The following is a 56,782-nucleotide window of genomic DNA, read 5'->3' as shown; positions in this document are numbered from 1 at the left end:
CTGGGCATGGACATCCACTACGTGCGCGGTGCCGGCACGCGGCTCTACGACGCCGACGGCAACTCCTACCTCGACTTCGCCGGTGCCTACGGTGCCCTGCCTTTCGGCCACAACCCCCCCGAGATCTGGGAGGCCATCAGCGACCTCCAGCAGTCGGCCGAGCCGAGCCTGACGCTGCCCTCCCTCCTCGATGCCTCAGCCCTGCTCGCCGAGCGTCTGGCCCAGGCCGCCCCGGGCCACCTCAACCAGGTCTGGCAGTGCAACAGCGGGGCCGAGGCGGTCGAAGCCTCGCTGAAGCTTGCCAGGGCGGCCACCGGCCGCACCCTGGTGATCTCCACACGCAACTCCTTCCACGGCAAGACACTGGGCGCGCTGTCCGCCACAGGCCGTCCGCGCTACCAGACGCCGTTCGGTGCTCCCTCTCCCGGATTCATGCACCTCCCCTTCGGCGACGCCGACGCCTTGAAACAGGCCTTTGACGAACACGGCGAGCAGACAGCGGCGTTCATCGTCGAGGCCCTGCAGGGCGAGGGCGGCATCGTCCCCGCGCCGGACGGATACCTCGCCACAGCACGGGAGCTGTGCACCCGCTTCGGCGCCAAACTCATCATCGACGAAGTCCAGACGGGCCTTGGCCGCACGGGACGCCTGTTCGCCTGCGAACACTCCGGCGTGGTGCCCGACATCATGCCCCTGGCGAAGGCCCTGGGGGGCGGGATGGTCCCCATCGGCGCCGTGCTGTTCGGCGAGGACTCACTCACCGAGGACTTCGGCCTGCGCCACACCTCGACCTTCGGGGGCAACGCCTTCTGCTCCCGCGTCGGCGTACGCGCCGTGGAGCTGCTGACCGCTGACGACCAGGCTCTCGTACGCCAGGTCGCCGGGCGCGGCACCTACCTGTTGGACGGCCTCCGGCAGCTCGCGGCCAAGCATCCCGACCTCGTCGCCGACGTGCGCGGCCAAGGCCTCCTTCTGGGCGTGCAACTGTCCGACGACCCCGACATCCACACCAGCCAGGGCCTCTTCCGCTCCCTCGCCGACCAGGAAGGCCTGGCCGGATTCCTCTGCGGCTACCTGCTGCGCAACGAAGGGATCCGCCTGGCCCCCGCCTATTTCGCCAACAGCGTGCTGCGCGTGGAGCCGCCGCTGACCGTCACCGAGGAGGAATGCGACACGCTGTTGGCCGCCCTCGACCGAGGGCTCGGCGTCATCGAGCAGGGTGACAGCCGGCGCTTCTTCGCCCACCTGCTCCCCAAGACAGGCCCGCGGGACGCGGACGAAGCGCGGGAGCAGGCGGTTGCCCAACTGCCAGCGCGTCCCGCGGCGCCTGACCAACCACTGCGGCCCCGCACGGGGGAACCGCGCTGGGCGTTCATCGCCCACCCCACCGACATGGCCAGCTACGAGAGCTACGACAGCCGCCTCGGCCTGCCCGGAGAACAGGTACGCGTCCTGTTCGACCGGATGAACCAGTGCCGCAACGTCGACACGGCCGCGGCCATGCTGGTGGGCAGGTGCCGCGTGCGGACCGACACCGGCGAGAGCTCCTACGGCGAGATCTACGCCCTGCCCTACGGAGCGCAGCGCCTGCTGGACATGCCCACGGCCAAGGCCACAGCGCTGGTCCAGGAGGCCGTGGACGACGCCGTGGCGCGCGGCGCCCAACTCGTCGGGCTCGGCGCCTACACCTCCGTCGTCACCGCCAACGCCACGGCTCTCCAAGACGTCAAGGTCCCCGTGACCACCGGCAACGCGTACACCGTCGCCGCAGCGGTGGACGGACTGGAGCAAGCCGCCCTCCAGCAGGGCATCCGCCTCGACGCGGCCTGCTGCGTGGTTCTGGGCGGAGCCGGCGCGATCGGCCTGGCCTCCAGCCTGCTGCTGGCCGAGAAGGTCGGCAGCCTGGTCCTGGTGGGCAATCCGGCCAACCGGCGCCGCAGCCAGGAGCGCCTGACCGCTGCCGCGGAGGCGGTCGTCACACACCTGGCCGAGGTCGGCGCAACCCCCGCCGCCGGCTCTCTGGCGCGGGCTGTCGGCAACCGGGCGGCCCAGGGCGCGGACCACGCCCGCATCGCCGCCGAACTGGCCGAGGAGGGCCTGCTCACCTGGTCGCTGGAGTCCGAGGCGGTGCTGCCCGGCGGTGACCTCATCCTCGCCGCGACCTCCACACCCGACCAGCTCATCAAGCCCGAACTCGTCCGGCGGGGCGCCGCCGTCTGCGATGTGTCGCAGCCGCCCAACGTGGGCCCGCAGCTGAAAGAGGCCCGCCCCGATCTCAACGTCGTCGCAGGCGGACTCGTGGAGATGCCCGGCCGCCAGGACCTCGGCGTGGACTTCGGCGTGCCCAGCGGCGTCACCTACGCCTGCACCGCGGAGACCATGATCCTCGCGCACCGGCTGCACGACCCGGTCGTCAGTCACGGCGAGAAGCTCTCCGTCGAGCTCGTACGCCTGCTGCGTGACGAGGCCCAGCGCCTGGGATACCGGCTCCACCTGCCGGATGAGCACGCCGACCAGCCGACGGGAGACCTTGGCCATGAGTGACACGATCAGCAGCGAAACAACCCCGGCCCAGAGCGGCCACCGGCCCCCGCCCTCGGTCCTCGCCCACTTCCCTGACCTCGAAGGCAAGCACGCCAAGCTCTGGCAACGGGTCCGCCGATCAACCTTCCTCCCGGGAGCCGATCGGCTCCAGGTGTGGGAGGCCGCCACCCGCCTGGACGGAATCAACGCCGAACTGGCCCCCGTGATGCGGATGACCGTCCCCCGCGCCATGCGCGGCGACCGCCCCTCCCTCGCCGATGTGCCGCTGGCTGAACCGCTGGGGCGCTCCTGGATCCTGCTCGGCCGGATTCTCCCCTACGACTACGACGACGTGACCATCGCCGAACGGGAGGAGGGACACCGGTTCCTGGAGGTGTCCAGGATGTCCTCCGCCCACGCCTGGATCCACGAACGAACCGTCGACGACCGGCCGGGCGGAGCCGTACTCACCGACCAGCTCACCTACCTCCTCAAGCCCCATCTGCGTCCGATCACCCCCCTGTACCGCCGGACGGTCGAGCAGCTCTTCGCGCACCGCCACCGCCGGGTCGCCCGGCGCTTCGCCCGCCTCGCCCCCCGCCCCGCCGACTAAGGAGAACCGGTGCCTGAACCGAAATCGACAGCGGCAGCGGCCAAGGCCGAGAAGACCGGGCCCCCGGCCCCGGACGACGGTGCGGCCACGAGCCCGAACCGGATACGCGCCGACGTCTGCGTCATGGGCTTCGGCGTGGTCGGCCTGATCAACGCCATCGCGCTGGCCAAACGGGGCCTGAGCGTTGTCATCATTGACCAGCCGACCGAGAAGCAACTCGCCAGCTACAAGGTCGGTGAGTCCCTGCTCGTGTACTCCAACGCCTTCCTGCGCGCCATCGGCGAACTCGATGAGCCGCTGGAGCAGTCCTTCGGGAAAGAGGGCTTCTGGATGGCCCACGGCCTCGAAGGCCGCACCAGCTTCGACGATTCGGTCTCCGAATGGGGATTCGAAAGCGATCTTCCTCCGCACTGGATCGAGAAGATCGAGAACCCGCTCTTCCACCGCACCATGTTCAAGGACTCGCAGATCGTCCGCCCGGAGATCGAAGCCGTGCTCCGGGAACGGGCCAAGGACTTCGAAGGGCTGACCTTCCTCGACAGCGGCCTGGTCCGCGACATCGACCTGGGCGATGGCGACAACGACCACACCCTGCGCTGGAGTTCACGCAACAAGAAAGAGAGCGGGGAGATATCCGCCCGCTGGATGGTCGACTGCACCGGCCGCACCCGGGTGCTCGCCAAACGGTTCGACCACGAACTGCGCCTCGACGACGGCTTCGCCACCACCGCCGCCTGGGCGCAGTTCTCCCACTGCTCGGACGAGACCTTCGACGAGCGCTGGAACTTCTCCTTCCCCGACGGGGGAGAGGCGCACCGGGACCGCAACACCCTCCACCTCTGGGGGGACGGCTACTGGATCTGGCTGATCCGTCTCAACGGCGACCGCATCAGCGTCGGCGTGACCTACAGCCAGGGCCGCCCGCCCGAGGAAGGCAACGCCCGGGACGTCTTCTGGAAGATCCTGCGCCGCTACCCCCTGCTGGACTGGCTGACCGAGGACAACGTCCTGGAGTTCAGCGCCTACCGCGACGTCCAGCGCATGACCGACACCTTCATCTCGCCCAAGCGCTACGCCATGGCCGGCGACGCCTCCTCGATCATCGACGCCTTCTACAGCCAGGGCATCAGCCTGTCGATGTCCACCTCCTGGCACATCGCCAACATCGCCCAGCGTGACGTCCGCCAAAACCACCTCGACCTCGACTACCTGGACCACGTGAACCGTGCCGTCACCGCGGACTGGCGGATCATGCGCTCGATGGTCCAGTCGAAGTACGGGCCGGCCATCGCCGACAGCCGCTTCTTCATCCTCGACCACCTCCTGGACTACATGATCTTCGGCGCCGCCCTCCTGGGCCGCTTCCGGGTCTCGCGGTGGCTGACCGAGACAGGCGGCCGCACCGACGAGGAGACGGTCGAGCACGCCCAGCTGCGGGCCGGACTGGAGCGCCGGCTGTTCCTGTCCCAGTCCGCCCCCTGGCACCACCTCGACCCGCACCGCGTGGCGGGCCTGGTCGAAAAATGGCACCGGAGCCTGGAAAGCCGGGCCCTGTGGCGCCTGGAGAACGACGTCAAGCTCCCGCCGACCAAGGCCGGCCTGCGTGCCCACGCGGCCCTTCCCGGCATCTGGCGGCTGCCGTACGTACACAAGCTCTCCCGCGCGGACCTGACCCTGCCGGCCATCAAGGAGCCGGAGTTCATGAAGGTGACGGGCAACGAGCACCGGCCGGTGCTGATGGCGGGCTCCGGTCCGATGCTCGTCACGATGACCACGCTGGGCACCGTCCTGGACATCGCCGACACGAAGGTACGCAAGGCGCGGATGGCCCTGCGCCGGCTCCGCGGCAGGAGGACGTCATGACCGTCGCCGACGGAGCCGAACGGCGCGCCATCCCCTGGGAGCCGGAACTCGAGCGCGCGATGAGCCGCTTCTCGGTGAAGGAGGCGCATGACCTCCTGCACGGCCTGTTCCGCCCCCGGATGCGGATCTACTGGACGGACTTCCTCCTGTCCGTGACGGTCGGCGCCGTCGCCTTCTGGGCGGTGGATCCTCTCGGTGGGTTCAGCGTGCTGGGCGTGCTCGCCTTCCTGGTCTCGGTGTTCGCCGTGTTCCGCTGCTTCGCGTTCATCCACGAGATCGCGCACTTCCGCAAGAAGCAGGCCTTCGGCCCCTTCCGCCTGGGGTGGAACGTACTGTTCGGCATCCCGATGATGATCCCGATCTTCATGTACGAGTGCCACGGAGAGCACCACAACCGGAAGCTGTACGGCACGCCGCAGGACGCCGAGTACCTGCCGCTTGCCCGGATGGCGCCGTCGAACGTCGTGGGACTGCTGATCACCCCGCTCGTTCTGCCCTTCTTCGGCCCCTACCGCTTCGGGATCGTGACGCCGCTGTCCTGGTGCGTGCCCAAGGTGCGCGAGTACCTCTACCGGAACCTGTCCGCACTGAAGATCGACTTCGACTACCGCGGACGCCAGCCCACCGCGGAGGAGAAGTGGAGCTGGCGGCTGCAGGAGTTCCTCTGCCTGGCGTGGATCGCCGCCGCGGCCGTACTGCTGTCCACCGGGACGGTGCCCATCGCTCGCCTCGTCCAGTGGTACGCCCTGTTCGTCGCGGTCGCGTTCGTCAACTCACTGCGCCTGCTGGCCGCCCACCGGTACATCGGTGACGAGGACGAGATGAGCATCGTCGAGCAGATGATGGACACGGTGAACCATCCGCGGGCCAGGGTGCTCGGCGAGCTGTGGGCGCCGGTCGGACTCAGACTGCATGCGTTGCATCACCTGATGCCCGGGCTCCCGTATCACAACTACCCCGTTGCGCACGCCCGGCTGATGGCCGGCCTGCCCGAGGATTCCGCCTACCGTCTCACCGAGAGCCCGGGCCTGTTCCCCTCCCTGCGGCGGCTGTGGAGCGCGTGCCGCGCACACCAGCGGGCCGGCACACTCCTCGATCGCACCAGCCCGGAAGGGGCACGAGCGTGAGTACCACCGCATACCGCGAGCCGCAGGGGGCAGCCGCCGCGGCGGCGCCCCTGCCGGAGGCCCGAGGCGGAGGGCTGCTGGGCCACGCACGCGAACTCCAGGAGGACACCCTCGCCGCCCTGCACGCGATCGCGGAGGACTCCGACGGCGTCATGGGTTTCCGGATCGGGCGGAGCCCGGCCGTCGTCGTCTCCTCGGCGGCGACAGCCAGAGAAGTCCTGATCGACCGTGCGGCCGACTTCGGCCGCGGCCAGCGCCAGACCCGTGCGCTCACACCGCTGATGGGCAAGGGACTGCTGACCAGTGAGGGCGAACTGCACAACAGGCAGCGCCGGTTGGTGGTGCCGCACTTCTCGCCGCGCCGGATACCCAAGCACGCGGATGCCATCGTCGAGGTCGCCGAGGGCACGGTGAAGCGCTGGGGACACGGCGCCGACGTCGACCTTGTCGCCGAAATGAACACACTCACGATGGACATCGTCACCAAGCTGCTGTTCAGCGCCTCCACCCGGGAGAACCAGTCGATCGCCCGGGCCATCACGGAGGCGTTCGAGTGGGAGATGCACGCCATCACCAGCGCGGTCGCGCTCCCGATCTGGGTACCCACGCCGCGCAACATACGGGCCAGGCGGAACATCGGCATCTTCCGGGGCTGGATCGCGGGCTTCATCCGGCAACGTCAGTCGGCCACATCGGCGGACAGCCCGGGCGCACTGCCCGCGGACTTCCTGTCCGACCTGATGGGCGCGCAGTACGAGGACGGCGGCACCATGACCGACGAGCTGCTCCTCGATGAGGTGCTCACCGCGTGGGGCGCCGCACAGGAGACGTCGGCGGATGCCCAGGCGTGGACGCTGTATCTGCTGGCCCGCCATCCGGAGATCCTCGAGCGAGTCCGTGCCGAGGTGGACCGCGTGCTCGGCACACGGTCCGTGCGCTACGAGGACCTGCCGCAACTTCCCTACTGCCTACAGGTGTTCAAGGAGGCGATGAGGCTCTACCCGCCCGCCGCGGTGATACCGCGCCAGGCGATCCGGGACACCGTGATCGGCGGTTACGCGGTACCCACGGGAACGATGGTGTTCATCAACGCCTTCAGCCTGCACCGGCGCCGGGAGGTCTTCCCCGATCCCGAACGCTTCGACCCCGACCGCTTCACCCGGGAGGCGGAGAAGGCCCAGCCCAAGGGCGCCTATCTGCCCTTCGGCACGGGCAGCAATGTGTGCCCCGGCAGCCATCTGGCCATGATGGAAGGCCACTTGCTGACGGTGCTGCTCAACCAGCGCATCGACATCGAGCTGCTCCCGCAGGGCTCCGAGGTGCGGCCCGAACTGCTGGTGAACCTGCGGCCCAGCCCTGGAGTCAGGGCCTGGGTCAGCCCTCGGTGAGGACGTGATGCGGCGGCCCGACGGATCTCCGTCGGGCCGCCGCATCACGTCCTCACCGAGGCCGGACTCCGGGAAGCCCGCGGCGGTCCGTTTCCGCATCGACAGCGGCGCCCCGGGCCTCGCTGCTTCGTGCCGGCAGCACGGCCACGACCAGGACCGACATCGCGGCAGCGACCGCGGCGCCGACCAGGAAGGCCGCCGACATGCCGGAGACGAATGCGCCCTGGGCAGCGGCGAGCACACTCTGCCCCTGGCCGGCGGGCAGCGAGGCCGCCGCCGCCTCGGCTCCGGCAAGATTGGCCCGCACGGCATCCATGGAACCGCCGGCGAGTTGAGACACCGTCCGCTGGTCGACTTCGGCGCGGTAGACGGTGTTCAGGGCGCTGCCCAGTACGGCGACGCCCGCGGCGGCGCCGATCTGGCGGCAGGCGTTGGCCAGCGCCGAGCCCGTACCGGCGACATCCGGCGGGAGGGAGCTGAGCACGGCGTCGAACGTCACGGGCAGCGTCAGGGCGAGCGCCACGCCGGCGATCGTCAGCGCCACAGCCGTCGCAGCGTATGCGCTGTCTGCGCAGAGCCGCCCCAGGAGCATCAGCGCGAGCGACCAGAGCAGCATGCCCACCGCGATCACCCACTTGATGCCGAAGCTGGTGACGAGCTTCTCGGCCGCCGCCGTCGCGAACAGCAGGCCGGCGAACATCGGCATCAGCCGGATCCCGGTGGCCATGGCATCGTGGCCCTGGACCTGCTGGAGGAACTGCGGGATGACGAACAGGACGCCCAGGAGAAGGAACATGACCACGCAGGCGGTGGCCGTGCCCCACGCGAAGTGGGCGTTGCGGAAGGGGGAGAGGCCGGCCGGGGGACGGGCGGCCTGCCGCAGCCGGAGAAGCAGTGCACAGAGGAGAGCCGCACCCGTGAACATCGCGAGCAGCGCCAGCCGATCGCCCCAGCCCCGGTTCGGCGCCTCGACGACGCCGTAGAGCAGGGCGGAGACGCCCGTCAGGGCCAGCACGGACCCGACGACGTCGACAGGGGCCTGCGGACCTCTGGCTTCGGGCACGTACCGCAGCACGCCGAGCAGCGCGAGGGCCAGCACGGGGATGTTGATCAGGAAGACCGATCCCCACCAGAACGAGTTCAACAGGCCGCCGCCGATCAGGGGGCCGAGCGGCAGCCCCAGCGCGAACGCGGATGTCGCGAGAGCTGCCGCCCGGGCACGCTGGCCCGGCGGGAAGAGCAAAGGGACAAGTGCCAGTGCTTGCGGGGCGATTGCGGCTGCCCCCGCCCCCATGATGACGCGGGCCAGGAGCAGGGCACCGGAGGTGTCGGTGAGCACGGCGACGACCAGCCCCGCTGTGAAGAGCCACAGGCCCGCCGCCAGGACGCGTCTGCGGCCGAACCTGCCGCCCAGCACCCCCAGCGGCAGGATCAGGGCGGCGAACGCCAGCGTGTAGGCGGCGGTGAACCACTGCAGTTGGGAGGTCGTCGCCTCCAGCGACGTGGCCAGGGTCGGCAGAGCGACGGTCAGGACGGTGGTATCGAGCCCGATGACCAGGAGGCCGAGGGCCAGCGAGAGTAGACCGAGCCAGCGGCGAACTGCCTCGTGAGTGCCAGACACTGGTGCTCCCTGCGTGCGCGGCGGTTACAGCACGGGCTCAGTCGGATGAGGGCGCGGAGGCCGTCGTCCCCGCTGCGGCCCGCTCCGGGCCGGCCTCGCCGCTGTCGGCGCCGTCCGCCGCGGGGCTCGGCCCCTCGGTGAGCTGCACGCGGGGAAGTGCCCGGTCGAGCCACTTGGGAAGCCACCAGTTGGCCGCTCCGAGCAGGCGCATCACCGCCGGTACGACCACGACGCGGATCAGAGTCGCGTCGACGAGGACCGCGACGGCCAGGGCGAATCCCATCTGCTTCACCTCGACCACGCTAGTGATCATGAAGGAAGCGAAGACCACCACCATGATGGCGGCTGCCGCCGTGATGACCTTGGCGGTGTGGACGACCCCGACGGTAACGGCGCGCGTGTTGTCCTTGGTGCGGTCCCACTCCTCCTTCATCCGCGAGATGAGGAACACCTCGTAGTCCATGGACAGACCGAAGAGGACGACGAAGGTCAGGATCGGCAGATAGGCCTGGATGAAGCCGCGGCTGGTGAAGTCCAGCAGCGCCTCGCCCGTGCCGTCCTGGAACACCCAGGTGAGCAGGCCGAACGCGGCTCCCACGGAGAGAAGGTTCATCACGATCGCGCTGAGCGCCAGGACCAGGCTGCGGAAAGCGAGCAGGAGCAGCAGGAAGGACATCCCCAGGATGGCCGTCAGGACCCACGGTGTTCCCCGGTTGATCTCCGCGCCGACATCGATGGTCTGCGCGGTCAGGCCTCCGGTGTCGACCACGAGGCCGCTTTCCGGTCCCGCCGCCTGGGGAGCTGCGGTGTCGCGGATCCAGTGGACGAGATCGATGGTCTCGTCGGAGTCCGGAGCACTCTTGGAGAACACCGTCAGGATCGTGGCCCGGCCCGACGAGTTGACGATGCGGTCAAGCTCTCCCTTGTCGTCGGCGAGCGCGGTGCGCAGGGCGTCCTGGTCCGCGGCGCCGGTCTGTTCCTTGAGCGCGTCAGTGAGCGAAAGGACGCCGTCGACCTGCTTGTTGTCCTTGACCAGTGTGCTGAGCCGGTCCAGGGACTTCAGCCCCGCGTTGTCCAGAGCGCCGTCGGAACTGGTCACGACGACCTGCACCGGGGTGGCCGTCCCCGGGGCGAACTTCTTCGCGACGAGGTTGTAGCCCGCGCCGGCCGGGGCATCGGCGACGGCGCTCGCTCCCACGTCGAAGCCGAGCTTGAGTCCGAACACGGGAGCGGCCGCGAGGAGCAGCACCAGCGTGGCCGTGCCGCCGATGAGCACAGGACGGCGCAGCACCACGCGCGTCCAGCGTGCCCAGACTGAATGCTCGGGGTCCGGGTGCTGAACGGCACGGCGCAGACCGGGAACGGCCAGGCGGTTGATCCTGGTGCCCAGGAGGGCGAGTACGGCGGGCAGGAGCGTCATCGCCACCGCGATCATGACGGCCACCGCCACCATGACGCCCAACGCCATCGACCGGAAGACGGGTGCGCGTACGAGAAGGAGCCCGGCCACCGACACCAGGACGGTGAAACCCGAGAACAGGACGGCCTTGCCCGCGGTCGCCATGGTGGCGCCGACGACCTCGGGGATCGAACGGTCGCCGCGGCTGCCGAGCTCTTCCCGCTGCCGGGTGACCATGAACAGGCAGTAGTCGATACCGAGGGCGAGACCGAGCATGGTGACAACGGCCTGGACGAACGTGTCGAACGTGGTGATGTAGCTGAGAGCCCCCAGGACGCCGAAGGACGTCATGAGCGCGAACACGCCGAGCATCAGCGGCAGGCCCGCGGCGACGAGCGTGCCGAATGCGACGAGCAGGACGAGCAGTGCGATCGGCAGGCCGATCGATTCCGCTCGCGCGAGGTCCTTGTCCTCCTGCTCGACCACCGCCGCGTTCAGCGCACTCGACCCGGTCAGCATCACCTTGATGTCATCGCGCGCGGTGTCATCGAGGGCCTCCTGCAGCTTGGGCGCGACCGCTTGACGGTCACGTTCGTCGCCGGTGAGGCCTGCCAGTACGAGCGCGGTCCGGCCGTCACCGGAGAACTGGGCTTCCCCGCCCGGAGCGTACGGGTCTTCGACGCTGGCCACGCCGTCCTGGTCCTTGAGCCGGTCGATGCCGCGTTCGACGGCGTCGCGGAACGCCGGGTCCTTCACCGAGCGGGTCGCCGAGTCGAAGACCACGACGACGTCCTCGGTGATCGCGCTGTCGAACTCCTCCTTCATGAGCTTCTCGGCGCGAGCGGACTCGGAGCCGGTGATGCTCAGCGAGGAGCCGGTGAGGCTGTCGGTGAACCGGGGGACCAACAGGCCGGCTCCCACCAGCACGACCAGCCAGACGGCCACGACCCGCCAGGCGTGCGCGGCACTCCAGACGCCGAGCCGGTGTAGCAGGGGCGGGGCCGGACGTGCCTGGCCCGGGGTCTTCTGGGGGTTCACCGCGACTCCTTCAAAAAACTCGACTGACCAGTCGGTCGAGGCTCACCATAGCGCTAGACCGACTGGCCGGTCTAGCGCTATCTTGTTGGTGATGAAAACAGTGCTCGATTGCAAAAGCGGCGGGCGCGGAACGACGGGGAAAAGAGGACGGAATGGCGGACGAGCAGCGCAGTGCGGCGCGAAGGCGCCAGATCTTCCAGGCGGCGGCCGTGGTCTTCGCGCGGCAGGGCTACCACGGTGCCCGCATGGACGACATCGTCAAGGAATCAGGGCTGAGCAAAGGCGCTCTGTACTGGTACTTCAAGACCAAGGAAGAGCTGGCGACCGGGCTCGTCCACCAGATGCTGTCCGCCGAGAAGCACGGCATGGATGAACTGATGGCCGCGCCCAGGCCGGCCGCTGAGCGCCTGGAAGAACTGGTCCGCGGGTTCGCCCGGGAACTCACGAAAGACCCCGACAAGGCCCCGCTGGCGCTGGAACTCCTCGCGCTGGCCCAGAACATCCCTGATATCAGGGCCTGTTACAGCGTGCACCACGAGCAGTACACGGAATGCATGCGCACCCTTCTCCTCGAGGTGTGCGAGGCGGAGCCGGACGCGCATGCCGAAGCCGCCCGACGCGCCGACGCGGCGGCCCTCGCCCTGGCGTCGGCAGTCGACGGTCTCACACTGCGCTGGACCCTGGCGCGCACCGCCTTCGATCTGGAGGAAAAGCTCTGGGAGGTCGTCCAGGTCATTGTCCGAGGACTGCTCAGTCACCCGGCGGCGTAGCCGGGCGGGTGTGCGCCGCCCTGAGGACCCGTATCTGATCTGAACTCTGCTGACGGGGCAGTTGAGGCTGTTTGAGTCGCTGGTGGTGCGGGGTTTTGGCCTTGGGGTGCTGCGGATCTGGTAACGGGGAAGCCTGCTGTGCGGGGAAGGCCGGGTTCGTCGCCGACGAGGCAGATCCGCCGCGCCTCGGCCTTTTTTTTGGGGGGGGCGATGCCCGGCACCGTTGGCCGCGCCCTCTGGGATACGGTGCACGCGAAATGACCATCGCCGAGCGCCTTATCGCGCGTCTCCGGGAGGCCGGCCTCGGCCTCCCGGAGGGCTCCCGCCTCGTGCGCGTCTCTCCCCCCCCCCAGCCGCGCCATACGCAACGAAGGGGCGCGGGCACACTGACGCCATGAGCGTTTCTTCATCTCCCGAAGCCCATGCGTCCCGCACCTCCCCGATATGGGTGGAGTCGATGGGCGGGCCTTTGATCGTTGTCCCCGTCTTCGCGTTGGCTGCACGGCGTGGGTGTACGGAGACCGGGGTCATGGCGGGAGACGCCACCGTTCCAGACGACTACGACCGGGCCGGTGGTGGGAACGGGCGAGTTGAAGAGCCGGGCGTGGTCGGCGGTGCCAGCTCACAATCCGGCGAGCAGCCAGACCCAGCCGATCAGTCCAGCGATTCCTATGCTCGCGAAGAACAACGAGAAGAGCAGCCAGCCCGCGATGGGGACCTGCTCTCCCACCATGACCTTGCTCGGATCGTCGGCCATATAGCGTACGACGACCGGGTGGCCGGTCTCGTGTGTACCTGAGTAGTGTTCGAGGCTCTGTCCCACGACTTCGACGCCGTCGCGGGTGGTGAAGCGGACCAGCGCCGCGTACATCTGGTCCCCCTGTGCTTTGCCGGTCCGGAGCATCCCGTCGATCACACCGTGGACCAGAATGCCGTGACGCCGAAGCGCGAATCGGTCCCTGAGGATGAGGACGTTTCCCCACGTGGCAGTACTGCCACCCACTAAGGCAATGCTCGCAGCGGCTGCCGATCCGCCGTCCATAAGCCCCCCAAGGATCGCCTTCCGTGATCCTCCTCCTGCCGTCCGCGTTCCTCAATAGTGCTGTGCGCTCGTGCTTCAGGTCAGACACAACGGTCTCAAGTGGAGTGCAGGGTAAGGCGACTTCCGTCCGCGCGTCGCGCGGACGGAAGGGGTGCTGGGCGGAGGCGATACGCATCGGGGCGGATCCGTGGAGGCGGCCGCCTGGCGGGAGGTCAGTGGCGGCTCGCCCTCGCGAGGAGAGAGTGCAGGTTCGCGACCTCACGCTGCCAACCCGGACCGTCATCAATGCAGGTACGAAGAGTCCTGGCCTGGTCCTTGGAGTTGAGGGAACTCCATATTCTCAGCGAGTCGGCGATCACCTTGAGCTTGTTCCCGAGGGCCCCGGAGTTCTTGCGGACGTACCTGAAGTTCGCGAGGATCTCCTCGTCCCGATCCGTGGCCATGCCCCGCGCATTGATCTGTGCCTTCATCCATTCGGCACGGTCGGCGGCTTCGTGGTACAGGCTGTCTATTTGCCCGGCCAGTGTCGACATCCCGGCGGCGACTCTCTCGATGTCCAGCGTGCGGTAGGAACCGTACGAGTCGTTCATGTCGTAGTGGACGCCGAAGTTCTGCGCGATGTCCATCACTTCATGCAGCGTGTGGTAGGCAAATTCTGTGGTGTGATCGAAGTCCGTACGCCAGAACGCGAATATTCCCCACGCGACCGCCGCGATCTCCTCGGAGGATGCGCCACTCTCCTTGGCCATCTTGAACATCCTGCCGGCCGTGTACGACTGCCCTGCCCAGACCGGGGCCCGCTTCTCACGCGCAAGCTTGGTCGTCTCGGAACCTTCGTTCCGTGTCGACGGGTGCGTCACCGGCTTGTTGTTCTTGTCCCGCTTGCGGCTGCCGTCGTCATGGAACTGAGGATTCTGGCCGCGATCGTCGGCAGTGAGTCGATTGCCTCGCCGGTCCCAGCCGACGGTGCTCATCTTCTCCTGTCCCCTGATGTCTTCGAATGAATTCTTGCCCTGGGTTGGAGGCGTGTGCTGGGACGGGCCGAAGTACTCGGACAGGTCATGCAGGGAGATCATCTTCTCCCTGAGCCCGTACTTCTGAGGCTGCTTCATGACTTCGAGCAGACCACCGCGTTCGATGATGCGAGCGTCCAGGCGTGTTCCGCGTACGTCTTTTCGGAACTTTCCATCGAAATGTGCGAGGTAGGATCCGACGGGCTTCCCCGCCTTTTCGGGGTCATGGTGGCCGTTTTTCATGTACGGCTGTGACTTGATATGGGCGACCCCCCGTACCAGTTCCTTCTCCATCAACTCGACGTTGCGCTCATCCATCATCTTGTTCTGCGGGACGACATCCTTCATGAAGTCGTACAGGCGCAGCAGAAGCACGTTGAGGTGCACGTTCAGGTTTTCATCCCCGTGCATGGCCTTGGCATTGACCTTTTCCTTGTGCCTGTTCTCCTTGGCGTACACCCACCCCATCAGGTTGCGGGCGAGTTCGGCGTAGTCGTTGACCCGGATGTCGTGATTCTTCGCACCGAAGTCCTTGTTGCTTCCCACCCACTTGTTGAGGACCGGGTGCATGCCTATCTCTCCGACAGGCGAGACGATGGCCCTGGCCAGCTGGTACTGGATCCTCTCGCGTTCACCGGCGAATTCCTGAACCTCTTTCGGCGTGAACTCCTTGCGTGCGCGGGCCTGGTTGAACCCCACGTTCACCTGGTTCACCATCGAACGGAGAACCTGCTGCTTGTGCTTGTCCGAGAGATTCTCGGTGTCGCGCTTGTAGACGGCCGTGAGGTCCGTGTCTCCGACCGAAAGGGCTCGCTGCACGCTCGGCGTCGCCGAACGGGCGGCGCTCGCGCCGGTGCCGTGCGGAGGTGAATCGGACCCATCAGAGCCATGCGCGGGGGCAGACGGAAGCGAAGGGCCCATGACACGCCGTGCGGTCGCCTCTGCCGCGATCTCTGAGGCGCCATCCACTTCGGAGACGTTCACCCCATCGCCATAGGGGACGGCCTTGAACGAAGAACCCCTCATGTTCTCTTCGGCGTGCGCGAGTTCATGCGCGACCACGTGCTTGTCGCGCTCGACGCCCTCGTTGAAAACGATATGGGTACCCGCTGTGTACGCCTGCGCACCCAGCTCGGCCGCCGACTTGGCGGCCTCCGTTCCGGTGTGAATACGCACGGAGTCGAAGGTGGAGCCGTCGAAGCGTTGCTCCATCTCTTCGCGCAGAGCGGGATCCATCGGCCGACCCGGCGCACGGAGCACGTCGTGCACGGCCATGCGCTGGACCTGGGGCTCGTCAGACCGCTCGGGCTCCTCTGCGCCTTGGTCCGCCTGGGCAGTCGAGCCGACGGCGCGGCTGACGATTTCACCGACCACGGCGTTGCCGATGTCGCGCTGCAACGCCGTGACCTCTGCCGCGCCCAACGCCCCTGTTTCCGCGCGCTCGTGCTCCTCCTGGTCCGATCCCGACCGAGGTGGCTCCGCCGTCCCGGAATGCCGCAGGAAGGCGGTCACCGCGGCGTTGCCGGCGCTTCGTTGCAGGGCGAGCAGACCTGCCGGAGGTGTCGCCTGCGTCGAGCGAGCCGGCCTTTCCGCCCTCGGCTCGTCGCCGGATCTCTGTCGTGCCTCCATCTTCACTCTCCTTGGAAGGGGTGAGCGCACTGCTGTGCATCCTTAGCGCGGACGGGGTGCACCGCGAAGAGCCTTGAGGGCAGACACCAGGGCAGGTCCGACGGCATGAGGCAGCCCAACAGAGCCTGAAACCAGCTCAGTTCCGCCTGCCGCGACTCACCTCGCGGTGGGTTCCTCAGGTGGCAGCTCACGCTTTCGCGTCGACCACCTCGGCGTCGGCGGACCGGGAGCGGGCCGACTGCGGCCCGTGTTCCGACCGGGTATCAAGCCCTCAGCCCGAGAGGCGACACCTCCATGAAAATCCGCGCGTTCACCCAGCACGACCTGGCACAACTCACCGAACTGACCATCGACACGTTCCGGCCGTTCTACGAGGACTCCTTCCGTCCCTTGGCCCTCGGTGCCGAGGTCGTCGAGATCGACACCGGGGGAGACCGGTTCCACGCACCGGCCCGAGCCCTCTACGAGGCGCTCGGCTGCACGCCCCTCCCACGCACGGTCTACTTCCGCCAGCTCTGACACCTTCCGGGCAGGCGGCCCAGCACCGGCGGTGCGGTCCGCCGGAGAGGTAGGTGCCGATCCTGACGGCCGGGTCGGCACGAGGCGCCGTCGCACCGACGCGTCCAGCAGCGAGTCCGTCAGCACCGCACGTGACAGCATGTTCACCATGGCGAGTACAGGGCAGACGCCCGTCGGCGCACAAGAGGTGGTGGCTGGCCATGGCCAACGCCGGACCGGCACAGGAGAAGAAGCCGTTCTGACGGTGGGGGCGGAGGAGGAGTACCTGCTCGTTGATCCGGTGACACGCCACGTGAGACCGGCGGCGCGGGAGGTGGTGGCGCAAGCCGCGTCCGTACTCGGTCCGAGGGTCGGTACGGAGATAACCCGTTACCAGGTCGAGGTGCGCACCGACCCGCACACCAGTCTCACCGAGTTCGCGGCGCAGCTCCGATCCACCCGGGCGGCCGCCGCACGGGCCGCCGCGCGGCAGGGCCTGCGCATCGTCTCCAGCGGAACCCCCGTGCTCGGTCAGGTCACCCCGGCGCCCCTGACCGCCGGGCCCCGCTATGCCAGGAGTGCCGCGATGTTCGGGGCCCTGGACGACGAGCAGAGTGCCTGTGCCTGCCACATCCACGTCGGTGTGCCCAACCTGGCCACGGCCCTGGAGATCAGCAACCACCTGCGTCCCTGGATTCCCGTCCTCATCGCCCTGACGGCCAATTCGCCGTACTGGGCGGGGCGCGACACCGGGTACGCGAGCTGGCGCACGACGATCTGGGGACGGTGGCCGGTTGCCGGGCCTCCGCCGTACTTCGAGTCCCCTGACCATTTCGAGGGCCTGGTCAGTGGTCTTCTCACCACGGGCGCGGTCATGGATCGCGGCGGCCTGTACTGGGACATCAGGCCCTCACACCACGTCCCCACGCTGGAGTTCCGCGCAGCCGACGCGAGCACCACGGCGGGCGAGACGGTACTGCTTGCCGGTCTCGCCAGGGCGATGGTCGCCACCGCCCTGCGCGCCGTCGACGCCGGGGAGCGGGCGCCTCGTCCTGGGGCGGAGATGCTGCGGGCCGCCTGCTGGCGTGCTGCCCGAGACGGCCTCGGCGGTGACGGCATCGACCTGCCCACCGGCCGCCTCACGCCCTTCACCGATCAGGTCGACCGGCTGTTGGTCCGGCTGACGCCCGCGCTGCGCGATCACGGCGACATCGAGCTCGTCCGCACGCTCTGGACACGCCTACGGGCAGACGGCAGCGGAGCGGACCGCTAACGCGCCGCCTATCAACGCCGCGCCAGTCTCACCGACGTTGTCGACCACCTCATCTCGACCAGCCTGACGCCGTCACCTTCTTCGAGTATGCGCCCTCGCGCCCTCGCGCCACCGTGACCGCCCGATAGCCCGTCAGGGCCGCGTGGTGTGTAGTTGCACATGCCGTAGCGGCATGTGGTGTCGTCGAGGGCACCACAGCACGAAAGGCCCTGTCTGCGATGTACCCCTCCGCCATGCCGCCCCGCGACGTCAAGATCGGCGATGCCGCCGCCTTCGCCGGAACCACCCCGCGCGCCATCCGTCACTACCACCAGATCGGTCTGCTGCCGGAGCCCGAGCGAGGTGGAGACGGACGCCGCCGCTACGGCTACGACGACATGATCCGCCTGCTGTGGATCCGCAAGATGTCCGAGGCCGGCATCAGCCTGGACGACATGCGGGCGGCCTTCGACGAAGCCCGGGACGTCGAGGACGTCCTGGGCCGGCTGGAGGAGACCCTGGCCGCCCAGGAGGCCGACATCAAGCGTCAGCGCGCGGCAGTCCAGCGCCTGCGGGCCGTGGGCAGCCCGCTGGGTTTGCTCTCCCCGTTGGTCACGGACCGGCTCAGCCACCTGCCTTCCGGTGCGCTGCGCCCCTCCGACCTGGACGCCCTGCTGGTCACGGAACGGATCTTCGGGCCGCTGGGAGCCGCGATTCAGGCCAGCGTGTTCATCGTCCTGGCGACCCATCCGGGCCTACGGGCCGAGGCGGACCGCCTCGACGCGGCCGACGCCGCCCTCGATGACACCGTCGACCCCCACGACCCGCGGGTCGAGGAACTCGCCGTGCGGCACGCCGCCCACCACAAGGCCCTGCTCCAGGCCATTGAAGCGGCCGGCCTCGACGTGGCCGAGGAGAAGCTCTTCGAGATCGACGACGCCGAGGCGAGCGGCGCGGAGGACACCCAGATGAGTGCCTTCGAAGCGGTGACCAAGATGCCCTACGGCTTCTCCGCGGCCCGGACGCGGTGCATGGAACTCACGGTACGGCTCCTTGACGGGGACCTCGCCGCAGGCAGCTGATCGCTGGTGTGGCTGTGCGTGAGGAACCCGGCCGGTGCCGTGCCGGTGCTATCGCCGGATGACCGAGCGAATCCAGGAGAGTTGCTGGGACACTTCCCCGGCCTCGGCGCTCTTCTCCCGGTCGGAGCCGTTGAAGACGCCGATGAGGGTTTCGGTGCCTCGCGGGCCAACGGTCATCACCGGGCCTCCGGAGTCGCCCCCGGCGGGAATTCCGCGCACCTTCTTCATGCAGAAGTCGGGGCCGCCCGGTGCGGTGTGACCCGCGCACAGGGGGTCGTTGGGCCGTACGACCTTCAAGTCCGACTGCTTGAGTACGGGGGACTGGCAGGCGCTCTCGTCCGTGGTGCAGGTGGCGCCCCACCCGTACTGCCGCACGGCCTGGCCGCGGTGGACGCCGACCGTGGCCAGGCGTGCCGTGGGGATGTTCATCGGCGGGACCTTCACGAGCATCATGTCGGCGTGCGCGCTGCCCACGCGCTTGTGGGGGACGGGGCGGACCGTGGTGCCCCTCCGCATGTCGAGATTGCCGACTCGGAAGGAGATCCGCTTGTCGGCGACCGGCAGCGCCTGCTCGTAGAAGCAGTGTGAGGCGGTGAGGATCCACTGGCGAGCGACCGCTGTCCCGGTGCACGCCGGTTTGCCGTCAACGAGCATGCGTACCGCCCACGGGCCGTAGGTGCTCTTTGATCCGCCGATGACGGCGAAGGCCGGGGCCGACGACATCACCGAGCCCGTGACCAGCAGGAGGACAGTCAGTAGCAGTACACGAAAGCGACGCATTATGCAGAGCAACTCCTCGGAGGGGTACAGCCGTACAGGTAGTGAGAGCCCCTGCTGAGCAAAAGCGTTCCGCACGAGCGGGGTGCGGGTTCACATCAGGAGGCGTCCGGGTACGTGCCGTCTCCCAGGTCAGGGTCCGGCAGTACGCCCGCGGGGTCGCGGAGGGCGACCCTGCGGCCGTCCAGTCGCAGTCGGCGCAGGCCTTCGAGCGACATGCGGCGTCCGACGTCGGAGAACGAATGCACCCTGGTGACGTCCAGAACCACGTCGGTCGTGCCGTCCGATTCGGCCATCAGGTCCAAGAGTTCCGAAGCGGCGGTGAGTTGGACGTTGCCCCGCAGGGTGAAGGTGACCGTGCCCCGTGACTCGCTCACGTCGACGGCGTCGAGTCGGCCACGGGCGGAGGAGAACAGGTGCATTCCCATGTCCCGGGAGAGCCGTTCGAAGACGAGGCGTCCTCGCCGGCTGTTGCCGTGGGAGTCCAGGCGCGGGGAGAACGTGCCGATGCCCACGAGGTCGGGCAGGACGCCGACGATGCCCCCTGCGACGCCGCTCTTGGCGGGGATGCCCACTCGGGTGAGCCAGTCGCCTGCCGCGTCGTACATCCCGGCCGCGGCCATCACGGCCATGACGTGCTGAGCGATGTCGGGGGCCATCACCCGTTCGCCGGTGACGGGTTGGATGCCTCCGGTGGCGAGCGTCGCGGCCATCACCGAGAGGTCGCGGACGCTGACCAGGATCGAGCACTGGCGCGTGTATCCCTCGACGACGGAGGGCACGTCCCTGTCGAGGATGCCGTAGGTGCGCAGCATGTGGGCGATGGCGAGGTTGCGGTGCGCGGAGGCGAGTTCTGAGGCGCACACACGCTCGTCGATCTGTAGATCCCGGCCCGCGAGGCGGGAGAAGAACGCCACGGCACGGTCGACGCGATCGTCCTGGCCTGCATCCGGGCCGACCAGGAGCGCGTGCGTGGTGATGGCTCCGGCGTTGATCATGGGATTCATCGGCCGGTGGGTGCCGCCTTCGAGGGAGAGCTCGTTGAAGGCCTCGCCGGACGGCTCGACCCCGACGGCATCCAGGACGCGGTCGAGGCCACGGTCGATGACGGCGGCCGCGTAGGCGAACGGCTTGGAGATCGACTGGATGGAGAACTCCGTGTCGGCGTCGCCCGCGGCGTACGTGCGACCGAGCGTCGTGGTCAGCGCCATGCCGAAACGTTCCGGATCGGCCTCGGCGAGCTCGGGGATGTAGTCGGCGTTGGCGCCGCCGGTGTCGGCACGCAGGCTGTCGAGCACTTCGTCCAGGTAGTCGGGCACGGGAGTCTTCATGAGGCAGGTCCTTCTGTCGCGAGCGCGGCACGGTCAGCGAGTACGGCCGCGGGGCTTGAGCGGGGTCACCGGCAGGGCGGGGGCGGGCAACGGCGGGCCGTCGTAGCCGTGGACCGTCCCGAAACGGTCACCTGCCGTCCAGGCCGCGCGCCCCTCGGCAATCTCCTCCTGGGTTCGTCCGATGAGGTTCCACCACATGACGATCTTCTCTTCGAACGGTTCCCCTCCGAGAAGCAGCAGCCCGGCGTCGCTGAGCGCGCGCAGCGGCGGCTCGGAGCGGCCGGAGCCCAAATAGAGCATGGAGCCGGGTTCGAGACCTACCCCGTCGACTTCGGTGGCCCCGGACATCGTCAGTACGGCGTATTCGAAGTCCGGCTCCACCGGCAGCCGTACGTCCGCGCCTTCGGCGAGCGTGAGGTCCGCGCCGACCAGCGGCGTATACGTGCTGCCCGGCGAAACCGCGCCGTCCAGTCCGCCCAGGACGACGGTGGCCGTCAGCCTCGGGGCCGTGACGACCGGCAGGTCGACGTGGTGCTCGAAACGGGGCGCGGTGTGCCGGTGGCGGTCGGCCCGACGTCATCAGGCCGAGCTGGCGAGGGCGCAGGTTCTGCACGCAGCCGACGCTGTCGCGGTGCAGAACCTCGCCTTCGTGCAGCCAACTCACCGTCTGTAGGCCCATGTGCGGGTGGGGCGGCATCTGGATGCCGGGCTCGTCGGCGATGTCGTCGGGGCCGTAGTGGTCGACGAAGCACCAGGCGCCCACCATCCGTCGCCCCAAGTTCGGCAGCAGCCTGCGCACGGCCGTACTGCCCAGGCTCGCCTCGCGCGGGTTCAGCAGCTCTCTGACGGGTTCCGCGGACACATCGGCCCGGCCGCCGCACTGACGGAGGCCGGGCTGGAGGTCGAGGTCACTCATGACGGTCGCGTCCCTTCGGTCTGTTCCGTCTCCGGCACGGCCCGCGTCACAGCCCGAACCGCGCCCGTTGCTCCTGCGGCACCAGGTCGGCAGAAGGGAAGCACCGCGAGCCCTTGCTCTCTGGCCGCGTCGAGGGCCGCGCGGGCGAGTACGCCGCCGAGGCCCCTGCCTTCGAACCGCGGATCGATCTCCGTATGAATGAAGACGATCTCGGTCCCGTACCGGTGGTACTCGGTAAAACCGGCGAGTTTGCGGCGCCGTTCCTCCGCGCGAGGAGACGGCTTCCGCGGCAAGAGAACCATCTGCGTAGTTGATACGTCAACCGGAGTTTGTGGAGGTGCTCGCGAGGGTGTCGACGTGATGGTTGACGGGTTGGCGATCTTGGATTACGGTCACCGTTGACACGTCAACCACATCTGCACTCTTCTCGTGCGGGCATGGGATCGAATTTGCTCGGCTGAGGGCTGGCCGGAATTCGGATCGGCTAGTCGGGCTGCTTCTTCATGTGTTCGAGGACGCGGTTCGAGATCCGGGCGAGCGTATCCAGCTCTTCCTGGGTGAGGGCGTCGATGAACAGTCGGCGGACGTGTGCGACGTGCGTGGGGGCGGCTTCTTCGATCGCCTTGTAACCGGCCGGGGTGGCCACGATGAACGCTCCGCGTCCGTCGTCGGGGCATTCTTCCTTGCTCACCAGTCCGCGGTTCGTCATCCGCCTGACCTGGTGGGACATGCGGCTCTTCTCCCACTCCACCGAATTGGCCAGGTCCAGGAAGCGCATGCGTCCGCCGCCCCGTTCGGTGAGGCTCACCAGTACGAGGTAGTCGGCGGCGGACATGTGGGAGTCGGCCTGGACCCGGCGGGAGAGTCGCCCGATGAGCGTCTCCTGCATGCGGATGAAACTGTCCCAGGCGGCCTTCTGCTCCGGGTTCAGCCAGCGAGGTGTTGCGTTCATCGATGGAGTGTAGCGAGAACGTTGACACCTCATCTATCCCGTTGACGTGGTCGATTCCGCGCGATGTCCGGAATGTCTAAAGGTGGTTGACGTGTCAACCGGCTGACATTAATGTCGGCGCCACGTCATCCAGTCGGGTCGAGGGGGGCCTCTCCCGGAGCTCTCCCGTTCATCCCCGCACACGTGAAATATCCCCGCACACACGAAGCACCCGGAGAGGGATCTCATGAGCAATGCAGCGAAATCCGGACTGCAAGCACTGTTGACGCCGGAGGACAGTGTCGTCGTGCTGATCGACCATCAGCCGTTCCAGTTCGCCAACTTGAACAGCCATGAACCCACGATGATCGTGAACAACGTTGTCGGCCTCGCCAAGGCCGCCAAGGTGTTCGACGTGCCGACCATCCTGACGACCGTGGTGGAGGAGCGCGGCGGCTACCTCATCAAGGGGCTGCAGGACGTGTTCCCGGAGCAGAAGCCGATCAACAGGACCTTCATCAACACCTGGGAGGACGAACGCGTCGTCGATGCCGTCAAGGCGACAGGACGCAAGAAGCTGATCATCGCCGGCCTCTGGACGGAGATGTGTGTCGCGATGCCCGCGATACAGGCGGCGGGGGAGGGCTTCGAGGTCTTCGCCGTCACCGACGCCTCGGGCGGTGCCTCGAAGGAAGCCCACGACATGGCCGTGCGGCGCATGGTCCAGGCGGGCGTCGTACCGATCACCTGGATGGCCGTGCTGGGCGAGTGGCAGCGCGACTGGGCCCGTGAGAAGACCGTGCCGGGCGTCGCCGAGGTCCAGGCGGAGCACGGTGGTGCCAGTGGTGTGGCCTTCGCCTGGGAGATGCAGCTCTTGGCCACGCCCACTGGCAGCCAGGCCTGACATTCCGACGGCCCGCTTTCGATGGGCCGAACCAGGCGGTCAGTACCGCAGGACCGCCGCGATCCGGCCCCGGTCGGCGAGCGTTCCCTCGGTCAGGAAGCGGACCTGGGCTCCGGCGTCCAGGGCGCGCTCGACGATCTCGTCCACGATGTCGTCGCGTGCGTCGAGGTCGCCGCTCTCCGCGGGGACGAGGTGGCCTCCGTGGTCGCGTACGGTCGCCCGGTAGCTGTCCTCCACGGCGAGGAGGCCGACCCGGCCGGTCATCGCGTTCTGCCGGACCTCGTCGAGTCCGGCCGCGTACTGCTTGCGGCCCTGGGCGCCGTCCAACTCCTTGAGCGCGGCGTCCTGTTCGGCCTTGGCGCGGTCCGCGAGCGCGGGCAGGACCGCCTCGTGGACCGCGGCCGCGGGCCCCTGCGCCAGGCCGCCGTGCCGGATCGGCGTCGCCCCGTCGGCCGCCGAGCCGACGGCGTCGAGCAGGGAGAGGGCCGCGGCCTCGCCCGCCACGAACAGCGGCCGCGGCGCGGCGCCGAGCACGGCCGCGAGCGCACGGTCGGCCTCGCGCAGGAACGTGCGGGTCTGCTCGTCCTGGAACGTGCTCGGCAGGTCGCCGATCCGCTCCTTGCGCTGGGCGTCGGGGTCCTCCAGGTCCCGCGTCAGCGGAAAGCCGTCGGCCCGGTGCTCGGTGACGCGCTCGGGCGTGCCGCTCCAGAGGGTGACGCGGTCCGCGGAGACGGCGAGGACCCAGTACGGGCGCTCGGCGGCCTGGGCCGCCACGAGGTTGCGGGTCAGGAACGTGTCCGCGAGCACGACGCGCGCGGGCACGGACCTGGCCAGGGACCACACCTGGTGCTCCCCGGGCGCCGCGAGGACGACGAGGCCGTCCTCGGCGTGCACCAGGTCCACCTCGTCCAGTGCCTTGTCCAGCTGCCCCGCGACGTCGGCCGCGCGCTCCGCGGTGACGGCCGGGTCGGCGCGCAGCCGCTCCTTGGCCTCGGCCAGGAGGTTGCGCAGGCGTACCGGGTCCTGTGCGTTGTCCGGTTCTCTGCGATGTGTCGGCAGGACGACCGTGACGGCGGGATAGGTACGGGGCTGCCGCAGCTCGGCCAGCGTGGCGGGGGTCAGTGAGCGGTGCATGAGGGCCCTTCCGGGACGGGGGTGTCCTGCACGGCCTGAAGTGGCTTCGACGAGCCGAAGCCGAGGTGGCTTCGGTGACCCAAAGAACGATATGCCGCAATCGTGAGCAGGGCATTTCGTCCGCCGCCGACGGTCAGGCGGCAAGGCCCAGAGCCAGCGCGCCCACGATCGGGGCGGCGTAGACCAGGGGGAACGGGATGTGGGTGTACCAGCGGGAGCGGACCACGGTGATCACCGCGCCGGTGAAGTACAGCACGAGCCCGATGCCCGCGGCGATGCCGATGGCGGGCACGAGGAACCCGACGAGCAGACCGGCGGCCCCGGCCGCCTTGGCCGCGCCGAGCCAGGGCAGCCACGAGTCCGGGATGCCGTAGTCGTGGATGGGCTTGACGACCCAGGCGGCGCGCAGGAACGCGGAGGCGGCGGAGAAGGCGGTCATGGCGGCGGCGACGAGCGTGACGACGACGTAGGCGGTGGACATCAGAGTGGCTCCTCATCGGGTGGACGCCGGTGCGGGGGCCGCTCCGGCGGGGGAGTCTCGCTCCCTCACTTCCCCTGACCCGCGGGCGGACGGGAATGTGACAGATCGCCGGAAGAAACTTCCCGGCCGGGCCCCGGCGGCCGTCAAGGGAGCTTCGGGCGCGGGGAATTCCGTCGCCGGGACCCCGGTTGGCACCCTCGGAGGCTCGCCGGTCAGGCCGGGGGCCGATGCGCGGAGGAGGGCGCGGGATGGGTGCGCGGGAGCTGGAGCGGGTCGGTCCGGGTGAGGTTCCGTACCTGGAACGGAACCTGGAGCGGATCGATCTGGGTGAGGTCCCCTACCTCGACGCCATGGAGGCCATGCGCGGCTGGGTCGAGCAGCGCCGCGCGGGGGCCATCGGCGACCGCCTCGTACTCCTCACGCATCCGCCGGTCATCACGTACGGCACCCGGACCCCGGCGAACGAACTGCCGCACGCCGATTCCCCGATCCCGCTCGTGGAGGTCGACCGCGGCGGCCAGGCCACCTATCACGGGCCGGGACAGCTGGTCGGCTATCTCGTCCTCAACCTGCGCGAACGCGGCCCGGGCGACATCGTGCGGTGGGTCGAGAACGCCCTGGTCGACGCGGTCGGATCGCTGGGCTTCGAGTCCCTGCGCAGGGACACCCCGTCCGGCGCGCAGAGCCTCGTCGGCGTGTGGACGCCGCGCCACGACAAGCTCGTGTCGATCGGGATGCGCATCCGCGGCGGCGTCACCAGCCACGGCTTCGCGCTCAACGTGGCGTCCGACCTGGACGAGTTCACCCGCTTCACGGCGTGCGGACTGCCCGACGTGGCGATGACGTCGCTCGCGGAACTGGCCGCCGAGCGGGGCGTCGCGGCGCCCGGCGAAGCGGCGGTGCGGGACGCGGTGGCGCGGGCCTTCGGGGCTGCGTAGGGAGCTCCTACGTAGGGGACGCTTCCGTAGGGAACGTCTACGTAGAGAACGCCTACGTATGGAGCGCCCCGCCGTCCTCCCCGTGCCCCTCGGGCTCCAGCTGGATCGTGGAGTGCGCGACGTCGAAGTGGTCGCCGACGCACCGTTGCAGCCGCCCGAGCAGCTCGCCGTATCCGCCCGTGAGGGCCGCGTCGGTGACCACGACGTGCGCGGTGAGCACCGGCATCCCCGAGGTGACGGTCCAGCCGTGCAGATCGTGTACGGCGACGACGCCCGGCTCCTCGAGCAGGTGACTGCGCACCTCGCCGAGGTCCACGTCCTGCGGGGTCGCCTCCATGAGTACGTGCAAGGAGTCCCTGAGCAGCCCGTACGCGCGCGGCACGATCAGCAGGCCGATGACGATCGAGGCGATCGGGTCGGCGGCCTGCCAGCCGGTGAGCAGGATGATCAGGCCGCCCACGATCACCGCGACCGAGCCGAGCGCGTCCCCGAGGACCTCCAGATAGGCGCCGCGCAGATTGAGGCTCTTCTCCTTGGCGTCCCGCAGCAGCCACAGGCCCACCAGATTGGCGAGCAGTCCGCCCACCGCGACCACGAACATCAGGCCGCCCTTGACCTCCACCGGTTCGCTGAAGCGGCCGATGGCCGACCACAGGACCCAGACGAAGATGCCGACGAGCAGCAGCGCGTTCAGTACGGCGGAGAAGATCTCCACCCGGAAGAAGCCGAACGTGCGCCGGGGCGTCGGCGCACGCTGGGCGAGGGTGATGGCGCCGAGCGCGAGGGAGACGCCGACAGCGTCGGTCAGGCTGTGCGCGGCGTCGGCGAGCAGCGCGAGGCTGCCGGACAGGAGCGCGCCGATCACCTGGATGACGGTGATCGTGGCGCTGATCCCGATCGTCCAGAGCAGCCGGTTGCGGTAGGTCCCGCTGAGCGTGCCGCCCGCCGTCGCCGCGGACGGGCCGTGGTCGTGCCCCATGCCCGCGAGTGGATCATGCCGGTGCGGGGCCCGCCACCGCACGCGCACCCCGGGCGTACGGCCGGTCGGCTCAGTGCACCCGGGGCTCCGAGGAGGCGTCGCGCTGGTGCGGGATGCCGAGCGGCGGGGGCAGCTCGCCCTGCTGGACGGTGACGGTGCGCGCGGGGGCGGGCACCCGGATGCCCTCGGCCCGGTAACGCTGGTGCAGGCGCTTGATGAACTCGTGCTTGATCCGGTACTGGTCGCTGAACTCGCCGACGCCCAGGATCACCGTGAAGCTGATCCGCGAGTCGCCGAAGGTGTGGAAGCGGACGGCCGCCTCGTGGTCGGGCACGGCGCCCGTGATGTCGGTCATCACCTCGTCCACGACCTCGGTGGTGACCCGCTCGACGTGCTCCAGGTCGCTGTCGTAGCTGACCCCGACCTGCACCATGATCGACAGCTCCTGCTCGGGGCGGCTGAAGTTGGTCATGTTGGTGCCCGCGAGCTTGGCGTTGGGGATGATCACGAGGTTGTTGGAGAGCTGACGCACCGTGGTGTTGCGCCAGTTGATGTCGACGACGTAGCCCTCCTCACCGCTGCTGAGCCGGATGTAGTCGCCGGGCTGCACCGTCTTCGCGGCGAGGATGTGCACACCGGCGAAGAGGTTGGCCAGGGTGTCCTGGAGCGCGAGGGCGACGGCGAGACCGCCCACGCCGAGCGCGGTGAGCAGCGGCGCGATGGAGATGCCGAGGGTCTGCAGGACGACGAGGAAGCCCATCGCGAGCACCACGACGCGCGTGATGTTCACGAAGATGGTGGCCGACCCCGCGACCCCGGAGCGGGACTGCGCCACGGCCCTCACCAAGCCGGTGACGATCCGGGCCGCCGTGAGCGTCGCCGCCAGGATGAGCAGCGCGGTCAGCGTCATCGTGACGTTGCGCCCGGTGCGATGCGTGAGGGGCAGGGCCTCCGCCGCCGCGGCGAGGCCCGCGGTGATGGCCGCACAGGGCACGAGCGTGCGCAGCGCGTCGACGATGACGTCGTCGCCGCTCCAACGGGTCCTGCTGGCCCGCTCGCCGAGCCACCGCAGCGTGGTGCGGAGCAGCAGGCCCGCCGCGACTCCGGCGAACACGGCGATGGCGGCCACGATCCAGTCGTGCAGGGTGAGCGCGCGGGTCATCGGTGCGCTCCCGTCGTACGGGAGGAGGGCGCGGCGGCGGCCCGGGGTTCCGTCGTACGCGGCGAATGCGGCTGAACGCGGCCTATGTGATGTGTCGTCACCTGGTGATACCTGCTCGATTCCGGGAGTGCGGTCACGCGGGAACGGGACCCGGTCCGGCGCGGACGTCATCCTGCCCCATGCGTCGGCGGCCGTCGCGCGTACCCCCACCTGGATCTTCACAGACCCGTCACGTATGTCAACCGCCTCGCCACGTGTGGGCGAATTCTCCAACTTCGCCCCCGCGCGCACCAGTTGGGTCACCAGGATGAGGAGAGTGACGCAGTCCTCCTCAGCCTCGCCGCCCGCTTCCCCCGGCCCTGCTTCCGGTTCGTCGTCCGTCCCCTCCTCCGGCTCGTCGGCCGCCGACGCCCGCCAACAGGTCGGCTACCGCGGCGATCCGCGCTTCGAGGACATCGCGCACGCCTCCTGGTGGCGGATGGCCGCGCGGCTGCCCCGTACCCTCGGCGCCGCCACCCGCCTCGGCTGGGCGGCCGACCGTCCCGCGATGTGCTGGCTCGCGGTCTGCCAACTGGCCGTCGTCGCCGCGTCGGCCGTGGCGCTCGCCGCGCTGCCCGGCGTACTGGCCCAGCTCTTCCAGGGTGGTCAGGTGGCCGATCGGATCGCGGCGGCCGCGCCCGGCCTCATCGTGGTCGCCGTTGCCGCGGGGGTACGGGCAGGTGCCGACGCGGTCGGGGTCTGGGCCGCCGCGCGGCTCGGTCCCGAGGTCGCCTCCGCGGCCGATCTGCAGATCCTCGCGGCCGCCCCGCAGGTGGAGTTGGAGGAGTACGACAGGCCGGGCTTCGCCGACCGGCTGCAGGCCGCGGGGCGGGGCGCGGAGGCGACCGAGAACCTCGTCGCCGACGCCCAGGCGCTGGTCTCGGCGCTCGGTCAAATCGTCGCTGCCGCCTCGGTGTTGTCCCTGCTCCATCCCGTACTGCTGCCGCTGCTCGTGCTCGCCGTACTGCCCAAGGGCGCCGCGGCCGTCACCACCGCCCGCATCCGGCACCGGGCCGACCACCAGAACATCGCGGACAGCCATCTGCGCTATCTGCTGCGCCACTACGCCACCCACCAGCGCACGGCCGCCGAGGTCCGCGCCACCACCATGGCGGCGTTCCTGGCCGGTTGGTACGCGGAGATCAGCGGCCGGATCATGAGCACCCACCGCCGCGCCGCCCCGCGCATCCTCGGCGTCACCCTGCTCGGCGCCTGCGTCAGCGGGCTGATGCTCGCCCTGACCTGGGCCGCCCTCGGCTGGCTCGCCGCCAGCGGCCGGATGGACCTCGCGCTCGCCGCCACCGCCGTCATCGCCGTGCGCACCTCCACGGGCGCGCTGACCTCACTGGTGCTCGCCACCGCCAGGCTGTTCCGTACGAGCCTGTATCTGGAGGACTGGCAGGACTTCCTGCGGCGCGCGCAGACCCTGCGCGCGGTCCGCGGCTCCAGGGAGGTGCCGGACGGCGGCCCCGCCGAGATCCGCGCGGAGCACGTCAGCTACACCTATCCCGGCGCCGCGGCCCCGGCGCTCGACGGCGTCAGCCTCACCCTGCGCCGCGGTGAACTCATCGCCCTGGTCGGTGAGAACGGCTCGGGGAAGACGACGCTGTCCGCCCTGCTCACCGGGCTCCGCATCGCCTCCACGGGCACGGTGTGCTGGGACGGCGTCGATCTGGCGGAGGCCGATCCGCACAGCGTGTGGGCGAAGGTCGGCCTGGTGCCCCAGGACTACACCCGCTGGCCGATGGACCTGCGCGCCAACATCCATCTCGGCCAGCCCCGCTCCGAGAACGACGCGCTGCTCCTGGCCGCCGCGCGGGCGGCGGGCGCGGACAGCGTCATCGAGCGCGTCCCGCACGGCCTGGACACGCTGGTCGCGGGCACCCTCTGGGGCGGCACCGATCTGTCGGGCGGGCAGTGGCAGCGGATCGCGGTCGCGCGGGCCTTCTACCGCGACGCCGCCATGCTGATGCTCGACGAACCCACATCGGCGATGGATCCCCGCGCCGAGTACCTGGTGATCCGTCGCTTCAAGGAGCTCGCCGCGGGCAGGACGGCCGTCTTCGTCACCCAGGGCCTGGAGAACGCCCGGATCGCGGACCGCATCGTCGTACTCGACCGGGGGCGCGTCCGCGAGGAGGGCGACTTCCGGACGCTCCTGGCCCGCGACGGGCTCTTCGCGGAGCTCTACCGGCTGGCGCAGGACCGGTGACCGGTCGTCCGTGACCCGTCGACGGGCTCAGGCTCGCTTCGTCGGCGGGACCGGCACCACCATCATGCGGTGGTAGGCCGCGGACTGGTGCGGTTCACCCACCGGGAGGCCGTCGACCTCCACCCACGCGTGGGCGCGGAACGGCGCGGTGCGCACTCCGGTGCACCAGTCGGGCCAGACCCCGCGCATCCGGCACAGCAGGGCGGTGGCCACGGAACGCTGCAGACAGCCCTCCCCGGCGCAGCGCGCGCTCACCGCGACCACGGCCCGACGCGCGGCGAGCGCCTGCTCGGTGGTGGCGGGGGCGGCCCCGCGCCGGACCGCGATCAGCACGCGGCGGACGCGGTGCGGCTTCAGCAGGACGATGAGCCGGGCGGCGGCCGTGGCGACGAGCACGGGCGGGCGTCGGCGCAGCGGCAGCCTGTCGCGGGTGGCGGACACCATCGGCTGGCTCATGCGGGCACCACGAGACGGGCCGCGAGGAGCGCGCCGGTGATCGCCGCCGTGTCGTCGTCCGCGCGCTCGGCGGTGAGCCGGGGGTGGGCCGCGCGCAGCGCGCGGGCCGCGTCGGGCGGCTCGGCGCCGGTGAGCAGGGTGCGCAGGACGAGCGCCGCCGAGCCGTTGAGCTGCCAGTATCTGCCGGTGACTTCGTCGAGGAGGACCATGCCGTCCGGGGTGTCCGTCGCGCAGACGTCGGGGCGCAGGGTGAGACTCACGGGGCTCCTTCGGTGATCGCGGTGTTCGGTGGGCGGGTGCTTCCCCGGCAGGAGCGGAGCCAGATCTCGCTGCCCAGGGTGGAGCTGAAGGAGCGCAGCGCCTCCGGGGTCGGATGCACCCCGAGCAGGGCCGCGCGGATCGCGGCGGCGTCGATCAGACCGGCGCGGGCGAGCTGCGATCCCTCGAAGAGGCCGACCAGCGCGGAGCGGTTGTGGCGCAGGCCGGTGTGGAAGTCCGTGCTGTACTCGCCCTTGGTCTGCCTGCGCAGTACGTCGGCGGGCACGATGTCGCGCATCGCCGCCGCGAGCACCGGTTTGTACGTGCCGGGGGTGCTGCGCTCGGGGACGCGGATGGCCAGGGCCGCCTCGATCACGGTGTCGTCGAGGTAGGGCGCCGCGTGCGGAAGGCCGCGCGCGGAGGTCACCTGGTCGAGCTGGCGCAGACCGCGCCCTCCGGAGCGTACGCAGGAGAGCGCCGCGTGCTGTCCTCGCTCGGCCGCGAGGGGCGCCGCGGTGCCGGCGCTCTCCGCGGCCTCATGGAGCAGGCTCTGTACGGCACGGACCGCGTCGGGGGTCGCCCATGGGGGCATGCGCAGGTCCACGCCCCACGCTGTCGAGGGGGCGCTGCGGACCACCGCGGCCGAGGTGGGTGCGGGGTCGGTGAGGCCGTCGGCCCAGCCGGTGAGCCACTGGGCGAACGTCCTGCGGTCGGCGAGCTGGCGAAGGAGCTGCCCGAGGGGCCAGTGCTGTGCGGCGCGTTGGGTGCGGATGCGGGCGAAGGCGGCCCACGGGTTCCGTCTCACGTGGTCGTGCAGATGCGGCGGGAGCGTGGTGAACAGCTCGTCCGCGCCGCCGCCCATCAGGTGCAGGCGCGATCCGCGGCCGGTCATCAGGTCGGCGAGGGCCGCCATCCTGGCGCTGTCGCGCACCCAGGGTCCCGGCTCGTCGGTGGGGATGGCGGGGGCGGTGGCGTCGGTGAGGGACGCCAGACCGCTGTACCAGAGCGGCCATTGATCGCGTGGCGGCGTGACGTGCTCGGCGTCCGGCAGACGGCTGGTGGCGCGCGCTGCCCAGATCTCGTCGTCGTTGTCCGGGTCGAGGCTCCGCCAGCGCATGGTGACCAGGCGCGCCCCGGCGAAGGCGGACCGGATCCCGCTCTGCTCCCGCGCCGCGAGGAAGCACAGGCTGGTGGAGTCCATGCCGCCCGACAGGTCCGCGCTCACCGTGCCGCCGCCCGCCGTGCAACTGCCCACCGCTGCGGTCAGCGCGTCGTGCACCGCGGGCACTCCTTGCCGCCACCCGAGCTCAGGGTCGGGAGGGGTCCACCAGCGGCGGGTGGTGGCCCGGCCTTCCGCGTCGAGCAGCAGGGAGTCGTAGGACCGCAGGGCGTGCACGCCCCGCCAGACGCAGCGGTCGTCCAGTGGATAGGGGAGGGGGGAGGCCAACAGATGGGCGGCCAGGAGCCGTTCGTCCGGGTCCGCGCCCGTCAGGGCGGCGAGCCGGTCCGATCGGTCGGCGGCCACCGTCACACCGGCCACGCGCGTGTGGAAGAGCCGCCGCACCCCGGACGCGCTGCCCCTGGCAAGGACGGATCCTTCGGCCGATGCGACGAGGTGGAAGCTGCCGTGCAGCCCTTGGGCGACACGCTCCACGTCCCCGACGCCGCGCAGCCGCCCGATGCGCGCGGAGAGGGTGTCGGCGGTCACGGGACAGCGTCCGATCACCGCGACTCGCCGCGCCCCGGCCACTCCCACCGTCACGTGACCGTCCGGCCAACTGCCCAGCAGCCAGGGCCGACCTGAGTCGTGCGTGACGGTGTCGGTGGTCCAGGGGCGCAGGAGCCGTGCCGCGGCCACGCCGGCTGCGCCGTCGGGAAGGACGGCGAACCACACGTCACCACTCATGGCATGTCACCCGTCAGAGAATTGTTGTTGATGAGGCTTCGATCGAGGGCCGTCCGCGGACAGCCGTCGACCGGGCTTGGATCAGCTGGGGCCGAGGTACCACTCGTAGGGCGGGAACCCGCCTTCGTAGAACGCCCCCAGCGGCTCACCGCGCGTCAGCTCGGCGAAGTCGCCGACCTCCACCATCGCCGGTGGTTCGTAGATCTCCTCATGCTGCATGGAGAACCTCCCCTTCGCTTCCGGTCACTTCCGGTGTGAGTGCGGGGATCCGCACTCGGCCGGAAAATGCCCAGGGCATGCACCACTACGCCAAGCAGGGTGATTTGTCGCCCGAAAGAATGAATAAGGGTGCGTTTCAGAAGGTGCGCCGGGCGCTCACACCGGCGCTGCGCAAGGGGTTCCCCGGCCGGAAGAGTTATGCAAGTGTCCTCAACAATTTCGGTGCGCGGCAGGCCAGGGCCCCCGTCCACCGGGTCAACCAAGCCGCCTCGGCGGCGAATCGGAGGTGCAGCACTGATGCGGAACCGGGCACGCGGCCACGACCTGCTCGCGCTGCGGCGGCTCAACACCACCGTCGTGCTGCGCGCCCTGCATCACCGCAGCCCCCGCACCCTCGCCGAACTCGCCGCCGACACCGGCCTGTCCAGACCGACGGTGGAGGCGGCCGTCGAGGAACTGGCCGAACGGGGACTCGTCGGGGAGGCCGCCGAGGAGTCCGGCGAGCGGCCGCCGGGACGCCCCGCGCGCCGCTTCCGCTTCCGTGCCGAGGCCGGTCACGTGCTCGGCGTCGACATCGGGCTGCACAAGATGGTACTGCTCGTCGCCGACCTCGGCGGCACCGTCAGAGCCGCCCAACGGCACGCCATAGACCCCGAGTTGGGAGGAAGCGCCCGACTGAACCTGCTGCGCGACTCCATGGAGTCCTTCCTCGACGCCCACGCGCCCCGCGACGGGGTCCTCGCCCGCTGCGTGGGCGTGCCCGGCATGGTGGACGGGGCCGGGGTCATCACCTCCGTCGTGATCCCCGAGTGGTCCGGTGTCGACCTCGGGCGGCTGCTCCCCGACGGCGGCGCGGGCCGCACCCTGATCGAGAACGACGTCAACCTCGCGGTGCTCGCCGAACGCTGGCAGGGCGCCGCCACCCTGGTCGGCGACGTCGTCTGCGTGCTCACAGGACACCGCGTCTCCTGCGGCCTCACCATCGACGGGCGGCTGCACCGCGGCAGGCGCGGCGGCGCGGGCGAGCTCGGCATGCTGCCGCTGCTCGGCATGAGCGGCGCCCAGGACGCCCTGCGCTGGCCGGGTGCGCGGGCCACCGGCGAGTCCGAAGTGGCGGCGCTGGCCCGCGCCGCGGACGCCGCGGACCCGCGCGCCCTGGCCGCCGTCGCGGACTTCGCGGACCGCATCGCCCCGGGCATCGCGGCGATCTCGCTGGCCGTCGACCCGGAACTGATCGTGCTGACCGGCGGGGCCACCCCGGTCGGCGGCCATCTGGTGCCGCTGCTCGAGGACCGGCTGCGCCCCATGACCCTGCACGTCCCGCGCATCGCCCTGAGTCCGCTGGGCGACCGCGGCGTGGCCATCGGCGCCGTACGCAAGGCGCTCGACCAGGTGGAGGAGGAGCTGCTCGGAGACATGGCGTCGTAGCGCCGCCCCCGAGCGGGGGTGCTCCGCGGTGACGCCCGACGACTGCACAGGAGGCGAAGGCGCGCATGCGCAGAAGGACTCTGCTCGGCGGGGCGTTGGCGGCCCCCTTGCTCACCGCCTGTTCCGGCGGGGACGACGACACGGACGGCGGGGGCGGCACCACCCTCACGTACGGAATGTGGGACCCGGCGCAGGTGCCGGGCATGAAGAAGATCATCGCCGCGTTCCGCAAGGAACAGCCGCGGATATCCGTGCGGATCGAGCTCACGCCCTGGGCGACGTACTGGACCACCCTGAAGACGTCGATGAGGGGCGGCACCGCGCCCGACGTGTTCTGGATGAACGCCGTCAACTTCCAGCTGTACGCGGCCAACGGCGTCCTCGAACCGCTCTCCGGGCACATCAGGAGCGACCGGACGCCCGTCGACAGGCATCCCGAAGCGCTGGTGAAGCTCTACGCCTACGAGGGCACGCAGTACGGGCTGCCCAAGGACTTCGACACCATCGGCCTCTGGTACAACAAGGCGCTCTTCGACAAGGCGGGCATCACCTACCCCGACGAGACCTGGACCTGGGACGACGTGCGCGACGCGGCGGCCGAACTCACCGATCCGCGTCAGCGCGTGCACGGCTTCGCCGCCGAGATGGACCGGCAGATGAAGATCTACCCGGCCGTCTGCGGCGCCGACGGCTACGTCCTCAAGGACGGCCGCTCCGGATTCGGCGACGAACGCTCCATCGAGGGCCTGCGCTTCCTGACCGACATGGTCGACCGGGGCTGGTCCCCGCCGCAGAGCGCGATGGTCGAGTCCGTCGGACGCGTGCGCTACTGGTCCGAGAAGGTCGCCATGAACTACGACCTCTCCGCGATGGCGGGACAGATGTACGCCGTACCCGCGCTCAAGGACCACGGCGGCGTCGCCGTCCTGCCCAAGGGGCGCCGCAGGGCCACCATCATCCACGGCCTGGCCAACGTCATCTCGGCCAAGAGCCGCAAGAAGGCCGCAGCCTGGCAGTTCGTCCACTTCATGGCGGGCAGGGAGGCCGCCGAGATCCAGGCGCGGGAGGGCGTCACCATCTCCTCGTACGAGGGAACGCAGGACGCCTGGCTCAAGTCGATGCCCGAATTCGACCTGAAGCACTTCATCGAGATGCAGAAGTACGCCGTCCCGTATCCGAGCTCCAAGAACACCACCGTCTGGGAGAACCTCCAATACCCGATCCTCGGCGCCGCGTTCAGCGGAAAGGGCGGCATCGAGAGCGCCTGCCGCAAGCTCGGCGGGCAGATGGACCGGGCCCTGAAGGAGGAGCGCGCCGTATGAGTGTCTTTCCCGCCACGGCCGCCGCGAAGGCGAAGGAGCGGCGCGCGTCCGAAGCCGCACCGCGCCCGGGCTCCCGCAATCAGCGCGCCGCCTACTGGTTCATCGCGCCGCTCGGCATCGGATTCGCCCTCTTCTACTTCTGGCCGCTGTTGCAGACCTTCTACTTCAGCTTCACGGAATTCGGCGCGTTCGGCGGCCATACGTTCATCGGCACCGACAACTACGCCCGGGTGATCCAGGACGTCACCGTCTGGCAGGCGCTGGTCAATACGCTGATCTACAGCGTCATCGGACTCACCGCGCTGCCGATCGCGATCGTCATCGCGTCCCTCCTGAACCGCCGCGGACTGCGCGGCGTCTCCGTCTACCGCGCCCTGTACTTCGTGCCGTTCGTGACGCTTCCCGTCGCCGTCGGCCTTGTCTGGAACTGGCTCTACAACGGCGACTTCGGACTCCTCAACGAAATCCTCGGATGGTTCGGCGTCGACCGCCACTACTGGGTGTCCGACCCGTCCACCGCCGTGTACGCGATCGGGACGGTGATGGTCTGGTCGACCACCGGCTACTACTTGATCATCTTCATGGCGGGCATCAAGGGGATCCCGCAGGACTACTACGAGGCCGCGGAACTCGACGGGGCGGGGGCGTTGCGCAGATTCTTCACGATCACGCTGCCGCTGCTCAGCCCGACCATCTTCTTCGCCTCCGTCATCTGCATGATCAATTCACTGCAGACCTTCGACCTGATCTACATCATGATGGGCGAGAAGAACCCCGCGATCGGCGATACGCAGTCGGTCGTCGGTCTCTTCTACAAATGGGCGTTCATCGAGAACGCGCAGGGCGCGGCCGCCGCGCTCGCGTTCCTGCTCATGGTGGTCATAGCCGCCCTCACCTATCTCCAGTTCCGGCTCCAGAAGAGGTGGGTGCACTATGCCTGACACCCAAGAGCACATACGCCAGGTACAGCCCAGGAACAGAAAGCGGATCACCGCGGGGTCCGTCGCCACCCACGCCGTGCTCTCGCTCGGCGCGCTCGTGATGGTCTTCCCCCTCCTGTGGCAGCTGCTCACCGCGTTCAAGACCCTCGCCGAGACCTCGCGGGTGCCGCCCACGTTCCTGCCCGACGACTGGAACGGGAAGAGTTTCGACGACGTCTTCACCGGGCTGCCCTTCCAGGAAATGCTCACCAACAGCGTCATCAACACGGTCGGCCGCACCCTGGGTCAACTGGTGTTCTGCTCCCTCGCCGCCTACGCGTTCGCACGCATGCAATTCAGGGGCCGCAACGTCCTGTTCGCGCTCTTCCTCTCCGTCCTGATGGTGCCGAGCTCGCTGCTCGTCCTGCCCCAGTACGACATCATCCAGCGGTTCGGCCTGCTCAACTCCGCACCCGCGCTGTTCCTGCCCGGCATGTTCAGCGCGTTCGGCACCTTCATGCTGCGCCAGTTCTTCCTCACGCTCCCCAAGGAGCTGGAGGAGGCCGCCCGCATCGACGGCGCGGGCCCCTTCCGGATCTTCTGGTCCATCATGCTGCCGCTGATCCGGCCCGCGCTCGCCGCGCTCGCCGTCATCACCGCCATGTGGTCCTGGAACGACCTGCTGTGGCCGCTGGTCGTCAACACCGACCCGGAGAAGATGCCGATCAGCGCGGGACTGACCTCCCTGAAGGGACAGTTCGAGACCAACTACCCCGTGATGATGGCCGGTTCGCTCGTCGCGAGCCTGCCCATGCTGCTCGTCTACCTCTTCCTCCAGCGGCATTTCGTCCAGAGCGTCGCGCTCTCCGGATCCAAGAGCTGATCCCGCACTTTCTCCCAAAGGAAAGGCAGCCCGCCCCTATGGCACCCCTTCACATCGGTCTGCTCGGCGCAGGCGGCATCGCCCGCGCCCATCTGCCCGGCTGGCTGGCGCTCGGCGCCCGGCTCAGCGTGTACACCGTCGACGGCTCGGCGGAGAAGCTCACCGCCGAGTACGCCGGGCGCGGGCACGACGTCCGCACCGCGGCCCGCCTCGACGACGTCCTCGACACCGTCGCGGCCGTCGACATCTGCACCCCCACCCCCACCCACAAGGAACTCGCCCTCGCCGCCGTCGCCGCGGGCAGGCACGTCGTGTGCGAGAAGCCGCTCGCGCTCACCGCACCCGACGCCAGGGAGATCGCGGCCGCCGCCGAAGCGGCGGGCGTCCGGCTGCACCCGGCCCACGTGGTGCGCTACTTCCCCGCGTACGCGGCGCTGCGCGAGGCCGTCGTCCGCGGCGACCTCGGCGAACTCGCCGTGCTCCGCTTCACGCGCGGCGGCGCGCGGCCGCGGTGGGCGCCCTGGTTCGGTGACCCCGCCCAGTCCGGCGGCGTGATCATGGACCTGATGGTGCACGACATCGACATCGCCCGCTGGATCGCGGGCGACGTGGTCCGCGTGCACGCCCGCACCCGCGGCGCCGAGCACGCCACCGGCACGCCGTCCGACGTCGTCACCGCGACCGCCGTCCTCACCCACGCGTCCGGCGCCGTCAGCCAGGTCAGCGGCCTGTGGGGGCTGCCCGACCAGCAGTTCCGCACGACGTTCCGGGTCGCGGGCGCGGACGGCCTGCTGCACCACGACTCCACCGCCGTGCCCGGCTTCCGGATCACCGCACAAGGCGTACGGACAGCCAACGAAGGCATCCCGTCCAGCCCCATGACCGAGAGCCCCTACCTCGCCGAACTCCGTGAATTCGCCGGGTCCTGGGGGCCCGGCGGGCCCGAGCCACGGGTGAGCGCGCACGACGGCGTCGAGGCGGTACGGATCGCCGAGGCCGCCGTGGAGTCCAGCCGCACCGGCCGTGCCGTGGAACTGGAACCGACCGATGCGACACAGCCGACCGATGTGACACCGCAGACCGAGGAGGCAGCGCGATGAAGGTCGCCGTCCTGTCGTTCGCCCACGTCCACGCGGCCGCGTATCTGCGGCTGCTCGCGCGCATGCCCGGGATCGAGGTGCTCGGCAGCGACCCGGACACGGACCTCGCGGCGCCCGGCGAGGTGCGGGGCCGCCCGCTCGCCGACGAACTGGGCGTCGCGTACGCCGCCACGTACGACGAGGTCTTCGCCTGGCACCCGGACGCGGTGATCGTCTGCTCCGAGAACGCCCGGCACCGCCCGCTGGTCGAACTGGCCGCCGCGCACGGCGTGGACGTCCTGTGCGAGAAGCCGCTCGCCGCGTCGGTCGAGGACGGCGAGGCGATGGTCGCCGCCTGCCGGGCCGCGGGGGTGCGGCTCGCGGTCGCCTTCCCGGTCCGCTTCAGCCCGGCGTACGCCGCCGTCAAAGCGGCGGTCGCGTCGGGCGAGGCCGGGCAGGTCCTCACGGTGGCCGGGGCCAACAACGGCTCCATGCCCACGCGTTCGCGCCGCTGGTTCGCCGAGCCCGGACTCTCCGGCGGGGGCGCCCTGATGGACCACACCGTGCACATCGCCGACCTGCTCGACGACCTCTTCGCCGACGCGCGCCCCGTCGAGGTCTACGCGCAGACCAACAACCTCCTGTACGCCGATGAGGTCGACGTCGAGACCAGCGGCCTGGTCAGCGTCACCTACTCCAACGGGGCCGTCGCCACCATCGACTGCAGCTGGTCCCACCCGCGCTCCCACCACTCCTGGGGCGGCCTGGAGCTCACGGTCGTCGGCGAACGGGCCACCCTGGAGATGGACGCCTTCGACCAGAAGGTGCACGGGTTCAGTGAACGCCGGGGGAGCGGCACGGAGTTGCCGTTCGGCGTCGACCTGGACGAGCGGATGCTGGGCGCCTTCCTCCACGGCCCCGGCGAGGACGGCATGGACGTCGCCGACGGCGAGGGCGGACTGCGGACCCTGCGCGTCGTCGCCGCCGGGTACGCGTCGGCACGCGGCGGCGTGCCGGTGCCGGTGCCGGTCGGCTGAGCCGTCAGCGCCGCCCGACCTGACCCGCCTCCCAGGCCCACGCGGCGATCTCCACGCGATTGCGCACCGCCAACTTCGCCTGGATGTTGGCCAGATGCGTCTTGACGGTCGCCACGGAGATGAACAGCTCCTCGGCGATCTCCTGATTGGTCCTGCCCCGCGCGACGCGCCGGGCCACGTCGAGTTCGCGCTCCGAGAGCACCTCGGGCGCGGGCCCGACGGCAGCCGCGCCGCAGTGCGGGCCGTGCCGGTCCGACAGGCGCTCAAGGAGTCGCAGCGTCACGGCGGGGGACACCAGCGCGTCGCCCTTCGCGGCGGCGCGCACCGCCTCCACGAGCAGCCCGGGACCCGCGTCCTTCAGCAAGAACCCGACGGCGCCGCCGCGCAGCGCCTCGTCGAGGTAGTCGTCCTGGTCGAAGGTGGTGACGACCACGACATGCATGGGTTCCGCGACCCCGGGCCCGGCGAGCAGCCGGGTCACCTGGAGGCCGTTCAGCTTCGGCATGCGCACATCGACGAGACACACGTCGGGCCGCAGCCGCCGGGCGAGCTCCACACACTCGGCGCCGTCGGCCGCCTCGCCGACCACGTCGATGCCCGGCTGTGTGGAAAGGATCAACCGGAACCCGGTCCGCACCATTTCCTGGTCGTCGGCGATGAGGACGCGCACCGAGCTTGCGGGGCGGTGGTTCTGCGGCATTTCTTCCACGAGGAGAAGACTAGGACGGCCCGGGGCGTGCATGCGCGCACGGCCCCTGCCGAGGCACTTCCACACGCCCCCGTGATCACCACCGAGCGCCTCGGACGGCTCCGGCACGGGTCGCTGAGCAGGTGGCATGCTCCCTGGCGGGCGACCGTGCGCCGGGTGACCGCCCGGCGGCCGGGCGCCCTCCGAGCCCAAGGGAGACCTTCATGCGCCCGCACCGCACCGTCGTCGCCGTCCTCGGCGCCCTCGCCCTCGTCACGGCCCTGCCGACCTCCGCCAGCGCGGCCAACGGCACGCTGCACTACGTCAACGTCAACGGCGACGACTTCAGCACCGACAACCCGGTGAACGGCGAGTGCTTCCTGCTGGTCTCGGGCGCCGTACACGTGGACAACGGCACGGACACGACGGCCACCGTCTTCGCCGACCACGGCTGTGAGGACCCCCTCGGGCCCCCGCTCGCGCCCCATACCGCGAGGGACTTCGGGGCGCCCGTGCCGCACAGCGTGATGTTCAACTAGCGGGCAGCGTGGCGCGCAGGCGCCAGCCGCCGTCCGGCAGCGGCCCCGTGTCCAGGTCGCCGCCGAGCGCCGCCACCCGCTCACGCAGGCCGATCAGACCGAGGCCGCCACGGCCGCCCGGCGGCGTCCGGTCCCTGGCACGGCCCTGCGCAGACGGTCCGTTGGACACCTCGACGACCAGCCGTCCCGCGTCCGTCGACACACGCACCCGGACGTCATCGGCGCCGGGTGCGTGCCGGGTGACGTTGGTGAGCGCCTCCTGGACGACGCGGTGCACGGACGTCTCCACCTCGGGCGCGAGCGCGGCGGCGCGGACCCGCGCCGTGACCTCCAGGGTCGCGGCGTCGCCGTGGGCCGCCACCAGCGCGGCCAGCTCGGTCAGCAGATCGGCGGGCCGGGTGGTGGCGCCGGGCTCCGCGCGCAGGACGTGCACCAGGCGCCGCATCGACTCCAGCGTCTCGGTGCCCGCCTTCTCGATCCCGGCGAGCAGCGGTTCGAGCTGCTCGGGAGAGGTCTCGCGGATGGCGCGCGCGGCCTGCGCCTGGACGACGATCCCTGTCACGTGGTGGGCGACGAAGTCGTGCAGGTCGCGGGCGATGCGACGGCGCTCCTCCTCCTGCGTCGAGGTCACCGCGAGGGCCCGCCTGCCGTCGAGGGACCGCAGATAGCCGCCGAGCGCGAGCGCGCCGCCCGCCGCGACCGTGAGCACGAACGCGAAGGTCTCGGCATCGGACTGGAAGCCGGTCCGCACGGGCGCGGCAGCGACGGCGAGTGCGAGCAGCGCGCACAGGACGTACCCGGCGGGCAGCCGCGCCGTACGCGCGGCGACCGTGAGGAGGGCGAGCAGCGCGAAGGACTCCAGGAGCCCCCAGCTGCCCACCTGGACATCGCCGAGCGCCAGAGCGAGCGTGAGCCCGCCGGAGGCCAGCGCCGCGGCGGCGGCCCGCGCCTCGATGCCGGGACCGCCCCGCACGAGCAGCACGGAGACGGCCAGCGGCCCGGAGACCAGCGGCAGCCAGGACCCGTCGGGGTCGCTGGACACCAGGTCGAGGAGCCACAGGAACACCGCGGGGACGGCGAAGAGCAGCGCCTTGACGGCGCCGAGGCGGGTGCGGGTGTCGGGGTGATCGTCCACGTACCGAAATGTACGCATCAGGTCGCACTCCGCGGGTCAGCCGAAAGCCTGATCGGGGAGCCCGCGATCCGCCGAAGGGCCGAGGCGCGCGGGCGGCCGGGGCGGCGAACGTGGAGGCAGCCATTCCGGCTCAGACGCACCGGCTCAGACGCACCGGCTCCGCCGACACGGCCCCGACTTCCAGGAGAGCGCGACCACCATGCCTCGCACCCCGCACCGCCCGCACCCCCTCCGCATCCGCGCGGCCCGCACGACGCTCTGCGCGTTCGGCGCCGCCGCCCTCGCCGTGTCCCTGACAGCCTGCGGGAGCGGTTCGAACAACCCCTTCGACGACCACCAGGAGAAGTCGTCCTACGACGACGGCGCCGCGGCGAAGAGCGACCGGAAGTCCGTGCCGCGCTGGCTGCCCGACGACGCGACCGACATCAAGTACGTCATGTCGACCACCGGCGACGACCGGATCATCAAGCTCACGACGCCTGACGGGAAGTTCCCGAAGCAGTGCGTCAAGGGTGAGCCGCAGGGCAAGCCCCGCCTGAAGGCCGACTGGTTCCCCTCGGACGTCGCGGCGAAGGCCGACACGAACTGCGGCACCTGGTCCGGCGCCCGGATCGACGGCGCGTTCTACGCGTGGCAGGACAAGGACGTCGCGATGAAGGCCCGCGGCTGATGGGGACGAGCGCGCGAGCGACGCTGGCGGCCGTGACGGCGGGCGCCGCCCTGCTCTCGCTCGGGGCCTGCTCGACCGGAAAACAGGGCGGCACCGGCACCGAGAAGCGCGGCGCCGAGCGGCAGCAACGGATCGACTGGAAGTCCTGCCCGGCCGACGCGACGGAGGGCGCACCCAAGGGCGCCGAGTGCGGCACCGTCCGCGTACCCGTGGACTGGACCGCGCCGGGCGGCGAGAAGCTCGACGTCGCGGTGGTGCGCAGGAAGGCTACCCGCCAGGACCAGCGCATCGGCACCCTGATGTTCCTGCCCGGCGGACCCGGCAACTCCGGTGTCCAGAACGTCGCCCAGACCAAGGAGTGGGGCGGCGCCGAACGCCGCTTCGACATCGTCAGCTTCGACCCGCGCGGCACCGGCCTCAGCGGTCCCGTCCAGTGCCCGGCGCGACCGCTGGCCGAGATGATCACGGACAAGCGGCCCGTCACGACGCCCGGCGACTTCGGGCGGATGAAGAAGCGCGCCACCGCCCTGGCCGCGGGCTGCGCCCGTACGTCCGGGGCAGTGGCCCGGCACACCGACGCGGGCAGCGTCAGCCGCGACATGGACGTCATCCGCGCCGCGCTCGGCGCGGACCGGATCTCCCTCTACGGACACTCGTACGGCACGGTCTACGGCCAGCGCTATGCCGCGATGTACGGCGACCGGGTGCGTGCCGCCGTTCTCGACGGCGTCATGGACCCCGCGATCGGCCGCCGCGCCTTCGGCGTCACCGGGGCGAAGGCGCTGGAGGGCGCCTTCGGCGAGTTCGCCCGGTGGTGCGAGCGCTCGCGCGACTGCGAGCTGGGGGAGCGGGACGCCGGGCCGGTGTACGAGGGCCTCGCCGCGCGGGCCGCCGAGGGCAAGCTGCGCAACGGCGGCAAGGACGTGCCGCTCGCGGAGCTCAACGGAACGATCGACGCGATGCTGCTCACCCCGTCCTGGCCCGCCGTCGCCCAGTACCTGGACGCCCTGGACACCGGGAAGCCGTGGGAGACGGACGAGGGCGACGTCCCGCCCGACGAGAAGCTGCTGCCCGGCGCCGACCTGTCCGTCTGCGCCGATCTGAACCTGCGCGCCCCGGACGCCGCGGCCCACCTCGCCGACCAGCGCGCGGCCCGCGAGGCCGCGCCCCGCTTCGGCTACTCCCCGAACACCGTGTCGTACGCGAACCTCTGCCAGGGCGTTCCCGCCCCCGGAGCCGCGGCGACGGAGCCGGTCTCGACGGACACGCCACTGCTCCTGATCGGCGCCCGGTACGACAACGCGACGCCGCTGGACTGGGCGCGCTCCGCGCAACGGCGGCTGGGGGACCGGGCGGCGCTCGTCGAGGTGAAGGGCTGGGGCCACGCCGTGAAGATCTTCAACGGCGGCGCCGAGCGGGACACGGTCCTGCGGTACCTCACAGATCTCGACGTGCCGAAGTCCGGGACCGTCATCGAAGGAGCCGCCCCACCCGGAGCCTAGACCTGCGGCGTACGGGCCCTGAGACCGGAGTCGGATCCGGACCGGATCGGGCGGGTATTAGCGTGGTCGGGACAGATTGACGACAAGGATCCGAGGTGCCCGGCCCATGCCAAGCCGCAGCGAGAACCGTACCGAGCTCATCGAGTCACTCATGGAGCGGTTCCCGAACGTGCCGCGGGAAGCCGTGATCAAGGAGGACCTGCTGCGCGGCGGGATCGCCTTCGACGAGTCGGCGCTCAGCGACAACGAGGGCGGCGAGGTCAAGCCGAAGTCGTACTTCATCTTCTCCTTCGACCACGGCACCCTGCCCGAACTGGGCGCCGCCGCCCTGCGCCGCCCGCCCGAGGAGATCGTCCTCACCGGCGGCCCCTACGAGCTGCGGCGCACCGTCGTCTCGGTCCGCGTGAACCCGGCGTCGCCCTACCGGGTCGCGGCCGACGACGACGGAGTGCTCGGCCTCTACCTGGACGGCGCGCGGATCTCCGACGTCGGCCTGCCGCCGATGCCGGACTACTACCGGCACACCCTGGAGAACGGCAAGTCCGTGATGGAGGTGGCGCCCACCATCCAGTGGGGCTACCTGATCTATCTGACGGTCTTCCGGGTCTGCCAGTACTTCGGCGCCAAGGAGGAGTGCCAGTACTGCGACATCAACCACAACTGGCGCCAGCAGAAGGCGGCGGGCCGCCCCTACACCGGCGTGAAGCCGATGGACGAGGTCCTCGAGGCCCTCGCCATCATCGACAAGTACGACACCACGAAGTCCTCCACCGCGTACACGCTCACCGGCGGCGCCATCACCACGCAGCTCCAGGGCAAGGACGAGGCCGACTTCTACGGGCAGTACGCGAAGGCCATCGAGGAGCGCTTCCCCGGCCGCTGGATCGGCAAGGTCGTCGCCCAGGCCCTGCCCAAGGAGGACGTGCAGCGCTTCCACGACTACGGAGTGCGGATCTACCACCCCAACTACGAGGTGTGGGACCCGTACCTGTTCGAGCGCTACTGCCCCGGCAAGGAGCGCTACGTCGGCCGTGACGAGTGGCACCGCCGCATCCTGGACTCCGCCGAGGTCTTCGGGCCGCGCAACGTCATCCCGAACTTCGTGGCGGGCGTGGAGATGGCGGAGCCCTTCGGGTTCAAGACGGTCGGCGAGGCCATCGACTCCACCGTCGAGGGCCTGCAGTACTTCATGTCGCGCGGCATCACGCCCCGCTTCACCACGTGGTGCCCCGAGCCCACCACGCCGCTCGGCAAGGCCAATCCGCAGGGCGCGCCGCTGGAGTACCACGTGCGCCTCCTTGAGGCCTACCGCGCCACGATGGAGGCCAACGGGCTCTCCTCGCCGCCCGGTTACGGCCCCGCGGGACCCGGCAACGCGGTGTTCTCGGTGAGCTCCTTCATGGACAGTCTGCCCGCGGAGGCGGCCGCTCCGGAGGACGCCGTTACTCCGGCGACGCCCCAGTAGGCACCGTGTTACGGTCGGGGCGGGTCACGAGTTCCAGCGTCAAGCCCCGGCTAGCTGGACGGCACCCCGCTCCGTCGCGGGTGCCCCGGGTGACGACCCGCCCCGCGCGAGGCGCGCGGGGAACGGCGGATCACCGGGGCAGGCAGTTCCCGGGGTCCACGACTCCGGAGGCGCTCCATGACGCACCCGCGCGGCATCTGCGACCACGACACCTGCGACACCCGCACGCCAGGACACCAGGTCCACTGGATCCAGGCCCGTAACAGCGCCAAGGACCCGGGACCCCTGGTCGACGTGCTGCTCTCCTCGCACGACGTACGGGACGACGGCCGCATCGCCCTCCACGTGCTCGGCCCGACCCGGGGCGTGCCCGCCACGCTGTGGACGCACGACCCGGGGCGGCTGCGCGGCCTGCTGCGCGAGCACCGGGGCCTCGCCCAGTGGCAGCCCCGCTGGAACCTGCTCCGGCTGCGGCGCGACACCGTCGCCACCACGCTGGTCTGCGTGGCACCCGACGCGGAGCCCGCCGCCCCGGGCCGCTGACGAAGATCACCGCTCCGTAGGATGACGCCGTGCCGGACGAGGGCGATCCCCGCGTCCGGGCGGCGCGACAGTCAGCCACCCAGAGCCGGAGGTCCCCCGTGCAGCACCCATCCGTCACCGTCGTCACCGGCGGCAGCCGCGGCATCGGCGCGGCTGTCAGCGCCCGTCTCGCCCGGGAAGGGCACGACGTCGTCATCGGCTACCGCTCCGACGAGGCCGCGGCGGCGAAGGCGGCCGAGACCGTCCGCGCCGCGGGCCGCCGCTGCGTCACCGTCCAGGTCGACACCGCCGACGAGGCCGCCGTCGACCGGCTCTTCGACACCGCGGCCGCCGAGCTCGGCCCGGTCACGGGCCTGGTGAACAACGCGGGTGTGAGCGGCCCCGTCGGGCCGCTCGCCGACGCCGACGCCGAGGGCATGCGCCGCGCGCTCGACGTGAACGTCCTCGGCTACCTGCTCTGCGCCCGGCGCGCGGTGCGGGACCTGAAGGCGAACGGCGGCGGCGTGATCGTGAACATCTCGTCCGCGGCCGCCACCCTCGGCGCCCCCGGCGAGTACGTGCACTACGCGGCGGCCAAGGGCGCCGTCGACACGCTGACCGTCGGCCTGGCCAAGGAGGTCGCGGCGGACGGCATCCGCGTCAACGCCGTTGCCCCGGGCGTCATCTGGACCGAGTTCCACGCGGACCCGGAGCGCCCCGCGAAGCTCGCCGACGGCATTCCGATGGGGCGCTCGGGCCATCCGGAGGAGATCGCGGCGGCCGTCTCCTGGCTGCTCTCCGCCGACGCCTCCTATGCGACGGGCACGGTCCTGCGGGTCGCGGGCGGCCGCTGACCGCGGCGGCCGGGTGGCCCGGGGCCGGGTGGCCAGGGGCGACCCCTCGTAATCTGGACGCATGATCAGTGGAGAGGTCTCCCTCACGTCAGACGTCCTCATACGGCCGGTCACGCTCGACGACGCGGACGCGCTCGCCCGCGCCTACCGGCGCAACCGCGCCCACCTCGAACCCTGGGACCCGGACCGGCCCGCCGCCTTCTTCACCGCACAGGGCCAGAGCGACCGGCTCCGGGTGCAGTTGGAGGAGGGCCGCGCGGGCCGGTCGGCGCACTGGGTGCTCGTCGGTGGCGGTGAGATCCTCGGGCACGCCGCCCTGTCGAACATCGTGCTCGGCCCGGTCCGCAGCGGGAACCTCGGCTACTGGATCGACGCCGGGCACGTGGGCAGGGGCCTGGCGTCCGCCGCGGCGAACGTCGTCTGCGAGGCCGCCGAGAGCCAACTGGCCCTGCACCGCGTCGAGGCGGGCACGCTCCTGCACAACACCGCGTCGCAGCGCGTGCTCACCAAGTGCGGCTTCGAGGAGTACGGCGTCGCGCCGGGCTTCCTGTACATCCAGGGCGCCTGGCGCGACCACCGCCTCTTCCAGCTGATCCTCAACGACCGCCCCGCGTAAGGCGATCGGCGAGGGCGCTCAGACGATGCCCTCGGCGACCTCGGCCTGCTCGCGGTCCGAGCCGTACGCCTGCGGAGTGCTGTAAGAGCGACGCGCCACGAACCACCACACGGTGGCCAGGATCAGCACCACGGCGAGCGCGATCGAGGCGTAGTTCATCGACTGGACGGTGACGGGCGAGGCCTGCGGCAGGCAGAACAGGACCGTCACGAACGCCACCCAGACCACCGCGATCCAGCCGATCGGCTTGCTCCAGCGGCCCAGGTTCCACGGGCCCTGCTGGAAGCGGTCGCCCGCGCGCAGGCGCAGGAAGATCGGGATGGCGTAGGCGGGCGTGATGCCGATGACGTTGATGGCGGTCACGGCCGTGTACGCGGTCGTCGAGTAGAGGGACGGCAGGGCGATCACCGCGGCCAGGCCCACCGAGAGCCACACCGCGGGCACCGGGACCTGGGTGCGGGAGCTGACCTTGCGCCAGATCGCGGATCCTGGCAGCGCGTTGTCGCGGGAGAAGGCGAACACCATGCGGCTCGCCGCGGCCGTCTCGGCGTTGCCGCAGAACAGCTGCGCCACGATCACGATGAGCAGCAGCGCCGTCGCGCCGGACTCGCCGATCGCGTCGATCATGATCTGCGCGGGCGGCACGCCGGTGTCGGTCTTCATCGTGCCCGTGTAGTCCTGAATGGCGAAGGTGAGCCCGGCCAGCAGCACGAAACCGGCGATCCAGGAGGCCCAGATGGCCCGCACGATGCCGCGCGCCGCGGACACCGACGCGTTGGAGGTCTCCTCCGAGAGGTGCGCGGAGGCGTCGTACCCGGAGAACGTGTACTGGGCGAGGAGCAGGCCGATCGCGGTGACGTAGAGCGGGTTCTCCCAGCCGGTGCCGTTGTAGAACTCGCCGAAGACGAACGACGGCGACTGATGGTGGTCGGGCACGATCGCGAGGACGCCGACGATGATGGTGACACCGGCCACGTGCCACCACACGCTGATCGAGTTGAGCAGACTGACCAGGCGTACGTTGAAGAGGTTCAGGACGGCGTGCAGGAACAGGATGCAGAGGAAGATCAGGAAGGTCTTCTCGGCCGTCGGCGTGAAGCCGAACTTCAGATTCAGGAACGCGCCGGTGAACAGGGCCGCGCCGTAGTCGATGCCCGCTATCGCGCCGAGCAGGCCGAGCAGGTTCAGCCAGCCCGTGTACCAGCCCCAGCGGCGCCCGCCGAGCCGGTCGGCCATGTAGTAGAGCGCCCCCGACGTCGGGTACGCACTGGTCACCTCGGCCAGCGCGAGGCCCACGCAGAGGACGAAGAGGCCGACGCCCGCCCAGCCCCAGAGCATCACGGCCGGGCCGCCGGTGCCCAGGCCGAAGCCGTACAGCGTCATGCAGCCGGACAGGATGGAGATCACCGAGAAGCTGATGGCGAAGTTGCCGAAACCGCCCATGCGGCGGGCGAGTACGGGTTGGTAGCCGAGCTCTCTGAGCCGTTCCTCCTCGTCCTGGCGTGGCACGGGAATGGAACTCGACCAGGTGGTGCGGGACACGGAACTACCTCCGGTGGAGATGAAGTTGGGGAGCGGGGGACCGGTGGCCGGGCCTGGGGCTAGCCCGGGGCGCGGGAGGCGTTGGAGCAGCGGGCGCGGGCCTGGACGAAGACCTCGGCGGCCGCGTCCGCGTCGCCGGGCGAGCGGGTGCGGTAGGTCCAGGGCACGACGGTGAAGAACGGGTCCATGGCCTCGAACACCCGTAACGCGTCCTGGAATTGGTGCGCTCCCCACAGCGCGTGCGCGAGGTGGTTGAGGTCGAGGAGCGAGGTCGCGGCGGGCGGCACGTAGTCGAACCACAGCTGCAGGGCGCGCAGCGCGCCGCGCGTGGAGTCCTCGGAGATCCAGTGCAGGTCGAGCGCGCGCTCGCCGCCGCCCTCCCTGCGGTAGCGCTCGACGCGCACATAGAGCGGGAGCAGGTGCAGCGAGGAACCCGCGGGGGCGCCCGCCGACGCCCACTGCACGAAGTTGTACGCCTCCGTGAGCGGCCCGTCGGGCCTGCGCCCGTACACGAACTGGAGCATCCGGTGGTAGGCCTCGCGATTGCCGGGATCGCGCTTGTCGGCCTCGCCGAGCAGGTGCCAGGGCCCGGGGAAGAGCATCGGCTCCGGCGGCGCCACGCGGTGCTCGTCCCACCGCTGGCCCTCGTCGAGCCGGGCGAGCGCGAGCAGACAGACCCAGGGGACCGGGTCCTCGGGCGACATCGACGACGCGGTTCCGCAGGCCGAAACCGCCTCGCGCCACAGGTCGTTGGTCTGCCGGTGCCCGGCGCGGTGGGCGCGCAGGGCGCGTTCGACCGCGACCCGGGCGTACAGGACGGCCGCGGACGCGCTGTGCGGCTCCTCGGCGCGCCAGGCGCGCACCACGTCGGATCCCGCGACGGCCGCCGCGAGGATCTGGGTGCGCTGGGTCCACAGTCCCCAGTCGGGTGTTTCGGTGAGCAGGTTGCGCGTGGACACCCAGCGGCCGGCCCTGAGGTCCTGGAGTACGGCACGCAGGGCTTCGTCGTGGCCCGCCGGGTGGTACACCGGGCGGCCTAACGGCATGGGCATGAGTCCTCGGTCGGGGAGAAAGGGGGAAAGGGGGAAGAGGAGGCGGGGGAGTGAACCGTCCTGTTGTCGGGGTGCGTTGATGATGTTGTTCGGCGCACAGTGTAGAGCTGACAGTTCCGGTTTCCAGGACCGTGCGTGGATGTTTTCCGTTCAGAACTGTCAAACCGGCGCGCCGAAACGGCATTTGACGAACAGTCAGTGTCGATACGTGGGCTTTGAGCTGTACTTAACCCTTCTTGGCCCGTTCATGGGTAAGCCTTGACGCCCTCGGGCGCCCTGTAGCAGTCTTCCGCGGTGATCACCTACGAGCGGACCGCCGGGCGCGACGGGCCCGTGCTCGCCGTCGACCAGGGCACATCGGGCACCAAGGCCCTCGTCGTCTGCCCGGAGCGCGGTGTGATCGGCTCGGGCGAGGCGCCGGTACGCCCCCGCCACCTGCCGGGCGGCCTGGTCGAGGTCGACCCCGCCGAACTCCACTCCTCCGTCGTCGACGCCGGACGCCGCGCGCTGGCCGACGCCGGTGAACCGGTCGCGGCCGTCGGCCTCGCCAACCAGGGCGAGACGGTGCTCGCCTGGGACCCGGAGACCGGCGAACCGCTCACCGACGCCCTCGTGTGGCAGGACCGCCGCGCGGAGTCGGTCTGCGCGGAACTGGCCCCGCACGCTGACGAGTTGCGGGAGCTCACGGGCCTGCCGCTCGACCCGTACTTCGCCGCCCCCAAGATGGCGTGGATACGCCGCCACCTCACCCGGCGCGGCGTGGTCACCACCAGCGACGCCTGGCTGGTCCACCGGCTCACCGGCGCGTACGTCACCGACGCCGCGACGGCGGGCCGCACCCAGCTCCTCGATCTCGACACCGTCAGCTGGTCGCCGCGCGCCCTCGACCTCTATGGACTCGCCGACGAACGGCTGCCCCGCGTCGTCGACGCCGCGGGCCCGGTCGGCACGACCACCGCGTTCGGGCCCGAACTCCCGCTCACCGGGCTCCTGGTGGACCAGCAGGCCGCACTCCTCGCCCAGGACGTGACCGATCCCGGCAGCGCCAAGTGCACCTACGGCACCGGCGCTTTCCTGCTCGCCCAGACCGGCGCGCGGCCCCTGCGCGGCACATCGGGCCTGGTCAGCTGTGTCGCCTGGCGGCTCGCTGGGGAGAGCAGCTACTGCCTCGACGGACAGGTCTACACCGCCGCGTCCGCCGTCCGCTGGCTCACCGACCTCGGTGTGCTCACGGGTGCCGCGGACCTCGACCCGGTCGGCTCCACCGTGCCGGACGCGGGAGGCGTCACCTTCGTGCCCGCGCTCGCCGGGCTCGCGGCACCCTGGTGGCGCGGCGACCTGCGCGGCTCGCTCACCGGCCTCGGCCTCGACACCACCCCGGGGCACCTGGTCCGCGCCCTGTGCGAGGGCATCGCGGCCCAGGTCGCCGAGCTCGCCGACGCGGTCGCCGCCGACCTGGGTGAGCCCCTGAAGAGCCTGCGCGTCGACGGCGGCCTGACGCGCTCGTCACTGCTCATGCAGACCCAGGCGGACCTGCTCCAACTGCCCGTCGAGGTCTCCGCGTTGCCGGACGTCACCGCGCTCGGCGCTGCCGCCGTCGCCAGGATGGGCCTCGACCCCGCGCTGCCGCTCGGCGACGCGATCCCCGCGTGGCGGCCCGCCGCCGTGTACGAGCCGCGCATCAGCGCGGCGTCGGCCGCCGAACGGCTCGACGGCTTCCGCGCGGCGGTGGCGACGCTCGTCGAACGGCCGCCGTCATGACGTCGATTCCTCCCTTCCCGCCGGGCGGCGGCACGACCGTGACCAGGGGCGGCGCGCTGCCCGACGTGACGTACGACGTGACCGTCGTCGGCGCCGGAGTGGTCGGCTGCGCCATCGCGCGCGAACTCGCCGCGCGCCCCGGCCTGCGGGTCGCGCTGGTCGACGCGTCGAACGACGTCGGCGACGGCACGTCGAAGGCGAACACGGCCATCCTGCACACCGGCTTCGACGCCGTGCCCGGCTCCCTGGAGGCCCGCCTCGTCCGCGAGGGCAGCCGACTGCTCGCCGCGTACGCCGCCGGGTCCGGCATCCCCGTCGAACCGGTCGGCGCCCTGCTCGTCGCCTGGGACCAGGAACAACTCGACGCGTTGCCCGCGCTGTTGGCGAAGGCGGAGCGCAACGGCTACGACGCCGCGCGGATCATCGGCCCCGAAGAGGTCAGGACCCGGGAACCGCACCTCGGCCCCGGCGCCCTCGGCGCGCTCGACGTACCCGGCGAGAGCGTCATCTGCCCCTGGACGACCGTCCTCGCCTATGCGACACAGGCGGTACGCGCGGGTGTGGACCTGCACCTCAACTGCCGGGTGAACACGGTCGATCCATCCGATGACGACCTGCACGTGCTCGGTACGGAACGAGGAGCCCTGCGCACCCGCTGGCTCGTGAACGCCGCGGGACTGCACGCGGACACCGTCGACCGCCTGCTCGGCCACCACGACTTCACCGTCACCCCGCGCAGGGGCCAGCTCATCGTCTACGACAAGCTCGCCCGCGACCTGGTGCGCCACATCCTGCTGCCCGTCCCCACCGCACTCGGCAAGGGCGTCCTGGTCGCCCCGACCGTGTACGGGAACGTCCTGCTGGGGCCCACCGCCGAGGACCTCGACGACAAGTCGGCCACCGGGTCGACCGCCGAAGGCATCGCCACCCTGCGCGAGAAGGGCCGCAGGATCCTGCCCGAGCTGCTCGACGAGGAGGTCACCGCCGTGTACGCGGGCCTGCGCGCCGCCACCGAGCACGACGACTACCGCATCCGCGCCGATCCCGGGCGGCGGGCCCTCACGGTCGGCGGCATCCGCTCGACGGGCCTCACCGCCTCCCTGGCCATCGCCGCGTACGCCGCCGAACTCCTCGACGACGCGGGCGCGGACCTGCCCGCCGCCGGTGCCCTGCCGCCCGTCCGCATGCCCAACCTCGGCGAGGCGTTCCCACGCCCCTACCAGCGCGCGGACCTCATCGCCGCAGACCCCGCGTACGGCACCGTCGTCTGCCACTGCGAGCGGGTGACGCGCGGTGAGATCAGGGACGCGCTCTCCGCCACCGTGCCGCCGGGCTCGCTGGAGGGCCTTCGGCGCAGGACGCGGGCGCGCGGCGGGCGGTGCCAGGGCTTCCACTGCGGGGCCGACGTGCGAGAACTCTTCGAGCGCGGGGCGGAGTTGAGGGACTGATGAGGCGCGAACGGATCGTCGACGTCCTGGTCGTAGGCGCGGGCCCCGCGGGCCTGGCAGCGGCGGCGGTGCTCGCCTCGCTGGGAGCGGGCGAGATCGAGGTGCTCGACCGCGAGCCGCGGGCGGGCGGCATGCCGCGCCACTGCCATCACGGCGGGTTCGGCCCTCTGGGGCTCGAAGGACCCGGCTTCGCCGAGCGGTGGGTGCGGGCCGCCGAACGGAGCGGCGCGGTGCTGCGCACCGGCGTCACCGTCACGAACTGGGCCGGGCCGCTCACCCTGGACACCACGAGCCCGCGAGGCCTTGAGCGGATCACCGCCCGCGCCGTCGTCCTCGCCACGGGCGCGCGCGAACGGCCCCGCGCGGCGCGCCTGGTACCGGGTGCCAGGCCCGCCGGTGTCCTGACCACGGGCGAGTTCCTTCGCGCCGTGCACGTCCACCGGCAGCGCGTCGGCACCCGGGCCGTCGTGGTCGGCGCCGAGTCCGTGAGCTTCGCGGCCCTGGACGCCCTGCGGCTCGCGGGCGTCGATGTCGCCGCCCTGGTCACCGAGCACCCGCGCCACCAGACCTCACCCGTCCGCGCCCTCGACGCCAGGCTGCGGCGCGGCGTGCCCCTGCTCACCGGGGCCACCGTGACCGAACTCCTCGGCCGCGGCCGTGTGTCCGGGGTCAGGCTCGCGCACCGGGACGGCAGGACGGCGCACGTCCCCTGCGACACGGTCGTCTTCACCGGCGACTTCGTACCCGAACACGAACTGGCCAGGCGCGGAGGCCTGTTGCTCGACCCCGGCACCAGGGGCCCCGCGATCGACGGCGCCTTCCGCACCGCCAGGCGCGGAGTCTTCGCGGTCGGCAATCTGCTGCACGCCGTCGAACCGGCCCGCGCGGTGGCCCGCGAGGGCGCGGCTGCCGGGACCGCCGTGCGGCGCTACCTCGCCGACGGCGACTGGCCGTCCGCGTCCGTGCCGCTGCGGGTCGCCGCCCCGCTCGTCTGGGTCGCGCCGAACCTCGTGACCCCGGACGAGCCGCTGCCGTACGGCGGGCGGTTCGCCCTGCGCACGGCGGAGTTCGTCGGCCGCGCGCCGCTGGTGATCACCCAGGACGGCCGGACTCTCCACCACGCCCGCCTGCCACGCCCACCGGTCCCGAACCGGCCGTTCCACATCGGCGGGGAGTGGGCGGCGCGGGTACGGGCTGACGGGGGTCCGGTGCGGGTGGATCTCTTCGAGGGTGCTCCGGGGTGAGGGAGCCGTGATGTCGCCATCACTTGGCATGATGCCGGTCATGGTGAGAACACGGCGCATCGAGGGCTTCTCCGAGACCGGTCGGCCGGTTTCCACCCCGACCACCAAGTTCGGCGGCCAGCCCGTGTGGCTGACAGACCCGCAGTGGCCGATCAGCGCGGCATGGGACCGGCCGATGCGGTTCGTCGGCCAGATCGAGTTGGGCCCGGTCCTCGGAGCGGCCGGCCACGGGAAGATGGCCTACGTCTTCGTGACCCATGCCGACCACGAGGAGGAGTACGACTCCCTGATGCGGACCCTCGCGGCGGCCGGGCCGGTGAAAATGACCCTGATGGACCTGCTGCCGCCCCACGACGGCGAGGGGGAGGTCCTGTCCCGGCCGGTCACCGAGGCGGCCGACGCCTTCCGCGCGGCTCTCGACGGCGCGCTCCACCGCGCCCAGGCTGCTGGTGCCGCACGGCCCGAGGTCACCGGAGACGACGTCTCCCTCCTCCTTCGTGCCCTCGCGTACGCCACGGACGTCAGCGAAGGTGAAGCGCTCGACCGGGCCGTGGGCATCGTCCTGGACGGCCTCGGCGTACCGCGCTAAGCCCGCATCGCGCTTGCTGATGGCTTCGGCCGAGTCGGACGTGAAAGGACGCTGTCCGTCAGCTGATCGGACTCGCCAGGGTGCGTCCCTGGCCTCCGCGCTTGCGCGGCGCGAGCCAGCGAGGCCCCCTCGCCCGACGCGTGCGCCGAGTTACCGACAGGAGCCCCTTCCCACACCCCCGTCCCCCGCATAGACTCCAAAACTAGCACCGCTAATTTAAGCAGCGGGACCACCGCAGAACGATCCGGAGCCGTATCGTGCGCACCGTCCACTTCGCCGCCGCCCGCCGCACCCCCATCGGCAAGCTCCGCGGCGCCCTCTCCACCGTTCGCCCCGACGACCTCGCCGCGGGCGTCGTGCGCGGCCTCATCGCCGACATCCCGCAGTTGGATCCCGCCCGGATCGACGACGTCTACTGGGGCGCCGCCAACCAGGCGGGCGAGGACAACCGGAACGTGGCCCGGATGGCCGCGCTCCTCGCCGGTCTCCCGGAGTCCGTGCCGGGCGCGACCGTCAACCGTCTATGCGCCTCCGGCCTCGAAGCCGTCACCACCGCCGCGCGCACCATCGCGGCAGGGGAGGCCGAGGTCGTCATCGCGGGCGGCTCCGAGTCGATGAGCCGCGCGCCCTTCGTGCTGCCCCGGCCCGACGAGGCGCTGCCGCACCGCATGGAGACCGCCGACACCCGCCTCGGCTGGCGTCTGACGAACGCCAAGATGCGGGAGCTGCACGGCGTCCTCGCCATGGGGGAGACCGCGGAGGAGGTCGCCGAGCGCTACGGAGTGCCGCGCGAGCGCCAGGACGCCTTCGCCCTGCGCAGCCACCAGCGCGCGGCCGCCGCCCGCAAGGACGGCCACTTCGACGACGAACTGCTGCCCGTCACCCGCCCGGACGGCATCGTCGTGGACACCGACGAGTGCGTGCGCGAGGACACCTCGTACGAGAAGCTGAGCGGCCTGCGGCCCGTGTTCCGCGAGGGCGGCAC

Annotated in this window: 50 protein-coding genes, 2 pseudogenes and 1 riboswitch (2 of these 53 only partly in view); of the genes and pseudogenes, 31 read left to right on the top strand and 21 right to left on the bottom strand. The window is 70.7% G+C overall.

Annotated elements, in window-relative coordinates:
- The 5 genes in view from CP970_RS03950 to CP970_RS03930 are tightly spaced (at most 9 nt apart) and all read left to right on the top strand, a layout consistent with a single transcriptional unit that may run on beyond the window.
- Nucleotides 1-2,544: the 3' portion of an aminotransferase class III-fold pyridoxal phosphate-dependent enzyme gene (locus CP970_RS03950; protein ID WP_169801226.1), read on the top strand. Its footprint begins 144 nt before the window's first position; only the last 2,544 of its 2,688 coding nucleotides appear in the window; its start codon lies beyond the left edge, outside the window; it ends in the stop codon at nt 2,542-2,544.
- Complete coding sequence (locus CP970_RS03945; RefSeq protein ID WP_055546930.1) at nt 2,537-3,136, top strand: hypothetical protein; 600 nt, start codon at nt 2,537-2,539, stop codon at nt 3,134-3,136. The genes CP970_RS03950 and CP970_RS03945 overlap by 8 nt, the downstream gene beginning before the upstream one ends.
- 9 nt (nt 3,137-3,145) lie before the next feature.
- A complete protein-coding gene (locus tag CP970_RS03940; RefSeq protein WP_107098917.1) occupies nt 3,146-4,999 on the top strand; it encodes an NAD(P)/FAD-dependent oxidoreductase in 1,854 nt (617 codons plus the stop codon).
- Nucleotides 4,996-6,126 carry a fatty acid desaturase family protein gene (locus tag CP970_RS03935; RefSeq protein WP_055546932.1) on the top strand — a complete coding sequence of 377 codons (1,131 nt, stop codon included), beginning with the start codon at nt 4,996-4,998 and terminating at the stop codon, nt 6,124-6,126. The genes CP970_RS03940 and CP970_RS03935 overlap by 4 nt, the downstream gene beginning before the upstream one ends.
- Nucleotides 6,123-7,514, top strand: a complete 1,392-nt coding sequence (locus CP970_RS03930; RefSeq protein ID WP_055546933.1) for a cytochrome P450 — start codon at nt 6,123-6,125, stop codon at nt 7,512-7,514. The genes CP970_RS03935 and CP970_RS03930 overlap by 4 nt, the downstream gene beginning before the upstream one ends.
- Before the next feature lie 52 nt (nt 7,515-7,566).
- Here CP970_RS03930 and CP970_RS03925 read toward each other — a convergent pair whose 3' ends face one another.
- Both CP970_RS03925 and CP970_RS03920 read right to left on the bottom strand, forming a co-directional pair.
- Nucleotides 7,567-9,135 carry an MFS transporter gene (locus CP970_RS03925; RefSeq protein WP_055546936.1) on the bottom strand — a complete coding sequence of 523 codons (1,569 nt, stop codon included), beginning with the start codon at nt 9,133-9,135 and terminating at the stop codon, nt 7,567-7,569.
- Between the two features lie 37 nt (nt 9,136-9,172).
- Nucleotides 9,173-11,572, bottom strand: coding sequence for an MMPL family transporter (locus CP970_RS03920; protein WP_055546938.1), 2,400 nt, complete (start codon nt 11,570-11,572; stop codon nt 9,173-9,175).
- 152 nt (nt 11,573-11,724) lie between these two features.
- On the opposite strand from CP970_RS03920, the gene CP970_RS03915 reads away from it, so the two are divergent.
- Together CP970_RS03915 and CP970_RS45755 are read left to right on the top strand one after the other, a co-directional pair.
- Entirely contained in the window at nt 11,725-12,342 is a 618-nt protein-coding gene (locus tag CP970_RS03915; RefSeq protein WP_055546940.1) for a TetR/AcrR family transcriptional regulator, read from the top strand.
- A gap of 394 nt (nt 12,343-12,736) precedes the next feature.
- Nucleotides 12,737-12,862, top strand: a pseudogene (locus tag CP970_RS45755) (hypothetical protein); the annotation flags it as partial.
- A gap of 102 nt (nt 12,863-12,964) precedes the next feature.
- Here the strand turns inward: CP970_RS45755 and CP970_RS44005 are convergent.
- Nucleotides 12,965-13,258 (bottom strand): DUF3592 domain-containing protein, encoded by a 294-nt coding sequence (locus CP970_RS44005; protein ID WP_169801225.1) that lies wholly within the window; start codon nt 13,256-13,258, stop codon nt 12,965-12,967.
- 338 nt (nt 13,259-13,596) lie between these two features.
- A complete protein-coding gene (locus CP970_RS03905) occupies nt 13,597-16,026 on the bottom strand; it encodes an eCIS core domain-containing protein (RefSeq protein WP_079043469.1) in 2,430 nt (809 codons plus the stop codon).
- 294 nt (nt 16,027-16,320) lie between these two features.
- On the opposite strand from CP970_RS03905, the gene CP970_RS03900 reads away from it, so the two are divergent.
- The 3 genes from CP970_RS03900 to CP970_RS03890 all read left to right on the top strand — a co-directional run bounded on the left by CP970_RS03900 (nt 16,321) and on the right by CP970_RS03890 (nt 18,858).
- On the top strand, nt 16,321-16,545 hold the full coding sequence (locus CP970_RS03900) for a hypothetical protein (RefSeq protein ID WP_055546946.1): 225 nt from the start codon (nt 16,321-16,323) through the stop codon (nt 16,543-16,545).
- 148 nt (nt 16,546-16,693) lie between these two features.
- Nucleotides 16,694-17,797, top strand: coding sequence for a carboxylate-amine ligase (locus CP970_RS03895; protein WP_079043473.1), 1,104 nt, complete (start codon nt 16,694-16,696; stop codon nt 17,795-17,797).
- A gap of 218 nt (nt 17,798-18,015) precedes the next feature.
- Nucleotides 18,016-18,858, top strand: a complete 843-nt coding sequence (locus CP970_RS03890; RefSeq protein ID WP_055546948.1) for a MerR family transcriptional regulator — start codon at nt 18,016-18,018, stop codon at nt 18,856-18,858.
- 48 nt (nt 18,859-18,906) lie between these two features.
- On the opposite strand, the gene CP970_RS03885 is transcribed toward CP970_RS03890, so the two are convergent.
- From CP970_RS03885 to CP970_RS03865, 5 genes and pseudogenes are all read right to left on the bottom strand, one after another.
- Nucleotides 18,907-19,638, bottom strand: a complete 732-nt coding sequence (locus CP970_RS03885) for a S1 family peptidase (RefSeq protein WP_055546950.1) — start codon at nt 19,636-19,638, stop codon at nt 18,907-18,909.
- Between the two features lie 95 nt (nt 19,639-19,733).
- Nucleotides 19,734-20,966, bottom strand: a complete 1,233-nt coding sequence (locus tag CP970_RS03880) for a glutaminase (RefSeq protein WP_055546952.1) — start codon at nt 20,964-20,966, stop codon at nt 19,734-19,736.
- Between the two features lie 33 nt (nt 20,967-20,999).
- Nucleotides 21,000-21,882 (bottom strand): annotated as a pseudogene (locus CP970_RS03875) (pirin family protein).
- Nucleotides 21,879-22,184, bottom strand: a complete 306-nt coding sequence (locus tag CP970_RS03870; protein WP_107098918.1) for a GNAT family N-acetyltransferase — start codon at nt 22,182-22,184, stop codon at nt 21,879-21,881. The pseudogene CP970_RS03875 and the gene CP970_RS03870 overlap by 4 nt, the downstream one beginning before the upstream one ends.
- 182 nt (nt 22,185-22,366) lie before the next feature.
- Nucleotides 22,367-22,834 carry a MarR family winged helix-turn-helix transcriptional regulator gene (locus CP970_RS03865; RefSeq protein ID WP_055546954.1) on the bottom strand — a complete coding sequence of 156 codons (468 nt, stop codon included), beginning with the start codon at nt 22,832-22,834 and terminating at the stop codon, nt 22,367-22,369.
- A gap of 226 nt (nt 22,835-23,060) precedes the next feature.
- Between CP970_RS03865 and CP970_RS03860 the strand changes: the two genes are divergently transcribed.
- Nucleotides 23,061-23,717, top strand: a complete 657-nt coding sequence (locus tag CP970_RS03860) for a hydrolase (RefSeq protein WP_055546956.1) — start codon at nt 23,061-23,063, stop codon at nt 23,715-23,717.
- 39 nt (nt 23,718-23,756) lie between these two features.
- On the opposite strand, the gene CP970_RS03855 is transcribed toward CP970_RS03860, so the two are convergent.
- Entirely contained in the window at nt 23,757-24,851 is a 1,095-nt protein-coding gene (locus CP970_RS03855) for a baeRF3 domain-containing protein (RefSeq protein ID WP_055546957.1), read from the bottom strand.
- 133 nt (nt 24,852-24,984) lie between these two features.
- Nucleotides 24,985-25,332 (bottom strand): DoxX family protein, encoded by a 348-nt coding sequence (locus tag CP970_RS03850; RefSeq protein WP_055546959.1) that lies wholly within the window; start codon nt 25,330-25,332, stop codon nt 24,985-24,987.
- A gap of 248 nt (nt 25,333-25,580) precedes the next feature.
- Here CP970_RS03850 and lipB point away from each other — a divergent pair, with 248 nt between their 5' ends.
- Nucleotides 25,581-26,270: a lipoyl(octanoyl) transferase LipB gene (lipB, locus tag CP970_RS03845; protein ID WP_206188638.1), complete on the top strand. Its 690-nt coding sequence runs from the start codon at nt 25,581-25,583 to the stop codon at nt 26,268-26,270.
- 52 nt (nt 26,271-26,322) lie between these two features.
- On the opposite strand, the gene CP970_RS03840 is transcribed toward lipB, so the two are convergent.
- On the bottom strand, nt 26,323-27,249 hold the full coding sequence (locus CP970_RS03840; protein ID WP_055546962.1) for a cation diffusion facilitator family transporter: 927 nt from the start codon (nt 27,247-27,249) through the stop codon (nt 26,323-26,325).
- 70 nt (nt 27,250-27,319) lie between these two features.
- Complete coding sequence (locus tag CP970_RS03835; protein ID WP_055546964.1) at nt 27,320-28,411, bottom strand: mechanosensitive ion channel family protein; 1,092 nt, start codon at nt 28,409-28,411, stop codon at nt 27,320-27,322.
- A 316-nt stretch (nt 28,412-28,727) separates the two neighbouring features.
- Here CP970_RS03835 and CP970_RS03830 point away from each other — a divergent pair, with 316 nt between their 5' ends.
- Nucleotides 28,728-30,662, top strand: a complete 1,935-nt coding sequence (locus CP970_RS03830) for an ATP-binding cassette domain-containing protein (RefSeq protein ID WP_224058204.1) — start codon at nt 28,728-28,730, stop codon at nt 30,660-30,662.
- Nucleotides 30,663-30,689: 27 nt separating this feature from the next.
- Here CP970_RS03830 and CP970_RS03825 read toward each other — a convergent pair whose 3' ends face one another.
- The 4 genes from CP970_RS03825 to CP970_RS03810 all read right to left on the bottom strand — a co-directional run bounded on the left by CP970_RS03825 (nt 30,690) and on the right by CP970_RS03810 (nt 33,501).
- Nucleotides 30,690-31,118 carry a lasso peptide biosynthesis B2 protein gene (locus CP970_RS03825; protein WP_055546966.1) on the bottom strand — a complete coding sequence of 143 codons (429 nt, stop codon included), beginning with the start codon at nt 31,116-31,118 and terminating at the stop codon, nt 30,690-30,692.
- The gene (locus CP970_RS03820; protein WP_055546968.1) at nt 31,115-31,378 is read right to left on the bottom strand and encodes a lasso peptide biosynthesis PqqD family chaperone; all 264 of its coding nucleotides are present in this window, start codon (nt 31,376-31,378) and stop codon (nt 31,115-31,117) included. The genes CP970_RS03825 and CP970_RS03820 overlap by 4 nt, the downstream gene beginning before the upstream one ends.
- Nucleotides 31,375-33,282, bottom strand: a complete 1,908-nt coding sequence (locus tag CP970_RS03815; RefSeq protein ID WP_063806071.1) for an asparagine synthase-related protein — start codon at nt 33,280-33,282, stop codon at nt 31,375-31,377. The genes CP970_RS03820 and CP970_RS03815 overlap by 4 nt, the downstream gene beginning before the upstream one ends.
- Before the next feature lie 81 nt (nt 33,283-33,363).
- Nucleotides 33,364-33,501 carry a lasso RiPP family leader peptide-containing protein gene (locus CP970_RS03810; protein ID WP_107098919.1) on the bottom strand — a complete coding sequence of 46 codons (138 nt, stop codon included), beginning with the start codon at nt 33,499-33,501 and terminating at the stop codon, nt 33,364-33,366.
- Nucleotides 33,502-33,798: 297 nt separating this feature from the next.
- Between CP970_RS03810 and CP970_RS03805 the strand changes: the two genes are divergently transcribed.
- The 6 genes from CP970_RS03805 (at nt 33,799) to CP970_RS03780 (ending at nt 40,170) form a co-directional block, all read left to right on the top strand.
- The gene (locus tag CP970_RS03805; protein ID WP_055546972.1) at nt 33,799-34,929 is read left to right on the top strand and encodes an ROK family transcriptional regulator; all 1,131 of its coding nucleotides are present in this window, start codon (nt 33,799-33,801) and stop codon (nt 34,927-34,929) included.
- Nucleotides 34,930-34,994: 65 nt separating this feature from the next.
- On the top strand, nt 34,995-36,251 hold the full coding sequence (locus tag CP970_RS03800) for an ABC transporter substrate-binding protein (RefSeq protein ID WP_055546974.1): 1,257 nt from the start codon (nt 34,995-34,997) through the stop codon (nt 36,249-36,251).
- Nucleotides 36,248-37,192, top strand: coding sequence for a carbohydrate ABC transporter permease (locus CP970_RS03795; protein ID WP_055546976.1), 945 nt, complete (start codon nt 36,248-36,250; stop codon nt 37,190-37,192). The genes CP970_RS03800 and CP970_RS03795 overlap by 4 nt, the downstream gene beginning before the upstream one ends.
- Nucleotides 37,185-38,054 carry a carbohydrate ABC transporter permease gene (locus tag CP970_RS03790; RefSeq protein WP_055546978.1) on the top strand — a complete coding sequence of 290 codons (870 nt, stop codon included), beginning with the start codon at nt 37,185-37,187 and terminating at the stop codon, nt 38,052-38,054. The genes CP970_RS03795 and CP970_RS03790 overlap by 8 nt, the downstream gene beginning before the upstream one ends.
- A 38-nt stretch (nt 38,055-38,092) precedes the next feature.
- Nucleotides 38,093-39,154, top strand: a complete 1,062-nt coding sequence (locus tag CP970_RS03785) for a Gfo/Idh/MocA family protein (protein ID WP_055546980.1) — start codon at nt 38,093-38,095, stop codon at nt 39,152-39,154.
- Entirely contained in the window at nt 39,151-40,170 is a 1,020-nt protein-coding gene (locus CP970_RS03780) for a Gfo/Idh/MocA family protein (RefSeq protein WP_055546982.1), read from the top strand. Before CP970_RS03785 ends, CP970_RS03780 begins: the two co-directional genes overlap by 4 nt.
- A 4-nt stretch (nt 40,171-40,174) precedes the next feature.
- Here CP970_RS03780 and CP970_RS03775 read toward each other — a convergent pair whose 3' ends face one another.
- The gene (locus CP970_RS03775; RefSeq protein WP_055546984.1) at nt 40,175-40,870 is read right to left on the bottom strand and encodes a response regulator; all 696 of its coding nucleotides are present in this window, start codon (nt 40,868-40,870) and stop codon (nt 40,175-40,177) included.
- Between the two features lie 212 nt (nt 40,871-41,082).
- Between CP970_RS03775 and CP970_RS03770 the strand changes: the two genes are divergently transcribed.
- Nucleotides 41,083-41,397: a hypothetical protein gene (locus CP970_RS03770; RefSeq protein ID WP_055546986.1), complete on the top strand. Its 315-nt coding sequence runs from the start codon at nt 41,083-41,085 to the stop codon at nt 41,395-41,397.
- Here CP970_RS03770 and CP970_RS03765 read toward each other — a convergent pair.
- Nucleotides 41,390-42,532, bottom strand: a complete 1,143-nt coding sequence (locus CP970_RS03765) for a sensor histidine kinase (protein WP_055546988.1) — start codon at nt 42,530-42,532, stop codon at nt 41,390-41,392. The two genes, CP970_RS03770 and CP970_RS03765, sit on opposite strands and share 8 nt — an antisense overlap.
- A 199-nt stretch (nt 42,533-42,731) precedes the next feature.
- Between CP970_RS03765 and CP970_RS03760 the strand changes: the two genes are divergently transcribed.
- From CP970_RS03760 to CP970_RS03735, 6 genes are all read left to right on the top strand, one after another.
- Nucleotides 42,732-43,202, top strand: a complete 471-nt coding sequence (locus CP970_RS03760; protein WP_055546990.1) for a hypothetical protein — start codon at nt 42,732-42,734, stop codon at nt 43,200-43,202.
- A complete protein-coding gene (locus CP970_RS03755; RefSeq protein ID WP_055546992.1) occupies nt 43,202-44,704 on the top strand; it encodes an alpha/beta fold hydrolase in 1,503 nt (500 codons plus the stop codon). Before CP970_RS03760 ends, CP970_RS03755 begins: the two co-directional genes overlap by 1 nt.
- A 106-nt stretch (nt 44,705-44,810) precedes the next feature.
- The gene (locus CP970_RS03750; RefSeq protein WP_055546994.1) at nt 44,811-46,169 is read left to right on the top strand and encodes a radical SAM protein; all 1,359 of its coding nucleotides are present in this window, start codon (nt 44,811-44,813) and stop codon (nt 46,167-46,169) included.
- Nucleotides 46,170-46,191: 22 nt separating this feature from the next.
- A riboswitch (SAM riboswitch) is annotated at nt 46,192-46,301 on the top strand.
- 45 nt (nt 46,302-46,346) lie between these two features.
- Nucleotides 46,347-46,712 carry a hypothetical protein gene (locus tag CP970_RS03745; RefSeq protein WP_055546996.1) on the top strand — a complete coding sequence of 122 codons (366 nt, stop codon included), beginning with the start codon at nt 46,347-46,349 and terminating at the stop codon, nt 46,710-46,712.
- 98 nt (nt 46,713-46,810) lie between these two features.
- On the top strand, nt 46,811-47,545 hold the full coding sequence (locus CP970_RS03740) for an SDR family NAD(P)-dependent oxidoreductase (RefSeq protein WP_055546998.1): 735 nt from the start codon (nt 46,811-46,813) through the stop codon (nt 47,543-47,545).
- A 61-nt stretch (nt 47,546-47,606) separates the two neighbouring features.
- Entirely contained in the window at nt 47,607-48,161 is a 555-nt protein-coding gene (locus CP970_RS03735; protein WP_055547000.1) for a GNAT family N-acetyltransferase, read from the top strand.
- A gap of 18 nt (nt 48,162-48,179) precedes the next feature.
- Here the strand turns inward: CP970_RS03735 and CP970_RS03730 are convergent, their stop codons facing one another.
- A complete protein-coding gene (locus tag CP970_RS03730; protein WP_055547002.1) occupies nt 48,180-49,703 on the bottom strand; it encodes an amino acid permease in 1,524 nt (507 codons plus the stop codon).
- Between the two features lie 59 nt (nt 49,704-49,762).
- Nucleotides 49,763-50,755 (bottom strand): hypothetical protein, encoded by a 993-nt coding sequence (locus tag CP970_RS03725; protein WP_398654529.1) that lies wholly within the window; start codon nt 50,753-50,755, stop codon nt 49,763-49,765.
- Nucleotides 50,756-51,049: 294 nt separating this feature from the next.
- Between CP970_RS03725 and CP970_RS03720 the strand changes: the two genes are divergently transcribed.
- The 5 genes from CP970_RS03720 to CP970_RS03700 all read left to right on the top strand — a co-directional run.
- A complete protein-coding gene (locus CP970_RS03720; protein ID WP_224058202.1) occupies nt 51,050-52,516 on the top strand; it encodes an FGGY family carbohydrate kinase in 1,467 nt (488 codons plus the stop codon).
- Entirely contained in the window at nt 52,513-53,964 is a 1,452-nt protein-coding gene (locus CP970_RS03715) for an FAD-dependent oxidoreductase (RefSeq protein WP_055547006.1), read from the top strand. The genes CP970_RS03720 and CP970_RS03715 overlap by 4 nt, the downstream gene beginning before the upstream one ends.
- Nucleotides 53,964-55,208, top strand: a complete 1,245-nt coding sequence (locus tag CP970_RS03710) for an NAD(P)/FAD-dependent oxidoreductase (RefSeq protein WP_055547008.1) — start codon at nt 53,964-53,966, stop codon at nt 55,206-55,208. Before CP970_RS03715 ends, CP970_RS03710 begins: the two co-directional genes overlap by 1 nt.
- A 40-nt stretch (nt 55,209-55,248) precedes the next feature.
- Nucleotides 55,249-55,797 (top strand): SbtR family transcriptional regulator, encoded by a 549-nt coding sequence (locus tag CP970_RS44730; protein ID WP_224058200.1) that lies wholly within the window; start codon nt 55,249-55,251, stop codon nt 55,795-55,797.
- Between the two features lie 257 nt (nt 55,798-56,054).
- On the top strand, nt 56,055-56,782 hold the 5' portion of the coding sequence (locus CP970_RS03700; RefSeq protein ID WP_055547010.1) for a thiolase family protein. 460 nt of this gene lie beyond the right edge of the window; only the first 728 of its 1,188 coding nucleotides appear in the window; the start codon lies at nt 56,055-56,057; its stop codon lies off the right edge, out of view.

Origin of the sequence: Streptomyces kanamyceticus (genome assembly GCF_008704495.1) — a bacterium.
GTDB classification, from domain to species: domain Bacteria; phylum Actinomycetota; class Actinomycetes; order Streptomycetales; family Streptomycetaceae; genus Streptomyces; species Streptomyces kanamyceticus.
The sequence above is the reverse complement of the archived record's forward strand: the minus strand, read 5'-3'. Positions and strand labels throughout refer to the sequence as shown.

Coding starts and splice junctions, on each gene's coding strand:
- CP970_RS03945 (WP_055546930.1), top strand. CDS start 2,537: ATGAGTGACACGATCAGCAGCGAAACAACCCCGGCCCAGAGCGGCCAC.
- CP970_RS03935 (WP_055546932.1), top strand. CDS start 4,996: ATGACCGTCGCCGACGGAGCCGAACGGCGCGCCATCCCCTGGGAGCCG.
- CP970_RS03915 (WP_055546940.1), top strand. CDS start 11,725: ATGGCGGACGAGCAGCGCAGTGCGGCGCGAAGGCGCCAGATCTTCCAG.
- CP970_RS03905 (WP_079043469.1), bottom strand. CDS start 16,026: ATGGAGGCACGACAGAGATCCGGCGACGAGCCGAGGGCGGAAAGGCCG.
- CP970_RS03900 (WP_055546946.1), top strand. CDS start 16,321: ATGAAAATCCGCGCGTTCACCCAGCACGACCTGGCACAACTCACCGAA.
- CP970_RS03895 (WP_079043473.1), top strand. CDS start 16,694: ATGGCGAGTACAGGGCAGACGCCCGTCGGCGCACAAGAGGTGGTGGCT.
- CP970_RS03890 (WP_055546948.1), top strand. CDS start 18,016: ATGTACCCCTCCGCCATGCCGCCCCGCGACGTCAAGATCGGCGATGCC.
- CP970_RS03885 (WP_055546950.1), bottom strand. CDS start 19,638: ATGCGTCGCTTTCGTGTACTGCTACTGACTGTCCTCCTGCTGGTCACG.
- CP970_RS03880 (WP_055546952.1), bottom strand. CDS start 20,966: ATGAAGACTCCCGTGCCCGACTACCTGGACGAAGTGCTCGACAGCCTG.
- CP970_RS03870 (WP_107098918.1), bottom strand. CDS start 22,184: ATGGTTCTCTTGCCGCGGAAGCCGTCTCCTCGCGCGGAGGAACGGCGC.
- CP970_RS03865 (WP_055546954.1), bottom strand. CDS start 22,834: ATGAACGCAACACCTCGCTGGCTGAACCCGGAGCAGAAGGCCGCCTGG.
- CP970_RS03860 (WP_055546956.1), top strand. CDS start 23,061: ATGAGCAATGCAGCGAAATCCGGACTGCAAGCACTGTTGACGCCGGAG.
- CP970_RS03855 (WP_055546957.1), bottom strand. CDS start 24,851: ATGCACCGCTCACTGACCCCCGCCACGCTGGCCGAGCTGCGGCAGCCC.
- CP970_RS03850 (WP_055546959.1), bottom strand. CDS start 25,332: ATGTCCACCGCCTACGTCGTCGTCACGCTCGTCGCCGCCGCCATGACC.
- lipB (WP_206188638.1), top strand. CDS start 25,581: ATGGGTGCGCGGGAGCTGGAGCGGGTCGGTCCGGGTGAGGTTCCGTAC.
- CP970_RS03840 (WP_055546962.1), bottom strand. CDS start 27,249: ATGGGGCACGACCACGGCCCGTCCGCGGCGACGGCGGGCGGCACGCTC.
- CP970_RS03835 (WP_055546964.1), bottom strand. CDS start 28,411: ATGACCCGCGCGCTCACCCTGCACGACTGGATCGTGGCCGCCATCGCC.
- CP970_RS03825 (WP_055546966.1), bottom strand. CDS start 31,118: ATGAGCCAGCCGATGGTGTCCGCCACCCGCGACAGGCTGCCGCTGCGC.
- CP970_RS03815 (WP_063806071.1), bottom strand. CDS start 33,282: ATGAGTGGTGACGTGTGGTTCGCCGTCCTTCCCGACGGCGCAGCCGGC.
- CP970_RS03810 (WP_107098919.1), bottom strand. CDS start 33,501: ATGCAGCATGAGGAGATCTACGAACCACCGGCGATGGTGGAGGTCGGC.
- CP970_RS03805 (WP_055546972.1), top strand. CDS start 33,799: ATGCGGAACCGGGCACGCGGCCACGACCTGCTCGCGCTGCGGCGGCTC.
- CP970_RS03800 (WP_055546974.1), top strand. CDS start 34,995: ATGCGCAGAAGGACTCTGCTCGGCGGGGCGTTGGCGGCCCCCTTGCTC.
- CP970_RS03795 (WP_055546976.1), top strand. CDS start 36,248: ATGAGTGTCTTTCCCGCCACGGCCGCCGCGAAGGCGAAGGAGCGGCGC.
- CP970_RS03790 (WP_055546978.1), top strand. CDS start 37,185: ATGCCTGACACCCAAGAGCACATACGCCAGGTACAGCCCAGGAACAGA.
- CP970_RS03785 (WP_055546980.1), top strand. CDS start 38,093: ATGGCACCCCTTCACATCGGTCTGCTCGGCGCAGGCGGCATCGCCCGC.
- CP970_RS03780 (WP_055546982.1), top strand. CDS start 39,151: ATGAAGGTCGCCGTCCTGTCGTTCGCCCACGTCCACGCGGCCGCGTAT.
- CP970_RS03775 (WP_055546984.1), bottom strand. CDS start 40,870: ATGCCGCAGAACCACCGCCCCGCAAGCTCGGTGCGCGTCCTCATCGCC.
- CP970_RS03770 (WP_055546986.1), top strand. CDS start 41,083: ATGCGCCCGCACCGCACCGTCGTCGCCGTCCTCGGCGCCCTCGCCCTC.
- CP970_RS03760 (WP_055546990.1), top strand. CDS start 42,732: ATGCCTCGCACCCCGCACCGCCCGCACCCCCTCCGCATCCGCGCGGCC.
- CP970_RS03755 (WP_055546992.1), top strand. CDS start 43,202: ATGGGGACGAGCGCGCGAGCGACGCTGGCGGCCGTGACGGCGGGCGCC.
- CP970_RS03750 (WP_055546994.1), top strand. CDS start 44,811: ATGCCAAGCCGCAGCGAGAACCGTACCGAGCTCATCGAGTCACTCATG.
- CP970_RS03745 (WP_055546996.1), top strand. CDS start 46,347: ATGACGCACCCGCGCGGCATCTGCGACCACGACACCTGCGACACCCGC.
- CP970_RS03735 (WP_055547000.1), top strand. CDS start 47,607: ATGATCAGTGGAGAGGTCTCCCTCACGTCAGACGTCCTCATACGGCCG.
- CP970_RS03725 (WP_398654529.1), bottom strand. CDS start 50,755: ATGCCCATGCCGTTAGGCCGCCCGGTGTACCACCCGGCGGGCCACGAC.
- CP970_RS03715 (WP_055547006.1), top strand. CDS start 52,513: ATGACGTCGATTCCTCCCTTCCCGCCGGGCGGCGGCACGACCGTGACC.
- CP970_RS03710 (WP_055547008.1), top strand. CDS start 53,964: ATGAGGCGCGAACGGATCGTCGACGTCCTGGTCGTAGGCGCGGGCCCC.
- CP970_RS44730 (WP_224058200.1), top strand. CDS start 55,249: ATGGTGAGAACACGGCGCATCGAGGGCTTCTCCGAGACCGGTCGGCCG.